The sequence below is a fragment of the Streptomyces sp. NPDC006798 genome, assembly GCF_040635975.1.
In the GTDB taxonomy this organism is placed as follows: domain Bacteria; phylum Actinomycetota; class Actinomycetes; order Streptomycetales; family Streptomycetaceae; genus Streptomyces.
In genome coordinates, this window is the sequence record NZ_JBEYIS010000046.1 from 1 (window position 1) to 56,016 (window position 56,016).

The 56,016-nt window shown below is 70.3% G+C and carries 58 protein-coding genes and 1 pseudogene (1 of these 59 only partly in view); 25 read left to right on the plus strand and 34 right to left on the minus strand.

Annotated elements, in window-relative coordinates:
• Positions 1–213, plus strand: a pseudogene (locus ABZ714_RS26450) (HNH endonuclease); the annotation flags it as partial.
• A gap of 99 nt (positions 214–312) precedes the next feature.
• Here the strand turns inward: ABZ714_RS26450 and ABZ714_RS26455 are convergent.
• From ABZ714_RS26455 to ABZ714_RS26480, 6 genes are all read right to left on the minus strand, one after another.
• Complete coding sequence (locus tag ABZ714_RS26455) at positions 313–558, minus strand: hypothetical protein (protein WP_358827835.1); 246 nt, start codon at positions 556–558, stop codon at positions 313–315.
• Positions 555–1,913, minus strand: a complete 1,359-nt coding sequence (locus ABZ714_RS26460; protein ID WP_358827836.1) for a replication-relaxation family protein — start codon at positions 1,911–1,913, stop codon at positions 555–557. The genes ABZ714_RS26455 and ABZ714_RS26460 overlap by 4 nt, the downstream gene beginning before the upstream one ends.
• A gap of 892 nt (positions 1,914–2,805) precedes the next feature.
• Positions 2,806–3,711, minus strand: coding sequence for a ParA family protein (locus tag ABZ714_RS26465; protein ID WP_358827837.1), 906 nt, complete (start codon positions 3,709–3,711; stop codon positions 2,806–2,808).
• Positions 3,708–5,048, minus strand: a complete 1,341-nt coding sequence (locus ABZ714_RS26470) for a ParB/RepB/Spo0J family partition protein (RefSeq protein ID WP_358827838.1) — start codon at positions 5,046–5,048, stop codon at positions 3,708–3,710. Before ABZ714_RS26470 ends, ABZ714_RS26465 begins: the two co-directional genes overlap by 4 nt.
• A gap of 241 nt (positions 5,049–5,289) precedes the next feature.
• Positions 5,290–6,039 carry a hypothetical protein gene (locus ABZ714_RS26475; protein WP_358827839.1) on the minus strand — a complete coding sequence of 250 codons (750 nt, stop codon included), beginning with the start codon at positions 6,037–6,039 and terminating at the stop codon, positions 5,290–5,292.
• A gap of 47 nt (positions 6,040–6,086) precedes the next feature.
• Positions 6,087–6,299: a hypothetical protein gene (locus ABZ714_RS26480; RefSeq protein ID WP_358827840.1), complete on the minus strand. Its 213-nt coding sequence runs from the start codon at positions 6,297–6,299 to the stop codon at positions 6,087–6,089.
• A gap of 56 nt (positions 6,300–6,355) precedes the next feature.
• Between ABZ714_RS26480 and ABZ714_RS26485 the strand changes: the two genes are divergently transcribed.
• Complete coding sequence (locus ABZ714_RS26485; protein WP_358827841.1) at positions 6,356–7,054, plus strand: hypothetical protein; 699 nt, start codon at positions 6,356–6,358, stop codon at positions 7,052–7,054.
• Positions 7,055–7,114: 60 nt separating this feature from the next.
• The gene (locus tag ABZ714_RS26490) at positions 7,115–7,339 is read left to right on the plus strand and encodes a hypothetical protein (RefSeq protein ID WP_358827842.1); all 225 of its coding nucleotides are present in this window, start codon (positions 7,115–7,117) and stop codon (positions 7,337–7,339) included.
• 165 nt (positions 7,340–7,504) lie between these two features.
• On the opposite strand, the gene ABZ714_RS26495 is transcribed toward ABZ714_RS26490, so the two are convergent.
• From ABZ714_RS26495 to ABZ714_RS26505, 3 genes are read right to left on the minus strand one after another with little or no spacing between them, the layout of a single operon-like run.
• Positions 7,505–7,945 (minus strand): hypothetical protein, encoded by a 441-nt coding sequence (locus ABZ714_RS26495; protein WP_358827843.1) that lies wholly within the window; start codon positions 7,943–7,945, stop codon positions 7,505–7,507.
• A complete protein-coding gene (locus ABZ714_RS26500; protein WP_358827844.1) occupies positions 7,942–8,130 on the minus strand; it encodes a hypothetical protein in 189 nt (62 codons plus the stop codon). The genes ABZ714_RS26495 and ABZ714_RS26500 overlap by 4 nt, the downstream gene beginning before the upstream one ends.
• Positions 8,127–8,621, minus strand: coding sequence for a hypothetical protein (locus ABZ714_RS26505; protein ID WP_358827845.1), 495 nt, complete (start codon positions 8,619–8,621; stop codon positions 8,127–8,129). The genes ABZ714_RS26500 and ABZ714_RS26505 overlap by 4 nt, the downstream gene beginning before the upstream one ends.
• A gap of 371 nt (positions 8,622–8,992) precedes the next feature.
• Between ABZ714_RS26505 and ABZ714_RS26510 the strand changes: the two genes are divergently transcribed.
• From ABZ714_RS26510 to ABZ714_RS26525, 4 genes are all read left to right on the plus strand, one after another.
• Positions 8,993–9,523 (plus strand): hypothetical protein, encoded by a 531-nt coding sequence (locus ABZ714_RS26510; RefSeq protein WP_358827846.1) that lies wholly within the window; start codon positions 8,993–8,995, stop codon positions 9,521–9,523.
• Between the two features lie 125 nt (positions 9,524–9,648).
• A complete protein-coding gene (locus tag ABZ714_RS26515; RefSeq protein WP_358827847.1) occupies positions 9,649–10,395 on the plus strand; it encodes a hypothetical protein in 747 nt (248 codons plus the stop codon).
• Between the two features lie 7 nt (positions 10,396–10,402).
• Positions 10,403–12,631: a PQQ-binding-like beta-propeller repeat protein gene (locus ABZ714_RS26520; RefSeq protein ID WP_358827848.1), complete on the plus strand. Its 2,229-nt coding sequence runs from the start codon at positions 10,403–10,405 to the stop codon at positions 12,629–12,631.
• Complete coding sequence (locus ABZ714_RS26525; RefSeq protein ID WP_358827849.1) at positions 12,618–14,762, plus strand: PQQ-binding-like beta-propeller repeat protein; 2,145 nt, start codon at positions 12,618–12,620, stop codon at positions 14,760–14,762. The genes ABZ714_RS26520 and ABZ714_RS26525 overlap by 14 nt, the downstream gene beginning before the upstream one ends.
• A 190-nt stretch (positions 14,763–14,952) precedes the next feature.
• Here the strand turns inward: ABZ714_RS26525 and ABZ714_RS26530 are convergent, their stop codons facing one another.
• The 13 genes from ABZ714_RS26530 to ABZ714_RS26590 form a co-directional block, all read right to left on the minus strand.
• Positions 14,953–15,294, minus strand: coding sequence for a hypothetical protein (locus ABZ714_RS26530; protein ID WP_358827850.1), 342 nt, complete (start codon positions 15,292–15,294; stop codon positions 14,953–14,955).
• Between the two features lie 237 nt (positions 15,295–15,531).
• Positions 15,532–17,859 carry a hypothetical protein gene (locus ABZ714_RS26535; protein WP_358827851.1) on the minus strand — a complete coding sequence of 776 codons (2,328 nt, stop codon included), beginning with the start codon at positions 17,857–17,859 and terminating at the stop codon, positions 15,532–15,534.
• 172 nt (positions 17,860–18,031) lie between these two features.
• A complete protein-coding gene (locus ABZ714_RS26540; protein WP_358827852.1) occupies positions 18,032–18,538 on the minus strand; it encodes a hypothetical protein in 507 nt (168 codons plus the stop codon).
• Positions 18,539–18,540: 2 nt separating this feature from the next.
• Complete coding sequence (locus ABZ714_RS26545) at positions 18,541–19,299, minus strand: hypothetical protein (RefSeq protein ID WP_358827853.1); 759 nt, start codon at positions 19,297–19,299, stop codon at positions 18,541–18,543.
• Positions 19,296–19,556: a hypothetical protein gene (locus ABZ714_RS26550; protein WP_358827854.1), complete on the minus strand. Its 261-nt coding sequence runs from the start codon at positions 19,554–19,556 to the stop codon at positions 19,296–19,298. Before ABZ714_RS26550 ends, ABZ714_RS26545 begins: the two co-directional genes overlap by 4 nt.
• A gap of 68 nt (positions 19,557–19,624) precedes the next feature.
• Positions 19,625–19,930, minus strand: coding sequence for a hypothetical protein (locus tag ABZ714_RS26555; RefSeq protein ID WP_358827855.1), 306 nt, complete (start codon positions 19,928–19,930; stop codon positions 19,625–19,627).
• Positions 19,927–20,130 carry a hypothetical protein gene (locus tag ABZ714_RS26560; RefSeq protein ID WP_358827856.1) on the minus strand — a complete coding sequence of 68 codons (204 nt, stop codon included), beginning with the start codon at positions 20,128–20,130 and terminating at the stop codon, positions 19,927–19,929. Before ABZ714_RS26560 ends, ABZ714_RS26555 begins: the two co-directional genes overlap by 4 nt.
• A gap of 294 nt (positions 20,131–20,424) precedes the next feature.
• Entirely contained in the window at positions 20,425–21,708 is a 1,284-nt protein-coding gene (locus tag ABZ714_RS26565; protein WP_358827857.1) for a hypothetical protein, read from the minus strand.
• 11 nt (positions 21,709–21,719) lie between these two features.
• Complete coding sequence (locus tag ABZ714_RS26570) at positions 21,720–22,520, minus strand: hypothetical protein (protein ID WP_358827858.1); 801 nt, start codon at positions 22,518–22,520, stop codon at positions 21,720–21,722.
• A 201-nt stretch (positions 22,521–22,721) separates the two neighbouring features.
• Positions 22,722–22,898: a hypothetical protein gene (locus ABZ714_RS26575; protein WP_358827859.1), complete on the minus strand. Its 177-nt coding sequence runs from the start codon at positions 22,896–22,898 to the stop codon at positions 22,722–22,724.
• Positions 22,899–23,120: 222 nt separating this feature from the next.
• Complete coding sequence (locus tag ABZ714_RS26580) at positions 23,121–23,708, minus strand: hypothetical protein (RefSeq protein WP_358827860.1); 588 nt, start codon at positions 23,706–23,708, stop codon at positions 23,121–23,123.
• Positions 23,709–23,966: 258 nt separating this feature from the next.
• On the minus strand, positions 23,967–25,409 hold the full coding sequence (locus ABZ714_RS26585) for a DUF4097 family beta strand repeat-containing protein (protein WP_358827861.1): 1,443 nt from the start codon (positions 25,407–25,409) through the stop codon (positions 23,967–23,969).
• 576 nt (positions 25,410–25,985) lie between these two features.
• Positions 25,986–26,366 carry a hypothetical protein gene (locus ABZ714_RS26590; protein ID WP_358827862.1) on the minus strand — a complete coding sequence of 127 codons (381 nt, stop codon included), beginning with the start codon at positions 26,364–26,366 and terminating at the stop codon, positions 25,986–25,988.
• A gap of 263 nt (positions 26,367–26,629) precedes the next feature.
• Here ABZ714_RS26590 and ABZ714_RS26595 point away from each other — a divergent pair, with 263 nt between their 5' ends.
• The 3 genes from ABZ714_RS26595 to ABZ714_RS26605 all read left to right on the plus strand — a co-directional run bounded on the left by ABZ714_RS26595 (position 26,630) and on the right by ABZ714_RS26605 (position 29,168).
• A complete protein-coding gene (locus ABZ714_RS26595) occupies positions 26,630–27,382 on the plus strand; it encodes a GntR family transcriptional regulator (protein ID WP_358827863.1) in 753 nt (250 codons plus the stop codon).
• A gap of 182 nt (positions 27,383–27,564) precedes the next feature.
• On the plus strand, positions 27,565–28,602 hold the full coding sequence (locus tag ABZ714_RS26600; protein ID WP_358827864.1) for an AAA family ATPase: 1,038 nt from the start codon (positions 27,565–27,567) through the stop codon (positions 28,600–28,602).
• Positions 28,599–29,168 carry a guanylate kinase gene (locus ABZ714_RS26605; protein WP_358827865.1) on the plus strand — a complete coding sequence of 190 codons (570 nt, stop codon included), beginning with the start codon at positions 28,599–28,601 and terminating at the stop codon, positions 29,166–29,168. The genes ABZ714_RS26600 and ABZ714_RS26605 overlap by 4 nt, the downstream gene beginning before the upstream one ends.
• Before the next feature lie 7 nt (positions 29,169–29,175).
• Here ABZ714_RS26605 and ABZ714_RS26610 read toward each other — a convergent pair whose 3' ends face one another.
• Both ABZ714_RS26610 and ABZ714_RS26615 read right to left on the minus strand, forming a co-directional pair.
• On the minus strand, positions 29,176–29,976 hold the full coding sequence (locus ABZ714_RS26610; protein WP_358827900.1) for a DUF1932 domain-containing protein: 801 nt from the start codon (positions 29,974–29,976) through the stop codon (positions 29,176–29,178).
• Between the two features lie 40 nt (positions 29,977–30,016).
• The gene (locus ABZ714_RS26615; RefSeq protein ID WP_358827866.1) at positions 30,017–30,667 is read right to left on the minus strand and encodes an HAD family hydrolase; all 651 of its coding nucleotides are present in this window, start codon (positions 30,665–30,667) and stop codon (positions 30,017–30,019) included.
• 111 nt (positions 30,668–30,778) lie between these two features.
• Here ABZ714_RS26615 and ABZ714_RS26620 point away from each other — a divergent pair, with 111 nt between their 5' ends.
• The 6 genes from ABZ714_RS26620 (at position 30,779) to ABZ714_RS26645 (ending at position 35,857) form a co-directional block, all read left to right on the plus strand.
• A complete protein-coding gene (locus tag ABZ714_RS26620) occupies positions 30,779–31,063 on the plus strand; it encodes a helix-turn-helix transcriptional regulator (protein WP_358827901.1) in 285 nt (94 codons plus the stop codon).
• Positions 31,064–31,961: 898 nt separating this feature from the next.
• A complete protein-coding gene (locus ABZ714_RS26625; protein ID WP_358827867.1) occupies positions 31,962–33,980 on the plus strand; it encodes a hypothetical protein in 2,019 nt (672 codons plus the stop codon).
• The gene (locus ABZ714_RS26630) at positions 33,977–34,678 is read left to right on the plus strand and encodes a DUF721 domain-containing protein (protein WP_358827868.1); all 702 of its coding nucleotides are present in this window, start codon (positions 33,977–33,979) and stop codon (positions 34,676–34,678) included. The genes ABZ714_RS26625 and ABZ714_RS26630 overlap by 4 nt, the downstream gene beginning before the upstream one ends.
• A 125-nt stretch (positions 34,679–34,803) precedes the next feature.
• Positions 34,804–35,103, plus strand: a complete 300-nt coding sequence (locus ABZ714_RS26635) for a hypothetical protein (RefSeq protein ID WP_358827869.1) — start codon at positions 34,804–34,806, stop codon at positions 35,101–35,103.
• Positions 35,100–35,360: a hypothetical protein gene (locus ABZ714_RS26640; protein WP_358827870.1), complete on the plus strand. Its 261-nt coding sequence runs from the start codon at positions 35,100–35,102 to the stop codon at positions 35,358–35,360. Before ABZ714_RS26635 ends, ABZ714_RS26640 begins: the two co-directional genes overlap by 4 nt.
• A gap of 155 nt (positions 35,361–35,515) precedes the next feature.
• Entirely contained in the window at positions 35,516–35,857 is a 342-nt protein-coding gene (locus ABZ714_RS26645; RefSeq protein WP_358827871.1) for a hypothetical protein, read from the plus strand.
• A gap of 64 nt (positions 35,858–35,921) precedes the next feature.
• Here the strand turns inward: ABZ714_RS26645 and ABZ714_RS26650 are convergent, their stop codons facing one another.
• Positions 35,922–36,071 (minus strand): hypothetical protein, encoded by a 150-nt coding sequence (locus ABZ714_RS26650; RefSeq protein ID WP_358827872.1) that lies wholly within the window; start codon positions 36,069–36,071, stop codon positions 35,922–35,924.
• A 71-nt stretch (positions 36,072–36,142) separates the two neighbouring features.
• Positions 36,143–36,295, minus strand: coding sequence for a hypothetical protein (locus ABZ714_RS26655; protein ID WP_358827873.1), 153 nt, complete (start codon positions 36,293–36,295; stop codon positions 36,143–36,145).
• 643 nt (positions 36,296–36,938) lie between these two features.
• Here ABZ714_RS26655 and ABZ714_RS26660 point away from each other — a divergent pair.
• Positions 36,939–37,223 carry a hypothetical protein gene (locus ABZ714_RS26660; protein ID WP_358827874.1) on the plus strand — a complete coding sequence of 95 codons (285 nt, stop codon included), beginning with the start codon at positions 36,939–36,941 and terminating at the stop codon, positions 37,221–37,223.
• 212 nt (positions 37,224–37,435) lie between these two features.
• Positions 37,436–37,717, plus strand: a complete 282-nt coding sequence (locus ABZ714_RS26665; protein WP_358827875.1) for a hypothetical protein — start codon at positions 37,436–37,438, stop codon at positions 37,715–37,717.
• 354 nt (positions 37,718–38,071) lie between these two features.
• Here ABZ714_RS26665 and ABZ714_RS26670 read toward each other — a convergent pair whose 3' ends face one another.
• A complete protein-coding gene (locus tag ABZ714_RS26670; protein WP_358827876.1) occupies positions 38,072–40,699 on the minus strand; it encodes an NB-ARC domain-containing protein in 2,628 nt (875 codons plus the stop codon).
• A 285-nt stretch (positions 40,700–40,984) separates the two neighbouring features.
• Here ABZ714_RS26670 and ABZ714_RS26675 point away from each other — a divergent pair, with 285 nt between their 5' ends.
• Positions 40,985–41,305: a hypothetical protein gene (locus ABZ714_RS26675; protein ID WP_358827877.1), complete on the plus strand. Its 321-nt coding sequence runs from the start codon at positions 40,985–40,987 to the stop codon at positions 41,303–41,305.
• Positions 41,306–41,409: 104 nt separating this feature from the next.
• On the opposite strand, the gene ABZ714_RS26680 is transcribed toward ABZ714_RS26675, so the two are convergent.
• Positions 41,410–44,091 carry an ATP/GTP-binding protein gene (locus tag ABZ714_RS26680; protein ID WP_358827878.1) on the minus strand — a complete coding sequence of 894 codons (2,682 nt, stop codon included), beginning with the start codon at positions 44,089–44,091 and terminating at the stop codon, positions 41,410–41,412.
• Positions 44,092–44,257: 166 nt separating this feature from the next.
• Between ABZ714_RS26680 and ABZ714_RS26685 the strand changes: the two genes are divergently transcribed.
• On the plus strand, positions 44,258–44,551 hold the full coding sequence (locus tag ABZ714_RS26685) for a hypothetical protein (protein WP_358827879.1): 294 nt from the start codon (positions 44,258–44,260) through the stop codon (positions 44,549–44,551).
• On the opposite strand, the gene ABZ714_RS26690 is transcribed toward ABZ714_RS26685, so the two are convergent.
• The 4 genes from ABZ714_RS26690 to ABZ714_RS26705 form a co-directional block, all read right to left on the minus strand.
• The gene (locus tag ABZ714_RS26690) at positions 44,503–46,272 is read right to left on the minus strand and encodes a zeta toxin family protein (protein ID WP_358827880.1); all 1,770 of its coding nucleotides are present in this window, start codon (positions 46,270–46,272) and stop codon (positions 44,503–44,505) included. The two genes, ABZ714_RS26685 and ABZ714_RS26690, sit on opposite strands and share 49 nt — an antisense overlap.
• 148 nt (positions 46,273–46,420) lie before the next feature.
• Entirely contained in the window at positions 46,421–46,840 is a 420-nt protein-coding gene (locus ABZ714_RS26695) for a DUF4357 domain-containing protein (RefSeq protein WP_358827881.1), read from the minus strand.
• A 481-nt stretch (positions 46,841–47,321) separates the two neighbouring features.
• Positions 47,322–48,257, minus strand: coding sequence for a helix-turn-helix transcriptional regulator (locus tag ABZ714_RS26700; protein WP_358827882.1), 936 nt, complete (start codon positions 48,255–48,257; stop codon positions 47,322–47,324).
• Between the two features lie 129 nt (positions 48,258–48,386).
• Positions 48,387–48,542, minus strand: a complete 156-nt coding sequence (locus ABZ714_RS26705; protein WP_358827883.1) for a hypothetical protein — start codon at positions 48,540–48,542, stop codon at positions 48,387–48,389.
• Positions 48,543–49,132: 590 nt separating this feature from the next.
• On the opposite strand from ABZ714_RS26705, the gene ABZ714_RS26710 reads away from it, so the two are divergent.
• The 3 genes from ABZ714_RS26710 (at position 49,133) to ABZ714_RS26720 (ending at position 52,172) form a co-directional block, all read left to right on the plus strand.
• On the plus strand, positions 49,133–49,960 hold the full coding sequence (locus ABZ714_RS26710) for a hypothetical protein (protein ID WP_358827884.1): 828 nt from the start codon (positions 49,133–49,135) through the stop codon (positions 49,958–49,960).
• A 432-nt stretch (positions 49,961–50,392) separates the two neighbouring features.
• Positions 50,393–51,739: a sigma-70 family RNA polymerase sigma factor gene (locus ABZ714_RS26715; RefSeq protein ID WP_358827885.1), complete on the plus strand. Its 1,347-nt coding sequence runs from the start codon at positions 50,393–50,395 to the stop codon at positions 51,737–51,739.
• Between the two features lie 163 nt (positions 51,740–51,902).
• Positions 51,903–52,172, plus strand: coding sequence for a hypothetical protein (locus tag ABZ714_RS26720; protein ID WP_358827886.1), 270 nt, complete (start codon positions 51,903–51,905; stop codon positions 52,170–52,172).
• Positions 52,173–52,804: 632 nt separating this feature from the next.
• Here the strand turns inward: ABZ714_RS26720 and ABZ714_RS26725 are convergent.
• Together ABZ714_RS26725 and ABZ714_RS26730 are read right to left on the minus strand one after the other, a co-directional pair.
• Positions 52,805–53,026 (minus strand): hypothetical protein, encoded by a 222-nt coding sequence (locus ABZ714_RS26725; RefSeq protein ID WP_358827887.1) that lies wholly within the window; start codon positions 53,024–53,026, stop codon positions 52,805–52,807.
• Between the two features lie 71 nt (positions 53,027–53,097).
• Positions 53,098–53,337: a hypothetical protein gene (locus ABZ714_RS26730; RefSeq protein ID WP_358827888.1), complete on the minus strand. Its 240-nt coding sequence runs from the start codon at positions 53,335–53,337 to the stop codon at positions 53,098–53,100.
• Between the two features lie 157 nt (positions 53,338–53,494).
• Here ABZ714_RS26730 and ABZ714_RS26735 point away from each other — a divergent pair, with 157 nt between their 5' ends.
• Both ABZ714_RS26735 and ABZ714_RS26740 read left to right on the plus strand, forming a co-directional pair.
• Positions 53,495–55,756 carry a helix-turn-helix transcriptional regulator gene (locus ABZ714_RS26735; protein ID WP_358827889.1) on the plus strand — a complete coding sequence of 754 codons (2,262 nt, stop codon included), beginning with the start codon at positions 53,495–53,497 and terminating at the stop codon, positions 55,754–55,756.
• 11 nt (positions 55,757–55,767) lie between these two features.
• Positions 55,768–56,016, plus strand: partial view of an XRE family transcriptional regulator gene (locus tag ABZ714_RS26740; RefSeq protein ID WP_358827890.1) — the beginning only. The gene runs 312 nt beyond the window's last position; only the first 249 of its 561 coding nucleotides appear in the window; the start codon lies at positions 55,768–55,770; its stop codon lies beyond the right edge, outside the window.

The window sequence follows — 56,016 nt, forward strand, 5'->3', positions numbered from 1 at the left end:
GCCGTCACCGCCGCGTCCAACCGCTCCAAGTCCGACCAGGACCCGGCCGAATGGCTCCCGCCGTCCTCCGGCGCGATCTGCCGCTACACCTCGGAGTGGCTGGCCACCAAACTCCGCTGGGGACTGTCGATCGACACCGATGAACAGCGGCGGCTGCGGCAGATCGCGGCCGGGTGCACGACGACGAACGTCACCTGGACGACGGCGCCGTAGGCCTCTGCGCATCAGTGGCCCCGCCCGCCCTCACCACGCGGACGGGGCCTCTCGCATCACGGGCAGCAACGCCACGATGGCCGTCCAGGCCGACTGGTTTCAGTCGTCGGCGCGGAGTCTGCGGTGGGTTCTGCTCGGTGCCGCCGAGGGCTGGTGCGGGCCGAGGACGCCCCGGGCCCGGAGGTCGGCGATCTCGATGACGGGCCGGTACAGCGGCCCGACATCAAGGTCGGCTTCAGCAGCCTGGATGCGGGGTACCGTACGGGCGTCGTCTTCGTGCTCCTGGCGGTCCGCGGCGGACTGGGAGATGGGGCCGGGCCCCAGGGGGCGGCGACGGGGTCTCATGCCGGGGATCGTACGCGGAGGCGAGCGAGTATCCCGGTCTGTTCGCGTTGCTGGACAAGTTCACGGTGAATCGTCTCGCAGCGCGGGCACCGTTCGCCGGGCGCAGGCGTGTATCCGTCCAAGCCTGGCGCTGCAGGATTAGTGGTCGCGCTGCATGACGGGCAAGCCCAGTCCGGCGTACGGTCCGTCGATCTGCCTCCTGCGCCGTGGTCCCGTGCGCCGGTCGGCGACTCTCCGGTGCTGCCCTCTGTTTCAGCCCTCGGTCCGGTGTGCCTGCGGTCAGTGCGGGCGAGGTCGTCATTCATGGTGTTGCGGTGGGCCAGCGCGCTGGTGAGGGACTCGGGGTGGGTACGGCCGAAGCGTGTCCACACCGGGCCGTGGGGGCCGTATTTGGTCAGGAGGGCGAGGGTCGTGGTCACAACCGGGACGACGTCCGTGTAGTCGCGCGGGCCTTCTTCCTCTCGCGCCTCTACGGCTCTTGCCTTGGACCTGGTCTGCGGTGCGGCCCAGTGTTCGCGTGCCGCGTCTCGGACCGCGTCGATACGGCGCTGCAGCACTGCCTCCGGTATGTCCTTGGCGAACACGAGGGCTAGAGGTGGGTGGCTGATGAGATCGGGTGCGGGCCATAGGGTCGACCACATGGGGATGTTCCGGCCGCCGGGGTCGGCGACTCGGCGGCGGAAGAACTGGCGATAGTCCGCGATCTTTCTGGCTACGGCGGCTGCAGGCTCGCTGTAGTTGTCGACCTCGACGAAGAGGAGCGGCACGCCGCCCTCGGGCGCGGTCAGGACCGCGTCTGTGTGGAGCGAGCCCTTCGCGGGTGTGGTGAAGGTTCCGTGGGTGGGGAGAGCAACCTCTATCGACCAGCCTCTGAGGTGGCCCAGTCCCTGGGGACGGACGGGCAGTTCCCGCCGGGGTGCAGGTGCAGTGTGGCGGGCGACCGGTTTCGTCGGCCGGGGCGGCGCCTGCCGTACGGCGTCGATTGTGTCCGTGACGGCGAGAGCGTGCGGAGCGCCGGCCTTCGCCGCGTCCCGTGCGGTGCTGCCCATTTCCGTCAGGGGCCGCCCGAGTTCCGATGCGGCGGCAGCGAGCCCTGCCGGGGTCAGATTCCACAGGTCCTGCGCCACCGGCTTTCCGGTGCGGCCGGGTCGGAAGGTCCGGCCGACGGACTCCGTGAGCCCGGCGTCTCTCAGGTCCTTGCAGGCGTTGCGGACCGTCTGCTCATCCGCGGTCCCTGGCAGGACGAGCTGGCGCAGCTGCCCAGCAGTCGCGACCTTCACGACGCCGAGCGCGAGCAGAACCAGCCCTCGCGCCCGCTGCGTCGACTTATAGCGCCAGACCTGCTGGTTCGCCATCAGGTTCCGTCCCCTTTCAGAGTTCTCCTCGACCCGGCCATCACGGGAATGCGGGTCGGCCGGTACGGAGGTTCGGGCAGAAATGGGCCTCTGACCTGCGCGGACTTCCGACCAGCAACAAGGGTCACTGTAGGGGGGACTGTAGGGGAAAGTGTAGGTGGGATTGTAGGGACGGTTCCATGGCGGATTCCGGGTGCTTCTCCCCCGCCGCTCAGGTGGCGGCCAGCATTTCCCCGGATTGCGGCCCGGGCCCGTGCGCACGGGCCCTGTTCCGGGAATGCGGCAGGGTGGCGGAAGAAGAACCAGCCCTCCGCCATCGGACAACCCGGGGAACAAAATCGCCGTTCACGGCTACGCTGGAACGGCCACCCTGGGCAAGGGCCGTACCTACCCGTGCAGGGACGCTCCCCAGATGGGGAGCGAGCAGGACCCGTCGACCGCGCGGCGAACCTACGCGGACGCTCTCAGCAGAGAGTCGAGCAGCACCGCCGACCGCGCGGCGTACCTACGCGGACGACACCGTTGCCGGTGTTCGCTGTCCTCGTTTCTCTCTGCTCACAAGGGAGCAGCATCATGTCCCGGGACAACGCGCCCGATCCTGTCCAGCCGCCTGCCTCCGCGCCCGCTCCGCCTCGCTCCGCCATCAGGGCCGGGCTCCCTGCCGCCGTGGCGCAGGGCGCTGCCGAGGGCGCCGCTCGATCGATCACCGCCCGTCTGGTCGACAGGTTCCTCTCGAACCCTCCGGACTGGCTCAAGGCCCTGTGGCCGTGATATCTGGACGCGGGGCGCACTAAGCGGTGCCTCGCTGCCCCAGCAACTGGGGAACTGCATACATACGCAGCGGCGGCCCTCACCGAGAGGTGAGGGCCGCCGCCGTTTCCAGTGGAAACGCTCAGGTTGCCTGATCGGTGAAGCCGAGGTGCGTCATGACCTTTCGGTAGTCGACGGAGGGTACGGAGTTGGGCAGGAGGATCGGAAGGGGGACCTCGTCCTCGTAGAGCTTCTTGGCATCGGCCGAGTACCGGACGTAGGGCAGGAGGACGGAGCCGTACATCGCCTCGGCTGCGGCCGTGGCTCGCCGGGCTGCTGCTTCGTTGTAGGTCGGTGTGGGCGTGCCGGTGAGGAGTAGATGGTTGAGGGTGGGCCTGCCGGGGACGGACCGGCGGCCGCGGTTTTTGTCCCGGACGCGTTCCAGCTCTTCGGTGAGTCGCTTGACGAGCTTGACGTCTTTGGGGTCGGCCTTGATCGACGGGATGACGGAGTCTTCTTCGTCGAGCATGCGAAGTACTGAGTAGGGCATCTTGCCGTAGCTCGCAGGGAAGTCCAGGTAGAAGACCGTGTCGTCGCCCTCGTAGGAGCGCAGGATCTCGGCGAACCAGTCGTTGCGGTCTGCGTCCTCCGCGATGGCGAGGTCTGCACCGGCCATGGTGGGGCTGCTGGGTACGACGCGCAGGTTCGGGATGGGGGCGAAGTCCTCTTCGGGGTCATCGCCGTCGCCGATGCGGTAGCGCGCGGGTACTGCGACTTCGTCCAGGGTGGCCCTGCCGTAGAGCAGGTCGATCGCGGTCTTCATGCCCTTGAGGGCGGTCTCGTCGTAGCCGAGGACAGTCGTCGACGACATGTTGCTGTCCAGGTCGAAGAAGACGCCGGGGTATCCGCGCAGGGCTGCGGTGACCGCCATGGAGGTGGCGCTGGTGGACTTGGTCGACCCGCCGCACTCGATGATGTATGCCCAGATAAGGGGCCAGTTCCGGCGATTGGGGCGGAAGCGGGGGTCGACGGTGCCAGTGGTGGTCATTGGGAGTCTCCTGCGGCGACGAGCCCGAGTTCTGCCTTCTCCCAGTCGGTCTGCGGCTGGTAGTCCGCGTGCTCCTGGAGGAGGCGGACGTGGTTGCACTCACGGCTGCCCCAGGATTGCCGACGGGCGGCCGTCCGGATTTCGGCGGAGGCCAGAGCGGCGGCGAATGCGGCGAGGCGCTGCGCGGTCGGGTCGTCCGAATCCTGTATGGCGGCGAAGTAGGTGGCGGCGTCGGTGGCGTCCAGGCCGTGTTGGCCGGTCTCCTTGAGCCAGGTGTAGGCCCTTTGCTGGGCGGCGGACTGCTGCGGGGGCGCGAGCATCGCGGCCGTCAGGACGGAGAGCACGAGATCGCTGTTCGCCGAGTCGGTCACATCGGTGGACTTGAGCAGGGCCCGGCATGCCGCTTCACGGGCTGCTGCTGCCGTACGGCGGTCGGTATCGCCCTTGTCCTTTGCCGAGGGCTGCTTGGCTGCCTGCTTCGGCTTTCGCGGGGCGGGCGGGGCGGCCGATGTGTCGTTTCCAGTGGAAACGGTCGCGGGGCCTTCAGCCGTTGTGTTCGCGTCGCCGTTTCCAGTGGAAACGGCAGCTGGCTCCGGAGGCTCGTCCTGCCGCTGCCGGGCAAGGATCTGGGCCTGTGCCTCCGTCGGATGAGTGCCGCCGCGCACGAGACCGAGGTAGTCCTCTTGGTCCGTGTGGTCCAACTGCTGTGCCTTCTCGGCTGCGCTGACCTTGAGCGTGCCGTCCCTCAGCGCCTCCTGCACTGGGGGAGCGAGTTGGAGGAGCTTGATCCGCTTCCAGACCGTGCCCTTGGAGACGGCTCCGTTGGCCGTCTCGCCGACCTTCTCCGCGATGTCCTCGTAGGAGAGGCCGGTATCGCGCAGGGCCTGATAGTGCTCGGCTTCTTCCAGGGGGCTGAGCTGTGCGCGGCGCAGGTTCTCGATCAGGGTGATGAGGCGCGCGTCGTCGACCTTGTCGTCGCGCAGCACGCTCGGGATGGTCTCCCAGCCGAGTTCCCGGCAGGCGAGCCAGCGGTGTTCTCCGAAGAGAATCACGTTCGGGGCCGTGATCTGGTCCCTGGTCTCCGGGTAGGTCTCCAGCCAGACGTCGGCCCGGATGTGGGCGATGCTCTGCAGCAGGCCGACCTGGTTGATAGTGGCGGCGAGCTCCGGGACGCCCTGCTTTACCCGCCTGTTGAAGGGGTTGGGGCACAGGGACGACAGCTCCAGGTCCAGGGTGTCCCCGCTGCGGTCCGTGTCGGTGTACAGGACTTCTTCGGGAGCCACTTCGGGCTTGGACTTGGTGCTTTTACGCTTGGGCCGCGGAAGTGCGCCTGCCATCAGGTCTCCAGGACTACGGTTGGAAGTACGGGCCGAGACTAGCGTTTCCATTGGAAACGCCAACCCTTCAGGGTCGGTCTTCGGCCTTCGTTTCCATTGGAAACGAGGCTGCGCGGTGTGCGGTAACCCCTGGAAACGCAGAAAGGCCCGGCTCCCCTCCGATCAGGGGAGCCGGGCCTTCAGCGTTCGGATGGGCGTCAACCACCAGGCTCCGGCCTCCGAGATGGGGTCGGGCGTGCAGCTACGTCCTGGTCTTCATCACGATGGCGGTGGCGTCGTCCCGGTAGCCGGTCTTGTCCGGTTCGGCGGCGGCGACGATCGCGTCCGCCAGGGCGCGGGGCGTGTCGGCGTGCTCGCGGGCCAGGTCTTCCATGAGCTGGTGGGGGATCTGGCCGTGGGCGCCGTCGCTCGTGAGGATCAGGACCGGGTCTTCTACGAAGCAGAGGGGGACGGTGTCGATGCTGCACCTTCCCAGCGTTGAGCGTGCGAGGTCGTCCAGTACCAGGGCGCCCCGGTCCACTGAGACCGTCTCGTCGGGGCCCTCCGAGGGGTGGAGTGTGACAGCGGTCCCGCCCCAGGCGCGCAGCCAGGTGCCCATGGTCTGGAGGGTGGAGCGCCGTACGAGCTTCTCGCCGGTCCAGCCGGAGATGAGGGCGTCTCCGGTCCAGGCGATGGCGGTGCGCCTGTTCGGGGCGGCGACGGCGACGGCGGCGACCCCGTCGTCCGGGATCAGGGTTCCGGGGGGCGCTGTGTTGAGGGCGGCGCCGTGAAGGATGCCGAGCAGGGGGTCGCGGCGGGCGGACACGCGGGCGATGCATTCGGCGGCGAGGCGGGAGAACGCGGCCTTCTTCGGGGTGTTGCCGATGCCGTCCACGATGACGGCGGCGACCGTGCCGGTGCCGGGAAGTTGGTGGATGCGGGCGGCGTCGCAGTTGTATTTGCGGGTGCCCTTGCGGGTGGCGATAGCGGCGATGATCCGGGCCTGAGCCATGAACTCTCCTGAGGGGGGAGCGGGATGGGTCTCCGGTCGTCCGTCTCTCAACGGACCGCGAGAGCGTCGGCCAGAAGCGCGGTGATGTCGGTGTCGTACGGGTCGGCGAACAGCTGGTGGTCTCTGACGTCGAACGGCCCGACCCGCGCGGAGACGCGGTGGCCGGGCACGAGGGTGGTCTCCCTGCCGGCCAGTTCGGCGGTGAGCCGGTCGTGGTCCTGCTGGGCGTGGCGGGTCTGGGTGTAGGGTTGTCGGCTCACTGCGCAGTGCCGACGTGGATCCTGTCTTGCGCTTCCGATCAGGGATTATGGTCGGCATGGAACACTTTGTGCCGGTGAGCGTCCTTGCTCTCCATCCTGTCCTTCCGCATCCGCAGGCGATCATGAAAGGGGCGGGAATACGTCCTTTGATCGACGGCAGGGACGTGCTGGAGGAGATACATCCGGACGGCGATTCAAGCTGCTACCAGCAGAAGTGGTTCGGTTCATCGGAGACGTGGCCGCTGTGGGCAGCCCGCGAACCCCGCCGTGTCGAGCTGTCGAACAACGACTGCGACACCGGTTGCTGTGGAGGAGTGTTCGTCACCATCCAGCGTCGTGGCGATCACGTCGAGTGGGTCAGCTGGAAGAACACCAACGACATCCGGGTCCCTCTCCCTCCCGAGGTCCACTTCGACGCTGCGCAGTACGACGCCGAACTGGCTCGGGTCGTAGCTGACCACAGCTGGGAGGAGCCCGTGGACGCGGCGGCCCGTCTACTGGCACACCGGATCGCCGTAACCGACTGGTACGGACGGTGGGACTGCCAGCCGTTCATGCACGGCATCAGTGTGCAAGAGCGGGGGGAGTCAGCTGAAGTCGTCATGCACTTCGTCACCGGCAAGTTCGACGAACGCGGTACGCACCGCTGGCACGCCATGTCCGTGTCTGCGCAGGAGCCCGTCGAGGAACAGGTACGGCGCTTCGTTGAGCAGATCACAACCATCGACCCCCGCGAGAGCGCAAAGGGGCCCTGACCGCGCCCCGGGAGCCTCGCGCATCAGTTGGTACTTGTGTCCCGCACAGCCGATGGCGATGTGGCTGGGGCCGGCGGGCAGGGCTGCGTAGGCCGCGAGGTTGGCGAGCAGCTCGCGGGCGCCGGGTGTGTTGAGGACGACGTCCTGGACGCGGGGGTTGAGGCCGTCGAGGTCGAGGATGTCGCGGGCGGCGGCCGGGTCGCGGAGCCGGTCGCGGGCGGCGGCCGGGTCGCGGAGCCGGTCGCGGACGTCTTCGATCCGGTCGGCGGCGGGCGGGACGGGTGAGCCGTCCGGGCCGGTGGGCAGGTGCAGGTAGCCGAACGACGTGAGACGGATCGGGCGCAAGGGTGAGCCTCCTGCTCGGTGGTGAGAGGCGTGCGGATCACGCGGAGCGCAGCGCCCGGCCGGGGGCGGGCGCTGCGCTCAGGTGGTGGAGTGCGCGGTGGTCGGCTATCGGCTGGTGTCGTTCTCGAAGGTGTCGATGAGGGTGCCGATCGCGTCGGGGTGCTCTGCCAGGCCGACCCACTGGCCGGAGATGGTGAACACCGGTACGGCGTCGCGGTCGGCGTCGAGGACGACGACGTAGGTGCCGTACCGCTCCAGGACGAGGTCGTGGAACTGGAGTACCGGGGCGGCTTCCAGGACTTCCAGGGCGTCGACGGTGAAGCGGGCCGGGGCACGTGGGTGGTCGGGGTGGACGACGGTGCCGGTGAAGCGGAGAAGGTCGCCGGTGGTGCAGGCGTAGACGGTGTCCGGGGCGTCGGGCGCGGCGGTGTCCGCGTCGGCGGGGGAGTGGATGAGGTCGAACACCGCGGTGCCCCAGCTGGTGCCGGCGGCCGGGATGGCGTCCACGTAGCCGTCGATGGCCAGGTGGTGGGTTCGGGGGTTCATCGGCTGTCCTCCGTGCAGGTGTTGGTGGTGCGCCGGGGTCGGGGTCGGGTGGTGTGCTGGGCGAGCACCAGGAGCTCGCGGTTGTGCCGCTGCTGTGCGGGGGTGAGCGGCCTGGGACGCGCGCCGTGGCGGTGCCAGAGAGGCGAGGCGGGCGGCTCGGGGTAGGCGAGGGCGTGGTCGGTCATGGCCGCAGGCCCGGGAGTTGCTGGAGGACCTGGGAGATCAGGTCGTCGGTGGGCTTCCAGGCGCCGAGCTGCCCGCGCGCGGGGATCGGCAGCGCGAGGGCCTGGACGTCGGTGAGCTCCAGGTGCCACTGGCCGGGCTCCGCGAACTCGGTGCAGGCAGGGGCGCCGGGCGGGTCGTGGTGGCAGCCGGTGAGGCGGGCGACGCCGATCACGGCGCCGGTCGGCAGCTCTCGGCCGCGGACCGTGCAGGCGACCAGCGGCCGGCGCAGGGCGGTCCGGTCGGTCTGCAGGCCCGCGTGCAGGAGGAGCCAGCCGCGCCAGGACTGGCTTATGGGCAGCTCAGCGGGTGATTGTGGTGCCTGAGCTGCCCGTTTGCGTGGTGTACATGTCTGCCACGGAGTGCTGGTTGAGTGGTCCGCCACGCCCTGCGCGGCTGTGTCGCGCTGGTCCACCGGGTCGGCGGGCCTGGCCGCCCGCACGTTCCTGATCACCTGCAGCGGCGCTGTCCGACGTTCAGTCCAGCGTCGGGTGGACACCGCCCGCTGCTACTCCGGAGGTTCACTCCTCACGGCGAGTACACCAACGTCGACCACCTGGCCGACGCAGCCTGGGCCGTCTCTTCCTTGATCGTCAGATCCGCCGTTACTTTTACACTCCCCTTCCCGCCGGCCCCACCACCCGTGGTACGGCAACTACTCGCCTTCCGCGTGTTCTTCCCCCTCGGCGCTCCGGGTGGCCGGTGACATACTGAGCCTTGACCGACTCACCGAAGGAGCACGGTCGCTGGGGGTGACGCACTTGTGCACGGCTCGCACTGTCGGCATGGAGCGCAGTCACAAGGACTCGACACAACGAGGTGCATATGGACACCGCACTCTTAGGCGTGCTCTGCGGCGCTGGTGGAACGGTGCTGGGCTCTGTCCTGACCTACCTCGGGCCGCTTCACCTGGAACGGCGGCAGGAGCGGCGGGAGAACACCGTACGCGGTGAGGACAGGGCCGCGTACGGTATCGCCTGCTACGTCAACGCGCGTGCGGCCGCCGACCGGTGGCTCGACCTGCTGCGCAGAGCACACCAAGCCGCAAGGGAAGCCACCCTGGACGTGCAGCAGTTCGACAAAGATGTCGCCGACTGCTCGGACGAGCTGCGCCTACGTACTGCGGAACTGACCAGCCTTGGCATGGGCGAGCCGCAGACCAACTCCGCGTTCGCCGCTTTTCGCCAGGCCACCGAGAGGATCAAAAGGCTGGCCGCGGACGACGGCGCGGACGCCGAAGCAGCCGGCAGCAGGGCACTTGAAGCGCTGGACTTCTGCGTGGCGGAGCGCACCCGGTGGGCCAGCCACATCCTGGTCAGACTCAGCGCGCGTACGGGTTTGGAGTTTTCGCCCTGACAGCGCTGGGGAAGTACCCGGCTTTGGACGAAGGACACCGGACCGTCGGTGCTCTCCCCCTCTCACCGCGATCGGAGCCCTCTCTGACGGGGCAATGGACCGCGCGGAGAACTTGGAGTTGACTGGTGAGTGACGACCGGACAGACAGTGGACAGGCCGGGCCGCCCGCGCCTGCCCGGCCGCTCCAGCCGCCCGCCTCGTCCTGGTCGGACCCCGCGCCCCCGGACGCCACCCCGCGCGGACCGGGCGGTTCGGCCCGGCCCTGGCTCGTCGGGGGCGGCGCACTGGTCGTCGCCGTGGCTGTCTGCGGTGTGCTGGTCGGGGTCCTGGGCGGCGATGACCACGGGACCCCAGAGTCGGTGGCCACCCAGAATCCGACGCAGGTGGCGAAGGAGAAGACGTTCAAGGCGGCGCCCGAGGAGTGCCAACTGGTCAAGCCGGACACCCTGGCGAAGATCCTGCCTGCGGCGAAGTGCACTCCGTCACAGTTTAGCGGGGAAGGGGCAGGGGGCTTCCTCAGGATGCCGAGATGGGAGTCGGATTCCGGTTCGACACTACGCATCAGCCTCAGAATCGGTTCGGGTGCGAAGTCGAACTACGACATGGATAAGGAGTCGGCCCTCACCAGTCTCAAGGACGTGCAGACCATTACCGGCTCCCGTGCGGTCGACGGCATCGGGGGTATGGCACATCTGATCCACGCAGCCGACAAGGAGCCGTTCTCCTTACGGAATTCCACACTCGTGGTGAACGAGAGCAATGCCACGTTCACCGTCGCGTACACCTATGGGGCGGACTCTGGCCTGTCCGAACAGCAGACCGAGCAGTATGTGAAGGACGCCGCACGCGACGTACTCGGCTCGCTCACCTGACGCCGCCATGGCCGAGACGCGGACACCTCCTCCCGGCGGGACACATCCGCCCGACGGGACGCCTCCCGAGGCGGACCCGCAGCCCTCGGGCGCCCGTTCATCCCCCGACGCCTGGAGGGCCCCCGCGCCCTCGCAGCGATCCCACGCCCCACCGCCCGGGCTGCTGCGTCTCCCGGGGCGCATCAGCGGACACGAGGTCTTCCAGCTGCTCGGCGAAGGCGGTATGGGGCAGGTCTTCCTGGCCCGCTCCACCAGATCTCATCTGGTCGCCCTCAAAGTCATCCGCCCCGAGTACGCAGACGACCCGGACTTCCGGGCGCGCTTCCACTTCGAGACCAGAGCCGCCAAGAGGGTGAGCGGGAACTTCACCTCACCGATCCTCGACGCGGACGCCGACGCGGAACGCCCCTGGCTGGCGGCCCGCTATGTGCCGGCGCCGTCCCTGGCTGAGGTCGTGAACCGCTTCGGGGTGCTGTCCGAACCGGCGGTGCGCGCCCTGGGCACCTGTCTTGCCCAGGCGCTCCAGGAGATCCACGAGGCCAGCATCGTCCACCGCGACATCAAACCGGACAACGTTCTGATGGCCTCGCCCCGGCCCCTCGTCATCGACTTCGGCATCAGCGCCCTGGAGGAACCGGCATATATCACCAGGGCGGGCCAGGCGCTAGGAACGAGCGGCTACATGGCACCCGAGCAGTTCGAGTCCGCCGGCAGACCGGGCCCACCGGCTGACGTCTTCTCCCTGGCTGCCGTCCTGGTCTATGCGCTGACCGGCCACGGTCCCTTCGGTTCACACACCGCGGCAGTGTTCTCCCGGACGGCGGAGACGGTGCCGGACCTCGACGGTGTGCCCGGGTCCCTGAGGCAGCTCGTCGAGAGATGCCTGGGCAGGGATCCTGCAGGGCGTCCCCAACCCGGGGAGGTCATCAGGGACCTGGCCTTCCACGACACCTCCGTCCTGTTCACACCAGAGCTGAGGCAGGACCTGGCGCGCCGGGAGCAGCACGCGACCGTGCTGAACGCCGCCCCTGCCCTGCCGTTGCCAGCCGCTGACGCCGCACGCCGGCTGCGTCGGCGGCACGTCCTGTGGGTGGCCGGAGGGGGCACTGTCGTGGCAGCCGGCGCGGCGGCACTGCTCGGGCTACGTGCCGCCCGGGGACCCGACGGAAAGAGCACGGTGCGGCCCGACGCGTCGGCCCCCAAGAGCCCGGCGCCGGTATGGGAGACGCCAGCCGTGGTGAGCGCCGGCTTCCGGCCGGGCCTTGGGCTTGCCGGGGACACCTTGGTGCTCTGGGACCAGAAGAATGCGAAGGGTTACGACCGGAGGACCGGGAAACCGCTCTGGACGGCCCGGCCTCAGCTGCCGTCCGACGCCTTGGACGACCGCCCCCGATGGCTTGGGGTGCACGGATCGACGTTGTTCGCCACCGTCAGTGGCGGCCGCCGCACCTACCTGATCGGCATGGACGTCTCGGGGCGAGCCAAGTTTGTCCACCCGGTCACCGACGACATGTACATCACCGACGTGCTCGCAGCCACCTCGTCGGTTGCCTTGATTACTTCCACCACCGACGGTGTGGCGGTACGCGCCGTTGACCTGGCATCGGGGCGAACGCTGTGGTCACGCAAGGGCAGCATGGCGAACGCCTGCATCGTCGGCGACCGGTGCCTCGTCTCCGAAGCCGGCGGCCACGACCTGCACTGCTTCGACCTGCGCTCGGGCAGGACCCAATGGTCGGTCGACCCAGGTCTCGACGAAGGTCCGAGTGTGGAAGTCGTCAGCGACGGCACAGTGGCGCTCCTGGCCGACACCAAACTGCAGGCATTCGCCGTGCCCGACGGCCGCCGACTGTGGACCAGGCTGAACCAGTCGACCACCCTTGATCCGGTCAGGACCTTCGGCGAGCGGGCTTATCTCAGCGACGGGGACTCAGTGTTCGCGCTCAACACGCGTACAGGGGACAGGATATGGCACGTCTCCAGCGGGATCGGGGACGTGTCGATCTACGACAGGTACGGCCCGGCGGTCACTTCGTCCCTCGTGGCCATGCCGCTGATCGAGGGCGGGTTCGCCGTTCTACGGGCGGCGGACGGCAAAGTGCTCTGGATCCGGAAGCCCACCAGCGAGCAGGAAAAGACAAACGACTGGTGGCTGCGGGCGTCCGGCACCACCGTCTATGCCGCATCCGGCACCTTCCTCTATGCCCTCGGGAGCAGACCTCGTGACGACACCTGATGCGACCCCGCCCCCATCCCCCTCGACGCCGTCGCGCATCGGTCCGTACCGGGTGATCCGGAAGCTGGGCAGTGGCGGTATGGGCCAGGTCTACCTGGCGGTCTCCCATCGGCTCCGCCCCGTGGCGGTCAAGGTGGCACGGCCCGAACTGGCTGCCGATCCCGGCTTCCGGACACGCTTCCGCACGGAGGTGGCAGCGGCACAGGCCGTCAACGCCACCTACACCGCACATGTCGTCGACGCCGACCCGGACGCACCGCAGCCCTGGCTCGCGACCGCCTACATCCCGGGCCCGTCACTCGACGCGGCCGTCAAAGACCCCGGGCCACTGCCAGAGGGAACCCTGAGGATGCTCGGCGGGGGCCTGGTCGAGGCACTGGCCGCCGTCCACCATGCCGGAGTAGTGCACGGCGACCTCAAGCCGTCGAACATCCTGCTCACGTCCGACCGGCCGAGAATTATCGACTTCGGCATCAGCCGGGCCATCGACGCCGACGAGTCGTCCGCCAGCCGACTCGACGGATCACCGGAGTTCATGTCACCGGAACAGGCCAACGGCGGTGACATCACCCCCGCGAGCGATGTGTTCGCCCTGGGCGCGGTGCTCGTCTACGCGGCCACCGGTGCGCCGCCGTTCGGCTCCGGCAGGGCTGGAGCAGTGCTCTCCCGTGTCGTCCACGCACCGCCGACCCTGGACGGTGTGCCGACCGGACTGCTCGACACCCTGACCGCCTGCCTCGACAAGGATCCAGCCCGGCGTCCGAGCATCGAGGAACTCCGGTCACAACTGCCCCCGCAGGCCCGAGAGGGCTGGCTCGGCGCCGTGGAGAGCCAGGTGATCGAAGCGCAGCGGGCGCTGCGCCACGACCTGCGCCCACCGCTGGTGCGTCGGCGTCTGCTGATCGCAGGTGCGGTGCTGGCGGCTGCCGCCAGCTCGGGCGCCGCCGTGCTGCTGCGCTCGTCCGGCGCTGACCGACCGTCGGCGCTGCCCGAACTGGCCTGGACCGCTCGCCTGCCGGACTCCGGCATGTTTCCGAGCGCGCTGGGGTCCACAGTGCTGTGCACGTCGAATACCACCTGCGCCTCCTTCGACCGGACCACGGGACGCCCGCTGTGGAAGGACCTCAGCGGCGAGGCGAAGGACTACGCGGCCGACGACCGGCATGTCTATGCCATCCGGCTCGACGGGAAACTGCACGCCTACGAGGCCCGCACCGGAAAAGCGCTGTGGACCGTGGCACCGAACGGGGCCCAAGCACCCGAACTGACCCAGTTAACCCGCGAACTCGTAATCACCCGCAGCGGCACGTCGAATCTGCAGGCAACAGACATTGAATCCGGCACAGTGCGCTGGAGAGCAGGAAATACGGACACCGCCGACGGCGCCATGCCCGGAGGCGACGTGATCACCTGGGGTAACGCGAAGAAAGGGCCCCCGGTCATGAATCTGTTCGGTTACTCGGTGCTGGACAAAGACACCGGGCGTGCCGTGTGGTCCAGGGACCTGACCTGCGTGTACGCCTCCACGACTCCAGAGGGCAGGACCGTTTGCTACGCCCTCGACGCCGACAGGAACCTGCTCGCCCTTGACCCGGCAGACGGCACCACCAGGTGGAACAAACCCACCCGGCTCCCGGCGGCGAACAACTCGACCCTGATGTTCGCGTCGTCCACCCTGAACCTCGCCGGTGACACGTTGTTCTGCTACCCCAACACCGGGACGAACGGCGCCACCAGCGGGCTGCTTGCCGCCTTTGATCCGGAGACGGGCGACTCCCGCTGGTCGGTGCGAACCGCCGCCAGGGGAAACCGGGGTTACGTCCGCTCGGGCTCCATCGTCGGCCTCCTCGACGACAAGGTGCTGCGCGGCCTCGACATCCGCACCGGCAGGGCACGCTGGGAAGCCGGCTCGATGCTCGCCGAGCTCCGGCTGTTGGGCACCGCAAGGGGCCTGATCCTGTGCGCGGCCCGGAAGGGCCTGTACGCCTTCGCCGCGAGCACCGGCGAACAAGTCTGGTTCCACGAGGTCAGCGGAGCCTCGGGCGACTGGGGCGGTACGGTCGTCGGCGACGATGTCTTCGTCACCGTGGCCACCACTCTCTTCTGCTTCACGCTGGCCAAGCGCGGCTGAGCAGCCCGTCGAAAGTGCACCAACCGCTCATCACCGCTCTGCTCGGGCCCTGATCGACTCGGCCGCCAGGTCCTCCACGGTGACCCCGATTGGTCGTGGACGGGTTGCGGGCGGCCACAGCTCGGGGTGTGGCCGCCCGGAGACGGTGGTGGGGCTACGGGGTGGGGGCGGTTGTTCCGGCGGGTGCCGGTCAGGGCTGGAGGGCGGCGCTGGCGGCCAGGAGGGCGGTGAGTCCGGAGGCGGCGAGGGTGGCCCAGGCGAGGGCCGCCGCCCAGAGCCGTCCGCCGGTTCCTTTCGGATCGCGAAGGTCTGCGTAGGCGTCGGCGAGGCGGGCGTGGAGAGCGGTGAGCGGGCCGAGGTCCGCGTACCAGCGCCCGCGCCGGTCGATCTCGCCGGTGTGTTCGCCGTCGGGGTGGTGGCCGGCGTGGAGCTGGCGGCGGTGGTGCTCGCCCTCGGCGGCGGCCTCGGCGGGGCTGAAGCGGACGCCGCTGGTGGTACGGCAGACGGGGCAGCGGTAGAGGTAACGGCGCAACGGGATTCCTTCCGGATGCCGGGCATGGCCGCACCCCCCTTCCTGACGCGGAAATGGGGGGTGCGGGCCCAGAAATGGGGGTGGTGCGGATTGACGTGCCGGACGCGCCGTTGCAGGTCAGAACGATTTCTGACGTGCCGGCGGACTGCCGGTGACGTGCCGCGTTCGGCAGGCCCCGGCAGGCCGTCGGCACGTTGCCGGCACGTCACCGGCAGGTCGGGGGCGCGGAAGAACGAGTCAGGAGAAGCTATCGAAAGCGTTGGTGACGTCTTCGATGCGATAGCCCGTCGGCTCCCCTGGGAGGCTTCGCATCCGGGTGGTTTCCAGGATGACTTCCGCGTCTTTGAGGGCCTTGCTCAAGGCCCTCCCGACCATCCGGAGCCTGTCTGGGCGGTCGTCCCATGCGCCCCAGCGTTCGGGGTCGTTCTTGCGGAGGTGGCCGTGGATCTGGTCGATGGCGAGGAACTCGGGTTCGCCTTCGTGAACGAATGCGTCATGGAGCTGGTGCAGGATCTGCGGGGCTGCGGGCCGGGCTTTGCCGGGTGTTTGGGGGGTGGTGTTGCAGAGTGTCTGGAGTTGGTTCCAGGTGTCGAGGAGTCCGGCTTCGGTGAGGGTGCGGGTGAGGTCGGGCAGTCCTGCGGCGGCGCGTTCGGTGGCGACGCGGTGGGCGTATTCGGGGTTGATTTCGCGGACTTGGTAGCGCATGGGTTTGTTGGGCATGCCGGGCAGTCCGTGGGCGTAGATCTGTCCGGCGTCGTTGACGGCGGTGTGGGTGGCGGCCTGGATGAGGTCGGCGCGGTAGCCCTCGGCGAGGGCTCCGGCGCCAAGGAGCTCGGTGACGTCGACCCTGCGGGAGGCGCCGATCATCTTGGCGGAGAGCTTGGGGCCGATGGCCTCACCGAGGTAGTCCTTGGTGCCGTACTGGCTGCCGCCGTAGCCCCACAGGGCTTCCTTGCGGCCCAGGAGCAGGAACCGGATCCAGAGCTTCTTGGCGGTATCGAAGAGCTGGGGCCATTCGTCGAGGAAGACGCAGACGGCGGGGTGCTCGGGGCTGACCCGCCATTTGTTGCCCCAGCCGTAGGCGGCGCGCTGGCGGGAGCGGGCGGAGCACCACTCGAGGAGGAACTCGAGGACGGCGCAGATCTGGTCGTCGTCCATGCAGGCGTTCAGCGCGATGGCGGGTCCGAGGTCGCCGATACCGGTCCCGGCGGGGTCGATGTTGATGACGACGGCGTCGCGGCAGGCGGTGGCCACTTCGCCCAGGGCGAGCATGACGCCGGACTTCCCGCCGCCGGAGTCGGCGACCATCAGCAGCATCAGCCCGGCCATCGAGAACGCCAGCGGGGTGGCGTCCATGGCCACGCCGTAGTCCGCGGTGTCGACGATCGACATCGACAGCGGGGCCCGGTAGGGGACGGGGCCGACGAGTTCCGGGCTGAACGGGTTGGTGAGGATCATCCGGACGGTGCAGGTGTCGCCGTGGTCCGGGTCGGCCTCGATCAGCAGCCCGTTGCGGCGCAGTTTGAGCAGGGTGATCAGGGCTTTGTAGGTGTTCGGCTCGTTGAGGTCGTCGGGACTCCCCGACGCGAAGCTGACCCGGGCCGACCAGCCCCACGGCTCGCGGCGGCCGCCGGTGACCGCTTCGATGTCGCCGCCCTCGCGGACGATCGCCCGCCGCAGCGCCTCTTCGGCTTCCTCGGCGGTGGAGGCGTCGCGGACGGGGAACGGCCGCAGCTCCTCCTCGGCAATGGTCTCGCCGACCGCCGGGCCCGGGTCGGACGCGGGGGCGTTCTCGGCGGGGAGGGGTTCGAGTTCCCGGGGGCCGACCAGGTCGGCGGGCAGCGCCCGGGGAGTGAGGGCGAGGGGGTGGCGGCCGAGCCACCAGGCGGCCCCGGCCAGGACGGGCAGAGCGACAAGACCCAGAGCCGGGGCGGCGAGGACCAGGCCGAGCGCGGTCGCGCCGGCGGGGACGACGATCCCGGCGAACCGGCCGAGCGAGCGGACGCTGCGGTAGCGGCTGATCTGCTCCGCGGTGGGCTGCACCAAGCGGGCGTCGAACGGGACCTGCGCGAGGACCTTGCCCGCGCGGGCCCGGCGCTTCAGCTCCGTGTTCGTACTCCGCAGCTGCGCGGATTCCTCGGGGGTGAGGCCGAAGTCGGCCGCGTCACGGGCGAGTTTCTGGGCCTTCTTGTTCAGCCGCTCGATGTCGTGGCGGGTGTCGTCGCGCTGCTCGATGTAGACGTCGAGGTGCTTCTTGACGAGGCGGCGCCGGATCTCCTCGTCGGTCATGTAGGCGAGCAAGGCCCAGTGCACGGTGGCGGCCCAGCCGTGGCGCGCCCCGGGCAGGATCTGCCCGCGGACGGCCCGGGCGGCGGTGGCCGCGTACCGGGCGGTGCTCCGGCCGGGGCGGCGTCCGCGGGAGGTCGGTCCGGGGCCGTCCTCCTGGTCCTGGCTGTCGTCGGTGCGGGGGCCGGGATGGTCGTCGTCGAGGAGTTCGGCCCAGACGAACTCGCCCTCGTACGGCTCCATCTCGCCCGGGGGGCGGGGGTGGTGGGTGGTGCTCACGGCGGGATTCCTCCAAAGGGCGCGGGCGGGAAGTGCGTAGGGGAACGCGGGCAGGCCGGGACCGGCCCTGCGCGGGCCGGTTGCGACGGTGAGACGCTGTGGCTGGGGCGGCCCGCCACACCCGGGGTACGAGGGTGTGGGGGACCGTCACGGCCCAGGCCCGGGTGAGGGGTCAGCCGCCGACGAGCCAGAAGCCGACGTTGTTGGAGACGATGACGGCGGCACCGACGGCGAGACCGAGGAAGCCGACTCCCGTACCGGCGCAGACGCCGACCAGGGCGCCACCGGCCATCTCTTTCCAGTCCTTGGGCTTGCCCTTGGCGGCGTAGATCTTGACGCCGTACCAAACCAGGATCGCGAGGCCGAACAGGGCACCGCCCGCAGTGATGGGGGTGACCTGGGTGGTCGGGGGATTGGCGGCGACCTGGGCACCGGCCAGGTCGGCGGCCGCCTTCTCGCCCGCGGTGTTCATCCCGCCGCGCAACGCTCCGGCGATCTCGCCGAGCAGGCCGGCGGAGTTGACGGTGACCGCGAGAATGCCGATGGCGACCAGGGCGACGGTCTTCTTCTTCCTGAGGACCTTGTACTTGAACCCGGCCACGATCAGCACGATCGTGAGGACGCCGAAGGCCAGGGTCCCGAAGGTGCCGTTCGCGGCGTCGTTGTCGAAAAGGTCCATGGTCAGGCTCCTGTGAGGATGTGGACGAGGAAGCGCCAGGTGACGATGAGCAGCCCGCAGACGGCAGCCCAGATCAGGGGGCGGGTGAGGATCCAGCCGAGGCGGGAGGCGGCGAACCGGCCCAGCGCGCGGGCGGTGAACGCGGCGGCCCTCACCGTGCCGGAGCACACGGTGCCGGTGAGGCCCGGCACGTACTGGCCCAGGACGACCGGCAGGCCGAAACCGAGAGCCGTGCCCAGGGGGTAGAACACCGCGCCGAAGTGGTACTCGTTCAACGCCTGGGCGACCCATCGTGCGGCAGTGTGGTCGCCGAGGGGAACGAGCGTGACGACCAGGACCGCGAGACCGTTGCGCTTGAGCTGGAGGCGGCCCCAGTCGACCGGATTGCCGTCCGCGTCGGAGGCGTTGCCGCGCTGAACGGCGCCGATGACGAGGTCGAGCCAGCCGAAGCCGAACGCGGCGCTGGCGGCGGCCTCCACGCTGCGGCTGACGACCTCCGTCATGTCGGTGCCCCGCCGGTCCTCCCGGGCTTCCGTGAGCGGGTCGCCGTCGGCCGGGGCCGCGGGGGTGGTGTCCGTGGCGGCGCAGGTGGGGTGCGTACCGCCGTCGTCGGCGGTACGGGGACAGCTGGTGGCGATGGGGCAGGCGGCGCGGCACCCGGCCGGGCCGACAGGGTCTTTGGGCGGTTCGTTCCACCAGTCGTCGTCTGGATTGTGGTCGGCATCGGCCGCGGGTGCGGTGTGTTCGGGGGTGGTGGTCACCGCCGTTCACCCCCGGGCCGGTACACACTGCGGCGGGTGTGGGCGGTGTCGGTACGGCCGTGCTGGTCACGGTGGAGCCAGACCCTCACCCGCAACTCGTCCGCGCCCACACCCGCCAGGAGCACCCGCGGGGTGTCGTGCCGGGTGAGGTACGGGGGGAGCCGGGTGAGGGTGCGGGGGGCGGTCGGGGCGGTGGCGGCGAGGCGGCGCAGGTGCCGCAGGCGCCGGGACCTGCGGATGAACAAGCGGGTGAACACGAAGAGCTCCCGGAGAAAAGGAAGGGCCACGGCCCCACCCGTGGCGGGCGGGGCCGGGACGGGAGTGATCAGACGGAGGGCGCCAGATCGCGGGCGCGGGTGGTGACGCGGAATCCGCACGTCAGCAGCAGCGGGCAGTCGGCGCACACGGCGGCGGCCTCGAGGCGGATCGCGGGGGAGGGGTTGTCGTTCTCCGCCGCGTCGAACAGGGGCCGGTGGCCGGTGCAGGCGGCAGCGCCGTGGCTCAGGCCGAGGACCGTTCTGACGGCCCTGCGGGTGCGCCGGGCGCGGCGGGCCAGGACCGTCTTCGCCTCCGGCAAGGCCGCAGCCGTGGCCGGGTCGGGGGTGGGGGTGGTGGGTTCGGTGGTGGTCACGGGGTGCGCCACCAGCCGCCGCGGTCCTGGCTGCGGCGCTCGCGGTCCTCCCACGCCTGCCCCTCCCGGTCCACCTTGGCGGCGGACCGGTGGTGGGCGGCACGGCGCCGACGGGACGCCCGCTCGGTGGCGGACTCGCGGCCGTTGTAGGTGCTGGCCGCCATACGGGTGTCGTTGCCGATCAGGCCGAAAAAGGCCATGGTGAACTGCCTCCTGAGATGTCAGGGGAGTGAAAGGGAGTGCGTCGGCCGGGCCCTGAGAAAGCGGGCCGACGCGCCCCCTGGTACGTGGTGTCGGGAATGTGCGGGCTCGCCGCCGGGGCTCGGCCGGGTCTGCGGCCCGGGTCTGCGGCCGAGTGGCCGCTCGCCGGGTTGCTCACCGGGTCTGCGCCGGACGGGTCTGCTTCCGCGGACTGCGTGGTTCTTCCGGCAGTCGCAGCACGCGCCCGTCCGGCCGGGGCCGGGCGGGCGCGCACTGGTGGTGCCGGACGATTGTCAGGGCCGGGGACCGGCCTCTTCCTCGTCTTCCTCGCCGACCTCCGTCTCGTCGTCGGCCGGGCTTGCGTCCGCCGTCGCGGCGGACTCGGTCAGGCCGTCCTCCTCTTGGGACATGAGTCCGGCCCAGGTACGGCGGATCCGCTCCTCGCCGCCGACGAAGCCGGTCTGGCGGAAGGCCGCGACGGCCTGGCGGTAGGAGACGGGCGGGTCCTCGCGGTAGCGCAGGTGCCGCAGAACGACGACGAGTTGCGCATCGCTGAGGCGCTCGCCGCGCTCGGGAAGCGGCACGCCCGCCACTGTCGCGACCTCCTGAAGCGTGACGGCCGAGCGGGACGGCTCCGCCGCCGTGACGGCCAGGTCCGTGTCCGTGTCCGTGCCCGCGTCCGCGTCCGCGACGGAGTCCGTGCCGGAAGCCGTGGCGCCGTCACGGTCCTGGTCCGTGACGGAATCCCCGGCCCGTGCCGGATCAGCGTCCGGACCGGCGCTGACCTGCGTGACTCCCGCCGCGACGGCGGTTCCCCGGGCGGCGGAGTCCGTCCCAGCAGGCGTGACGGACTCACCGTGGACTGCCCCGGGTTCGAGCGCGGGCGTGACGGACGCGGCCAGGGCCGGGACGGCCGCCGTGACGGGGGCGAACATACCGGCCAGGGCGACGTCGGCGCCGCTGGTCATCCGTTCCCGCTGGACGGTCACCAGTCCGGCGCCCAGGGCGTCGTCGCCGATGCCGACCTTGCGGGCCAAGCGCCAGGAGGCGAGTTCGGCCCGCTTGCGGGCCCCCTTCTTAGGGTGGTTGGCGGCCAGGGCCCGCAGGACCGCCATCTTCTGAAGGGTGGCGGCGTTGCGGCGCTGGGCCTCGATGTCGACGCGGGTGCGGTAGACCACGATCCGGCGGGCCAGCAGGCCGATCCCCTCTGCGGAGGCGGACATCGCCATCGGGGTGACCGCGTTGACGACGGCCTCCTTCGTGCCGTCGGCGATGACCGCGCCGGTGCCGGACGCGACTGCGGGCAGGAGCCACAACCCGAGACGCACGACGGTGGGGGAGGACTGGCCCAGCAGGGTCAGTCCGACCATGACGAGTGCGAGCACGAGGGTCGCGCCCTCACCGGCGGCGACCACGCCGAGCGCGGTCGCGTCTTCGGGGAACTGGCGCTTGATGTTGGTGAACGTTCCCCAGGCGCCCAGGCCACCGACGACGAGCATCGGAACGGCCGCGGCCCCCAGGATCACCGCCTGCCCCCGGGTGAGCAGACGCTCATCCTCGTTCTGCACGGATCCCATGCTGTTCTCCTTCAGAAGGGTCGGACCGGCTGCTGCGCGGTGTCAGGGCTGTCGGCCAGGCGGGCGACCTCCGCGAGGCGCTCGCGCTTCGCGGCGATCTCGGTGGTGAGCGCGCGGACCAGCGGGGTCTGCCGGTGCCAGGAATACGAGCTGCCGCGGGCGTACTCGTCGGCGCAGGCGATCGTCCAGCCGTCGGCGTCCAGACCGATCTCGCGGGCGACGTCGGTCAGCGGCAGTTCGTCCTCCTCACCGGCCGCGCGCAGCTGCTCGGCAGCCAGCCCGGCGAGCTCCCCGGCGATCTCGTCCCACGCCCGCGCCGTATCCATCGCGGCGCGCTCGGCGTCGGTGAGCTTCAGCAACTGGGCGCGCCACATGGCGTCCGGCGTGGTCCAGAACGCGGTGAACACCTGGTGGTACTCGGCCTGGGCCTGCCGCCATGCCTCCCACAGCGGGGCGGCGGCCCGCAGCAGCGGCGCGGCCCGCAGCCTCAGCCGGGCCTTGGACCACAGGATCCGGGCCGAGTCGTACTGCGCCTCGAGCTCGCGGCGCTGCTCCCGGGTGACCGACGGGTCGTCCCAGACGGCGTTGGGCGTCTCGGGCCGCGGTTCGTGGCCGGTGAAGCCGCCGAAGTAGTAGGTGACCCAGCCCTCGTCCCGGCCGGGCTCGGCCCGGAGGAACAAGGGGTGGTAGTACCGGGCAATGTCGGCGGCCGGGAGCGGTACCGGCTGCTCCGCAGGGGCGGGCAGCGTCTGCGGAACCGGTAAGCCGGTACCGTCCAGCGGGCGCCGGAGCGGAATGGTGCGCAACATCATGGGATTTCTCCAGGTCAACGAGCCCGGGACAGCCCGGGCGGACAGGGGGAGGGCAGTACCGCGCGGGCCAGGCGGGCCGGGACGGGAATCCGTTCGGCTCCCGCCGGGCGGGCGGACTGGAGGATGAGAGAGAGGTCGGGCTGGTGATCGCGGCCTGCCCGGCACCGGGCCGGGCAGGCTGACCTTCCAGCCGGAGCGGGTTCAGTTCCGCTTGCGCTTCTGCGCCGCGAGGTACTGGTCCTGCAAGGACGTAAGAGCCCGGAAGAGCTGCTGCCCGTCCGCGCAGAGGTGGTCGTCGGTGCAGACCCCGCAGGAGCGGAGATGGGTACGGAGCGCGCGGTGGGCTTCCATGTAGCGGGCGTAGAGCGAGTTGGTCACGGGGTGTTTCAGCTCCTGGCCCGCCCCGCCGGCGTACGGCGGCGGGGCGGTGGGTGGAGAGTGGCGACAGGTCGGCCGGTGTCCCAGACCGTGGCGGCCGCCACGGCGGCAGCCGCGAGAAAGATCCGGGACGCGGGGTGGGCCGGGCCCAGGGAAAGAGCGGCCCGGGCCGCCCGGAGGTGGGCGGCCCGGGCCGCAGATATGAGGTCGGGCACGGACTGACTAGCGGCAGCCGTCGCAGACCCCACCGGTCCAGTCGTCGAACCACTGGCCGCACCGGCTGCACTGGCCGGACGCGCCGGTCGGCGCGACCGCCGGAAACGGCGCGTCAGACGGTGCGGTACCCGGCCAGGGAACACAGATGCAGCTCCAGAACTCACAAACCGGGCAACGGTCGTTCGCCGTACCGGCCGCCTTGGGCTGGTGGACCAGCGCGGCAGGGGCGTACCCCTGTCCCGTTCCTCCGCACGCGGAGCAGGACCGCCACGTCCGGCGAACGACCCCGCCGTCGCTGGTGTCCTCGGTCCGGCCGCCGCTGCCGCCGCAGGACGGGCAGGCCCGGGCCGCCCGGCGGCCGAGCGCGAGTGCGCGCCGGTCGCCGTCGGCCACGAGATACGCGACGAGCTGGTGAAACTCGTCGTCGTGGGGCTCCAGCCAGCGGCGCTCTTCCTCGCGCTCGATCTCCTCCACCACCGACGCCGACGCCGTACGGCGGGCCCAGGGCCGGGCGCAGTGGCAGTGGATCCGGTGGCAGACGCCGCAGCGCGGGCTGTCGTCCAGGGCGGCCGAGTAGGCCGGGCGTGTCATCATGGCCTGCAACACAGGTGTTCTCCTTGTCAGGGTGTTGGCCTGTGGCGCCGCCCGGAGTTACCGCTCCGGGCGGCGCGCTTTCGGGGCTCCTGTAGCCCCACTCCGTCCCCCGGCCCGTGACGCGTCGGGCCGGGGGACGAAATGCAGAACAGGAAGTGGTAGTGGGCTGGTCGTACGGGCAGCCGCAGCCGCCTCCCACCCCGGTCGGGGGTGGGAGGCGGCCGTGGTCGGTCGTCCGGGGCCGTACTCGGCGGCGGTCTACTGGAGGGGGATCTCCGCGAGGGGGGTCCAGGTGATGTGCCGCCGGTCGTGGGACTGGGCGACCAGGGCGAGGCGGGTGGCCCGGAGGGTGACCGGGCCGCCCGGCAAATCCGCCAGCATGGCTTTGAGCTCGCGCCGGTCCGGTCGGACCGGGTGGGCGGTGCCGTAGGCGAGCGAGAGATGCGGATAGTAGACAAAGGGGATCCGGGGGAATCGGAAGCCGGTGATCTCGGCATCGGCCTGGGCGGCTATCTCCCAGAGGTGGCGGGCCGGGGCGCCGGGGCGGGCCGCGCACTCCACCGCGACGGTGCCGATCGTCGGCCGGTCGAAGACCAGGTCGAACGCGGGCGAGTCTCGTACTTCCTTGGCGACGCGTTCGGTGATCGCGTCGATCTCGCCGTCACGGTACTGGTCGACCGGGCCGCCGTGGAGGATGGTGCAGTGCGCCCACCGGGCCGGGACGGGCTCGAGGCCGGGCTGGCCGGTGAGGGTCCGGTAGGGGGCGAACAGCGCCTCGTGCACCAGGCGCTGGTCGAAGAGGAGATGCCAGTGCAGATCCTTCTGACCGGCGGGCCAGGCGTGCTGGCGGGACTCCACCGCCGCGAAGAAGTCGCCCATCTTGGCGGTGGCGGTCACCGGCGGGCCCCGGGGGGTGGTCCGGACGGTGCCGGAGACCGCCGACGCACGGACGACCAAGTCGTCGCGGCCGGCGGTGCCGCAGAGCCGGACACTGCCGGAGACCGCCCGGGCGGTGATCCGGCCGCGGGCCGCGGGGGAGGCGGTCAGCGTGATCGACCCGCTGGTCGTACGGATCCGGGCGTCCGCGCCCCGGTAGTCCCCGATCTTGATACTGCCGCTGGAGGCCGAGATATCGACCCGCTCGGTCACCGTCCCGGCGGTGATACTGCCGCTGGAGCTCTCGGTGTTCATCCGGCCGACGGTCTCGGCCGCGACCGAGCCGCTGGTGGTCCTAGCGGTCAGCCCGGCGAGCACACCGGCCGTACGGATGCTGCCGGACGCCCCGGTATAGGTGACGGACGACCCGGCAGGAAGGACAACCAAGACCTCGGCACCGGCCGAGCCGGAAACCACGATGCCCCCGCCGTGGTTGGTGAAGGTCAGACCGTCGATGCGGACGTTCCCGCTGGCGACGACCACACCGCTGCTGACGCCGGTGAAGGCCGTCGGCGGGGTGGGCGGTACGACGACCGTCAGCCGGGCGCCGCTCTGATGGATCCGCGTACGGCGTACTGCCTCGGCGGCCGGACCGTCCGGGTCGCCGGAGGTGACTTCGACCCGGACGGCGGTCGCGTCCGGGTCCACCACGACGCGTACCGCGCCGTCCGGGCAGGTGATATCCGCGAGAACCGGGCCGACTTCGGCCAGGAAGATACGGGCGGCGTTCTGGTGGGCGAGCTGGGTGCTGGTCATTGACGTCATAGACGGTCCCTCCGAAACAGGGGCGGGAGCAGGCGGCGGGGATTCCCAGCGCTCTCCACCGCCCGCCGAACCGGCCCAAAAAAGATGGGGTCGGGCGGCGGGCGCCTGGGCAACGCGGGGCTGCGGAAAAGCTGCGCGGCACCGCCGGTAGACGGGGTGCCGGATCTCGTAGAGACGCGGACCGCAGCTCCGACCGGGAGATCCGTCCGGGCGGGCATGTGCGGTGAAGGTTGGCCGCGTCGTTCTTTAACCTCGCGAGGGTGTCGACCCTCCGCGCTCTCCCACAGCGATGAGCCCTGCGGTGTCGTTGCGCGTGTCGGCTGCCACCACCAGCGGTGATGGCACCTCGCGACGGGTTTCCACTCACCCCCGGCCGGATCGGACACGGCGGGGACTGCGGTGGTGGATCACGCTGTGGAGTTCTCAAAGACCGGCCGCTTCCTTTCCCCTCGCGCTTTCGCGGTCAGAGAGGACCGGGCGGATGGTGTCGGGGCCGCTTTCGGCTCCCACATCCGGCGCCGCCGCAGGGCGGTTCCGGGTGAAGGAGCCGGGTCCGAAGACCCGGCATGGTGCGGGTCAGGCCGCGAGCGGCACCGGCGCCGCGGCGGCCGGCCGCGTGATGCGCAGCTGCGCGGCGTAGGGGAGGAGGACGTCGACCAGGCGCTCGCGTACCAACTCGGTGGCGGTCGGGTCAGTGGCGGTGATGTCGCGGGCGGCGAGCAGTCGGTTCTCGCGGGCCTCGATCGCGGCGATGGCTGCGGTGATGTCCAGGCCGTCCAGCCGCTCGTGGGGAAGGGCGCTGGCTTCGTACATCTCCAGCGGCGTTCCGAAAGCCACGTCCAGGTCGACGTCGCCGAACTCGGGGAGCGGGACCTCCACCGCTTCCAGGAGCGCGAGCGTCTCGGTGTCGAAGTGCTCGGTGATGAGGCTGGCGGCGGGGCGGGAGATGACGTTCATGGAGTAGTGCTCCTCTCGGATGTGCTGAGCTCGGGAGGCGTCCCGATGGCGAGTGGGCAGGGCGAAGCAGCACCTCTTCGGCGCCCCGCCCCGACCTCGCTAGCGAGGTTCGATGCGCCTTCAGTACACCGATCCTCGTTAGCGATGTCAAGAACTACGTTAACGAGGTACGCTTTCCCGGCGGCTTCCTCGCACACCGGGGCGCCCTTGCCAGTTCCTCGATAGCCAGCGGCCGTAGGATCGCTAACGAGGTAGGGAGACGTATGGCGAGCGACACGGGCGAACAGCGGCCCAAGTACCAGCGGATTGCCGACAAACTGAAGGCGGCGATCGAGTCCGGCGACTACGGCCCCGGCGATCGGCTGCCAGGCGAGAGTGCGCTCGCCGCCCAGTACGAGGTCGCTGCGCTTACCGCCCGCCAGGCGCTGAAGATCCTTCGGATCGAGGGCCTGGTGGAGACGAAGAAAGGTGCTGGCGCTCGGGTCATCGAGTTCCGCCCGATCCGGCGTCACGGCATCCAGCGACTCGCACGCGAGCAGTGGGGCGCCGGCAAGTCCGTCTGGTCCGCTGACGAGGAGCGGCCCGTCACGATCGACGTCCGCGTGGGCACCGTGGCCGCACCACCGCACATCGCCCGGATGCTGGACGTTGACGAGAACGAACTCGTCTGCGCTCGGTCCCGACGCTTCGTGCTGGACAGCAGACCCGTCATGCTCGCAACCTCGTACTTGCCTCTTGGCCTGGCCGAAGGCACAGCGATCATGAGCGTGGACACCGGCGAAGGCGGAACGTACGCCCGGCTCGCTGAGATCGGGCACGCGCCCGCTCACTTCCGCGAAGAGATCCGATGCCGGCTGCCCGTCGCTGAGGAGGCTGAAGGGCTGGCCATGCCCCTGGAGCGCCCTGTCATCAAGCTGTGCCGCACGGCTTTCGACGCTGATCTTGAGGCCGTCGAAGTGAACGAGATGACCATGGACAGCGCGGCCTACGTGCTGGAGTACGCGTTTGATGCCTGAGCGCCCCAACTCGCCCATTTTGAGCCCCCTCATGACTGGTCGTCTTGTGGGGGCCATCACACTCGTGAGCGGCGCAGCGCAACATCACAAAGGCTTGTCGAAGCTCGTGCACACCCGTGTTCACGGGTTTTCAACATCTACGTACCCATGGGATTTGCGGGCCTGGCTCTAGGCTCACGGCCATGACGATCACGGAGGGTCACAGGGTGGGGAAGCACCGAGCGGGCTGGCGTCCGGACAAGCTCCGCGAGCAGCGTGAGGCTCACGGCCTGACCCTGGAGAAGGCTGGCGAACGCCTCCGTCAGGTTGCTGAAAAGGCCAAGCTGAAAGGCATCCCCGCCGCGAATCCTCAGACGCTGTGGCAGCACGAGCAGGGCGAGGTCTACCCCGGCCCGCACTACCGCCGCGCCTACTGCCTTCTCTACCGGGCCACCGAGCCGGACCTGGGCTTCCGAACCGCTCTGCCCGGCGAAGAGACGTCGTTCAAGCTCACGCCGATGGACGACCGCCTCACCGGCGCGCACGTCTTGGCGGTTGAACGGGCCGTCCACCGCATCTCGCCCGGCAGCGAAGACGCCGACCATTTCGCTCTCCAGCAGCGCATCATCGACGCCTGGAAGCGGAGGCACACCGGCGGTGATCCGCACCGCCCTGTTTTGATTTTGGTCGGGGGCTACGCCGGGAGCGGCAAAACGGAGCTGGCGAGGTTCGTCGTACAGCTCACCGGCTGGCCGCTGCTCGACAAGGACCCTCTCACCCGACCGCTGGTGGAACGGCTGCTGGTCGCGCTGGGCGGCGACCCGAACGACCGGCACACCGAGCTCTACCGGGAGCGTGTCCGGTCGGTGGAGTACGACTGCCTCATGCAGGCGGCCATGGCGAACATCAAGTGCGGGATCAGCACCGTGCTCTCCGCTCCCTTCATCGCGGAGTTGACCGACGCGGCCTGGATGCAGCGCCTGACCAACAAGGCCGCGGCGATGGGTGTCGACGTCTTCCCGGTGTGGGTCCGCTGCGACGAGGAGTCGATGCGCGAATACGTTGGTTTCCGCTCGGCGGCCCGGGACGCGTGGAAGCTCGCCCGGTGGGATGAGTACATGGCCACGATCGACCTTGACCTACGCCCGGCGGTACCGCACCTGGTAGTTGACAACCGCCTGGGCACCGCCGTGAGCCTCGCTGATCAGGCTCGGCAGGCGATGGGGGCGATGTCCGTATGACCGCGAAGCAGGGCGTGATCCTGTATGGCCCGCCAGCCTCCGGCAAGGACACCGTCACCGCCGCGCTCAGCGACCTTGACCCCACGTACGCGCAGTTCGCGCGGCTCAAGGTCGGGTCGGGCAAGTCGGACGGTTACCGAATGGGCACACCGGAGCAGCTGGACGAACTTGAGGTCGCGGGCGCCATCGTCTACGCGAACAGGCGCTACGGCAATACGTACGTGATCGACGCTCCCGGTCTGGACGCGGCGTTCGCGGCCGGGGTGCCGGTAGTCCACCTCGGGCAGGTCGACGGCGTCCGGGCCTTGGTCGACGGTTACCCGGCCGACTGGGCGGCGGTACTGCTGTGGTGCCCGCGCGAGGTAACCGAGGAACGGTCAGAGGGGCGGGGCGACACCGACACCGCGGCGCGCCTGGCTGCGTGGGGCGCGACCCGCGAGGACCTGGACGCGCACCCGGGCATGGTCTGGGACCTGACCGTGGACACCACTGCGGCCTCTCCGAAGGAGGCGGCACGCCTTATCGACCGACTGCTGGCGCAGCGGGCGGGAGCGTCGTCGGCATGAGCGCGGGCTACGGGCGGCTGAGCTGGTCCAGGGCGTCGGTGAGCGTTAGCTCGCCGTTGTCCTTGGCGTCGTCCCACCGTGCCAGCGTGGACGCGGCCGCGCGCAGCATCTCCGGCGGAAGCCCGGCGGCCGCGAGCGCGTCGGCCGCCTCCTCCAGCTCCGCCCCCCAGCGCCACGCGCGGGACGCGGTCTTCGCGATGTACCCCGGCTCCGTGAGGTACGAGTCGGTACGCCAAGAGGCGACCTCCAGCAGATCCTGGTCGACGCCGTACTCGCGCGCCATCCCGGTGGCGAGCGCCACCAGCACCCGGCTGGCCTTCTGGAACGCGGTGTACGACAACTTCAACGCCGACGCCTTCCCCACCTCCGGCCCCAGCACCCGCGTCCGTACGGCGCTCCCCGCGAACAGCGCCTCGATGCGCTCGGGCGCGTCGGCCGGACCGGACAGGTACAACGTCGGCGACTTGCCGCCGACGGGCGGGGAACCGACGACGACGCCGTCGACGACGGTCGCGGCCGGGTTGAGCAGCCCGGCAATCCGCCGCGTCCGCTCAGGGGCGATGGCGTTCGCCTCCACGTACACCCCTGCGAAGCGGTGCCCGGCAACGTCGCGGGCCAGGTCCTCGGCAGCGGCTGGCGGACAGAGGCTGATGACGATGTCGCTGCCGTCCAGCAGTTCGCCCAGCGTCACCACCGGCGTCAGCCCGAACCGGGTCGCGCGCGCCACGGACGCGGTACTGCGTCCGGCCTCGCACCACAACACCCTCGCGGCATGCGCCCTGGCACAGGCGGCGACAGCGGCACCCATGCTGCCGGGATGGAGGATGCCGACAGTCGACTTCACGGGGCTACTCCGGGGTCTCGTTGAGCAGGAAGGTGATGGCGTCGGTGATGGCGTCGACAACGTGGTGCGCGGGCGGGAGTCCGTCGGGCCAGGTCCGGCCGCGCAGCCAGACCGTACGCAGACCGGCCCCGTGACCGCCATCGATGTCCCCGGCAGGGTTGTCCCCGACCATCCAGCCGCCGCCCGCCAGGTCCCGTCCGCACCGGACGGCAGCGAGTTCGAAAAGGCGCCGGTCCGGCTTGCGGGTCTCCAGGTCCCCGGAGACCGCAACGCCGTCGACCAGGTCGGCGAGGCCGGTCGCACTGAGCTTGGCCCGCTGGATGTCGCCGGAGCCGTTGGTGACGATCCCGATAGTCCACCGGGCGGCCCGGAGCCGGGCCAGCCCTTCCAGGATCTCCGGCTGGCAGGTAACAGAGACCGCCATGAGACGGACGTACTCCTCCCACAACTGCCCGGCGCTGTCCTCCAGGCCGAAGGCGTCGCGGAGCCTGGCGAAGTCGTCCGGCTCCGCGCGGTCCGCCAGTTTGGCGAGCAGCCACTGCTCCACGATCGGGCCCAGGCCGCGCGTACGGCACAGGGCCTTGATGGAGTCGGGGAGGGCGGACTGCCGGTCGACCAGCGTCCCGTCGAGATCGAAGAGAACGAGTCGGGTCACGCCCGGACCCTACCGGGGGCCCAACTCCACCACGCGGGTGGGCATGTCGCTTCCCCCGGGAGATCAAGTCGTGTATCTTTCAGTAAATCCTCGATCATGGGAGACTTGACCATGCCCGTCTCTGACGGCGCTCAGCGGGTCGACGCCCTGCTGAACAGCCTGGGCGATGATGCCCTGCCGCCACCGGGTGTGCGCGCGAAGCTCCGCGTCGCGGCTGGCCTCACGCAACAGGACGTCGCTGACGTGCTGGGCGTAAAGCGCCTCGCGGTGGCGCGCTGGGAACTCGGGCAGACCCACCCCCGGCGCCCGAACCGCGAGAACTACCTCCGCCTCCTGAAGGGCCTCGCCGAGCGCTTCCCCGAAGCCGCGAAGACGGACGAGGGAGGTTCCTCATGAGCGCGGAGAAGCGGGGACAGCATCCGCACGCATGGGTGACGGTACGTCGCCCAGTAGGGCAACCGAAGCGGCAGAGTGCCTCGGTTACCGCGCCCCGCCGTGGCGCCAGCACCCGCATGGACGGCTGGCCCTTCGGTGGGGCGCTCGTAATGCCCGCATGCGCCTCGAGGCACGCCTCCCCCAGGGAGGCGACAACGACGTAGGGATGAGGCGGCACCCGCGATAGCGGGCCTCTGGCCGCCGGGACGCTCAGCTCCTCAGCGATTGCAGTCGCCTCGCGCTCAGCGCCCCCTCTGTCACCGGGATCTCAATCACGAGTTCCCGAAGGGCTGTTCGACCGGTGCCAGCCGGAAACGAACGGTTTGGACTGGTTCTACCCGAACCTGAAGCCCACCAGGGGCTTCGTTGCGCCTGAAGACGTGGCCCCGGACGCGGAGCCCATTTTGCCGTACCGTTGCGCCCTTTTCCACCCCCATCCCGCGCCCTTTCAACCCATTTGGCCGATTCCTCGGACACGCCCTCACGGCGCAGCACACCAAAGAAGTCCCTTTTCGTACGTTCATTCGCTCCCCAGAGATGTGGAGAACTTTTTTCGTACCAGCGCCGCGCGCACCACGCCCGCCCGTCCCTCGCGCGGGACGGGATCCGAGGTTTCTTCCCGCCTGGCGGGAGCGTTTGACCTCCGGCCGTTGTCCACGGGTGGTCTGGGCCATGGTGCGCGGATGGATCAGTGTCTGACGGTTCTGCGGGGTGTCCGGTGAGCGCGGTCGCGGTGGCTGCTGCGGGTTTCCGGGTGCCGGGCCCTCGTCGGAGGCTGTCGGTGTCGGGCCCTGTTCTGGCGGGTCCGGTGCCGGTCCGGGGCCCTGGCCGTCCGTTGGCGCTGGGGCGGAGTACGCGGGTGCGTCTTCGTACCGCGGTCCGCGCGCTGCTGGACCTGCCCGGTCTGGAGAGCGCGCCGGACGCGGTGCGCCTGGCGGTGCTGGTGCTGGTGTCGCGGACGCCGTCGGAGACCGGTGTGGTGGAGATCCGTACGGCGGAGCTGGGCCGGTGGATCGGCGTATCCGCCTCGTACGCGGCCTCCGTGGTCGTGCCCGGGCTGCGCCGGTCCGGCACGGTCACCGTCGGCGCGGCGGTGGGTGAGTTCGGCCAGGACGACGGCCTCGAGTGCCGGGTGCTGCCGCTCGCGGCCGCCCGGGGCGTGACCGGGCACCCGCTGGCGCTGTCGAAGAAGGAGCTGGCGACGCTCCAGCGGCTGGTGGAGGCCGTGATGGCGCCGGGCTGGGCGCACCGGGACGGGTCGGTGACTCCGGCCGGGCTGGCCGGAACGCGTACCGGCCGGGGGGCGGCGACGGACCGCCTGGCGCTGCTGCTGCTGGTCCTGGAGGCGGGGGAGTCCGGGCGGGTGCGGCTGTGCGGCGGGAGCGTGGACACCCGGCGCGGCCGCGCGGCGGCGACGGTGGCCCGGCTGCTGGGCTGTTCGGCGTCGGCGGGGGAGCGGGTGCTGGAGCGTCTGGAGGACCGGGAGCTGGTGCTGCGGGTCCGGCTCAAGACGGGCTCCGGGCTGGCGAACCGGTCGCGGCTGATGGTGCCGGCGGTCGCCGCCGCGCACGGCCGTACCGTCGCCGACGACGTCCAGGAGGACCGTACGGAGGCCGGGGAGTCCGGTTTTTCAGACCCCGACGGTACGGCAGGGCCTGGTGAGGTACTGGAGGCGGAGACGGAGTCGCAGGTCAGCAGCGTGCCGGTGACGGACTCGGCGGAAAACGTAGACCCCGACGGTACGGCAGCCCTTCACTCTGATCACTCTTCTTCAGTTTCCCCTCGTGGTTCTCTCTCGCACTCTCGTGGCTTTTCCGGCGAAGGCCGTGGTGGTTCCGGTGATCTGCCGGACCGCGCGTGCGCGGGCGAGGACGGTGGCCCGCTCCGCGGGGAACAGCGGGAGAAGTCCCCGGTCGGCAAGGGCGGAAACGGCGGCCGCGGGCCGGTGTCCGGTGCTCCGGTGCGGGTCGTGGACGGTGCGCGTCAGGGCAGGCAACAGCGGGCGAGGGTGCCTCTGCCGCCGCAGGATCTGCGGGCCGTCCTGGCCCCGGTGGGCCTGGTGTGGGCCCGGCTGGAGCGTCCGGCCGCCCGCCGCCTGGTGGAGGCCGCCGCCCGCCGCGAGCTCCAGCGCGTGGTCGGGTTCGCCGGCCGCACGGACGCGCCGCAGGTTCTCGCCGACCGGCTCGCCCGGCACCTGGAGACCCAGATGCGGCTGGGCAGTTCGATCACGGACCCGGTGGGCTGGCTGATCGGCGCCGCCCTGCCGCAGCGTCAGCAGTGCGGCGACGTGCGGTGCGACGACCGCGTGCTGCTCGACTCCGGGCAGGACTGCCCCCGGTGCTCGGAGCGCCAGGAGGACCGCCGGGATCAGCGCCGCGCGGTCGCGGGCGCCGTCGACGCCGCCATGCCCGGCGCCTCGGAGGCAGAGCGTCGGGCGGCCACCGCCACGCAGCTGCACCAAAACGTGACGGCCAGGGCGTGGGCGAAGGCGTACGAGTGGGAGCAGCACCGTGCCCGGAAGGCCGCCGCAGCTCAGGCCCGCGCCGAAGCCGCGGCAGCCGCGCCGACCGAGGACGCCGTCCCGGCCGCGGCGGTGGCCCCGGTCGTCCTGCCCGCGCCCCGTCCGGCCGCCGCGCCCGCCCCGGACGTCGACGACGTCGACCAGGAGCAGGAGCTCGTCCTGGAGGACCTGACCCGCGAGCAGGTCCGCGACTGGCGGGTGCGCGCGATGAAGGACCACGACGTCGTCTTCGACCACATCGATCAGTACGGCGAGACGTCGGCCAGGCGCCTGTTCAGCAACCGGCTGGTCGACGAAGCGCAGCGCCTTTCGGGCACCCGCCACCTGGCCCTCCACACCACCTGGGGGCAGGCGTGAGCGAGGGCGGGGTGTCCGGGGTCGACCTGGCCCGGGTCGCGTTGCGGGCCGCGATGGAGCAGGCCCGGAAGAACGGCAGCGGCCAGAAGGCGAAGAAGAGGCCGCGGACCGGTACGGCGGTGCGGCGTGACGGGCGCGAGCCGATGGGCCTCGGCGCGGCGATCGGCGCGCTGATCGCCGAGCGGGCCTGGGAGTTCCCGGCCGCCGGCGGCGCGCTGCGCGAACGGTGGGTGGCCATCGCCCCCGACCTTGCCGGGCACATCACGGCGGTCGGGTACGACGCGGACACCGGCGAGCTGACGCTGCGCCCGGACTCGGCGGCCTGGGCGACGAAGGCCCGCATGGAGACGGTCCGGATCATCACGGTCGCCAACGAGGCGGCGGGCAAGCGGGCGGTGCGCACGGTCCGCGTGCTCGCCCCCGGCACGGTCACCACCGCCGTGACGACGGCCGCCGACTCCGAACCGGTCCGGGCGGCAGTGCCCGCAGGCCCGCCGCGTACCCGTGAGACCGCGTCGGCCGGCTACCACCGCGCGCTTGCCGCGCACCAGGAGCACCGGCGCGTCCGCGACAACGACATGGACCTGCGCATCCGCGCCGCTGCGGAACGCCAGAACCGGGCTCTCGTCCGGCGCCGCGAGCCGGAGGCCGCATTCACGGAGGCCGCCCAGACAGCAGCCCTTCACCCGATCCGGTGATCACCGAAGTGCTCCCGGACCGGTTGTTCGTGTGTGCCCTCTTCGCGCCCTGCCGGGCCGGGCTCCGGGCGGCGTAGCGTGGCGGGCACCAGGAGACAGTGGAGTCGGGAGAGAGGGACCAGGTCATGAGCCAGTCGGTGGACGAGGCCGGGACGTGGACCACCGTCATCGGCGGGGAGCTGGTGGAGCTCCCGGCGACGATAGAGGGGATCCGGGCGACGCTCTCCCCGGAACGGGCCGAAGAGTTCGACCTGGTCATCGCCCGTACCCATGCGGCCAAGCTGCCGCAGGTCCTCGCGGACTGGGCGCTCCCGCCGGAGGCGCTGGCAGAGGAGGACGAGGTGATCGCCCGGCTGAAGGCCGGCGACCACTCCGACTCGATCCCCCAGGACGACCTCGGCGACGGCGGGGGTGGAGAGCGGTGAGCCGCTACCGGATCGAGTACAGCGGCCTCGCCGCCGCGTCCCGCAAGGCCATGCCGCCGGACTACCGGGCCCGGTTCGAGAAGGAGATGGCGCGCACCCTCGGCACTGACCCGTACGGCCACGGATCCGACCCTGCCGGAAACCCCCGGGAACGGGACCGCCGCACCGCCACCATCGCCGGGGCCGTGGTCCGCTACTACGTCACCAACGGACTCGACCTGGTCGTCACCGCCGTCCGCATCCTCCACAGCCACTGACCCACATCCTCTGAAGCCCGGGACCCCGCTGCCCCCATCGGCAGGGTCTGGGCTTCCCACACGTCCCGGCCGGACCAGGCGCTGTAACGCCGTTGGTCAGTGCCTTGTGGCGGGCGGTGCGGTTGCGCGAACGGTCGTCAACCGAGATCCCTGCGGTGCCGTCCGTTCCGGTGATCTCGGGCCTGATCGCCGCTTCGACGGCTGTGGCCGTCGCCAGACTCGCGATCGTGCCCGACCCGATCACTCCCGACTTCCCTGCCGAGGACTCCCCCGACGGGGCAGGCCGGACGAGACCTGGCGTTGGCCGGGTCCGGTTCCCGCTCACGCGGTGGGTGCTCGCCCCGCGCACAACGTGGCAGGCGCGGCGCGTGGCCGCCGAGTTCGGCGAGGGGATGGATGCCCGGACCGCGTGGGCGATGGCCCGCCTGGCCCGTCATCCCGACGAACACGGCTACGCCATGGCCCACCTGGAGGACGAACGCCGAGCGGCGGACTGAGCCGCGAAACGACCAGGAACAGACCGGCGTCCGCACCATGGCACCCGCCGGGCCCCCGGAGGTGTCAGAGGCTGATCAGCCGTACGGCGGTGATGGTGAGGGCGGCTGGGGCGCTGGCGTAGTAGACGACGACCGCCTGGGCGCCGGGGAGGGCGACTTCGCGGTAGTCCCGCTCGCGGGGCCGGGGCGCGTACGGTTCGCCTGCGCGCCGCACCGGCGGCGCCACGCCAGACGGCCCTGGATCCGGCCGGGCGTGTGGCAGTCGCTCGGCCGTGGCCCGGCCGGTCAGTCGTCCGGGGTGAGGTTCACCTCTCCGCAGGACCAGCACGTCCACTCACCGGGCAACTCGTAGTGCGTCGTCGTCCAGAACCCCTTCGGACGCCCCTGGATCACGTTCGTCTCCCAGCACGACCCGCATTCGAACTCGAAGTCCTCCACACCCCCAGATTGCCGTCGCTCCCGCCCGCCGACGGAAGCTTCGGAAGGGTTTGTCGCGATCACAGCCCTGATTCCGCGATTCCGCCAGGACGGCCGACCCGGAATCCCGTACGCGTGATCGTCTTTCGGCCGGGTTGACGAACCGCCAGATGACCCGGGTGCGGGGCCGGTAGGGTGCCGGTGCGCACTGCGGTGCGCCTCCCCTCAACGGACGCGTCCGGGCCCCCGCCTTCGGGGCCCGGCCCGAATCCGAGAAGGAAGGCCGCCGGCCGGGAACTTCGGCGGCCGGTCTGAGGGGAGGCGCCCATGGGGCGTCACGGGAAGCGGAAGCCGAATCTCCGGAAGCGTGGCGAGGACCTGCTGGTCCGGGCCGCGCGGGTACTGGGGAGGTGGCTGAAGCGATAGGGCCGACCTGAGCCCCGACATATGAGGCTCAGGCCGAAAACCCTGTTCCGTGTGGCTCTCATCCTGGGGTTCCCGCCCGGGGTGGGAGCCGCTCCTCCGCAGGTGCACCCGGGGAGTCGCGTAGACGCCACGGTAGCCGATGGCCCCGGCCCCGGCGAGAGCACCGCGCGTCCAAGCCCGTCCCGCTGCGGACGGCGCTCCCGGCACCCCGATTCTTCCCCTTCTTCTGGAGCGCGCCGTGTCCGTACGGAAGACCCCCGAGACCCTCACCGAACTCCGGAAGGAAGCCGAGGAGATCACCCGGGCGCTCGCGGGCGTCACTCGCTCCGAGACCGACGTCGCCCGCGTTCTGGAACTGATCCGGGCAGCCGAGGAGCACCTCGAGTCGGTCGACGAGGGTTACTACCCCGACGAAGGGAACCAGGTCCACCTCGACCTGGCCGCAGCCCTCGCCGCTCTCGCCAAAGTCGGCGCCCGCGCCATCGCGCTCCGCCTCGACCGTGCCGACCCGCCCATGAAGTAGGCATCCGGGCTTTGCTGAGGAGTGCGTACATCCGCCCCGCGCCCGCGGGGTGTCCGCCGTCCCGGAATCGGTCGTTTCCAGGACGGTCGCCGTTCGCGGCCCGGCGGTCGCCGGGGCCGTCCCGGAAAACGTCCCGGAACCTGTAGGCGCCACCGGGAAGCGGGACGGGTATTCGAGACGTCCCCGGCGACCGCCGGGCGGAGGGGAAACGTGTGAACGGTGAGCTGGACGAGATCGCCCGCGCCGAGACGGTCGAGCGCGAACCGTGCCCGCGGTGCGGGGCGTCGCCCGGATCGGTGTGCCGGGCAGACTCCGGCGTCCACCACACCGGCCGCTACGCCAGGATCCCCGCGCTGAGGTCCGGACCCGCGATCCGCGACCACCGGCGCGACGAGGACCGGCTGCGGCTCGAGCGCATTCGGTCCGCACGCGAGGCACTCGTCGAGATCCTGCTGGCCGACCTGCGCTCGAACCCGCCCTCTACGCCCCGCTGACGACCAAGACGTACTCACCATCGTCTCCGCGCGAGCGGGACACGGCGGGTGTTCAGCCCGGCCCGCTGGTGATCGACGGGCACCTCCTGGCCGGGCGCGCCCACCGGTCCGGCCACTGCCGCGCTCGCCGCACATCAGAAGTCGGTACCACCGTCGCGGGTGGATCCGGCCATCCCTGAGGCGGTGGAGTGGCAGACCGCCGCCACCGGTGACCGGCACGCGCGCCCCGACACTCCGCCCGGCTGGCACAAGACGGCTTCCTCGTCAAAAACCCCGCCGACCTGCCCGACCAGCAAGTAGCGCGCGCAACAGATACCCCGTCGGGTCGATCTGAATGGACAATATCTTTAAGATTTATCGCTCAACGATCCATACTTCGACAGCCCGACTCTTCCCGGATTTAATGATCATTTTATAGGAGATCTCAGACCCGACCCGGAGTTGCGCAAACTCCCCCGCAGGTCGAACATCCGTTGCGTGGAAAAAGGCATCCGGACCACCGTCGGCTGGTTTAACGAATCCGAAACCTCGCTCAGACTGAATATTCTTGACGATGCCGTATGAGCGGTCGGCCCCTTCGGCCGAACTCACTCCAAGCCATCGCGCCAGCGAGATGTTGATAGCGATTGCCGCCCGGCCAAGGTAGTCATCAGCTGCCTTGAGGCGCACGCCTCGGGAAAGACTCCTCGCGTAGTTCACGCGATCGCGAACCAGGTCGTCGGCAGTGACGCCTTGCAGGCTTTCCAGTGCATCTTTCAGCGATTCAAGGATCTCCAGGCAGCCAGCATAGTCCGAGGCTCCATACAGTTTACTCGCCGTAGACATTGCCGATTTTACATAGATCTCAAGAACGCGAGATTTGATCTCTAGGGCGGTTTCTGGGCTGTTGAGCAAGGATAGGCAGGTGTCTCTTGCCAGCTCATCATGTCCAAGCTGTTGATGAGTCTTAGCGATTTCAACCCTGATGGTTGAACTTCGGGGATCGAGAGCGGCGGCCCGCTGAAGGTAGGTTAGACCGACCTGCGGTTGGCCGAATTCGTTAATCAGGAATCGAGCATAGAACCAATTCAGTGCGGAACTATCGGAATTGAGTCCGAGCGCCTTCTCGAAAGCCGTATTGGCTCCGTGGAAGTTATGTCCAGCAATACGCGCCATGGCCTCGATGCGGAAGCACTCGTGATAATCAGGAGCCAGTTCAGTGGCATCCTGGATGATTTCTAGCGCAATCCCCAACTCGCCCCGATAGATGAGGCTCAACGCTTCAAGAAGCTTGGCCGCGACGCTGAAATCTTTAGCGTCGCGCACGTCGAGCGAGTTCGTGTCATAACGGTCACGCTTGGACTTCAAGGCGATCTGCTCGCCATAGGCAAATAGGGTGGAATTTCTTTCGCGAAGCCAATGCTGCTCTTCTTCGGATACCGGGTGATGTTTCTCCAGGTAACTGAGGGCAAACTCACTCAGTTCGTACTCTGTTACTACGGAGTTGCCGGATTTTGCCGTGCGCATGAGAACGAAGTTTGTCGTGATCAATTCGAGAATTGCGGACTGCAAGCGCTTGACGTCCAGGTCATTCAGATATGCCAGCTCAGCTTGATTGTGAGTGCCGGTCAATGTCTGCATGGATCGCAGCACGAGTCGCCCACTCTCGCTGATGTACCCATACACATTCGACATGCAATAGTCAAGAAGTAGGCCGCTACTGAGGGCATCCTCAGGGCGTCGACCGGACTGCACCACGGAAACAAACCACTTGATGTACAGAGGGTGTGCCGAGGTCTTCTCGATGATGCCGTTTATTACAGCCGGGCTGACTCCTTGCAGAGCAGGGACATTTCGAATCTTAGCCAAGGAGCGGAGCAAGTTGATTGCTTCGCCCTTCTCCAGCGGCTCAACCCTGATCGGCATTTCCATAGCACCAATACCAATTCGACTTGTAATAATCACCTTGCTTCCGTTAGGCAGTTCGGCTAGGAACTCGCGCAGCTTTGCGTCGAGCACAGTTTCCAGATTGTCCAAGATAAGCAGCACTTTGAAGTGCTGCATATATTCAAGGACTTCCGCCATTGGGTCCTCGGTGGCATTCTTTCCGCCGAGCTCCTCTGCAGCAGCCCTCAGCAACCCAAGAGAGTCCTTCACGGCGCCTTGGATCTTTTTGATCTCTCCGGCAGTGAGTAGAGAGTTTCGCGCAGTCGTCCAGACGACAGCGTCGAATGGATTGTCAGGGGAATCCAAAATTTCGTAAGCAGCTTTAAGGGCAAGTGAAGTTTTTCCGATTCCGCCGTCACCCACGAGGCTGATTACTGGATAGGGGCCTCGGACATGCTTAATCAGCGCCCTGACTGTGGACTTCCGTCCAACAAACCCCGTCTCGTCGAAATCTGGGATGGGGAGGTTGTGTCTAGTCACCGAATCGGTGGGGACATCAAGGAACCGGATTTCGAGGCCCAAGACAAAGGAGGGGTCTCTATCAAGCTCTGCGAGCACTTGATCACATCTTGGCGTATCGATGTCTGCAGAGTCAGAGAAGTGCTTTACGATGTCAAGTACTGTGGGCAGGTCGTCAAACTCCAGAGGTCGAGTATGGGCGACTCGATTCCTCACGGGGATGAGTTTCTGGAGGAGTGCAGTGTTCTCCCTGACGAAATCACGCTCACGTGATTCAAGGTTACTCCCCGCAGAGTTGAGGATCTCAAATGAGTCGGCGAACTCTACATAGGGGAGCAGATCTGTAAGGCTGGGGGCCGAAACACCGCCTTGGTCTCGCGTAAAGCGCTGAGCCGCACTCGCCATGCGGTTTTCTCCTAGGACATCTTCCACTGGAATTCCGTACATGGCGAACTCAATTCGCAGCCTGAGGTCTTCCTCAATCGCCGACAAAAGTGCGAAGCAGGTTAGACGGGTTGCGCTCAGGCCCATGTTCTTGCCCTCTCGGTTACCTCGATGCGAGAGGTCCAGGCTAAGGCCGCCGCCATAACCTGTCATGCCGTTTGCTGATTCTAGTCGTTTTGGGGGCTATAGCCGATATAAGGCTTTGCTTGTGATACCCGCCTCACCCGCCCCCCTAGTCCACTCCGCCCCACTACGGGGATACTCGGCCCGGGGTCGGTGGTGGAGGCGGATCGGGTGCTCGGCCGGTCTTGCGGCTGCCGGGGCGCCGCTACCACTGCGACATGTGTCGCGGTGGTCTGGGGGCTCGCTCCGGACCTCGGGCCGGTCCATCCGGGTGGCCGTACGCCGACCGCCGGGCGGGATATCGTGGAGCACCTGATGACCGTGTCTTTTCATGATCTGGCAGGAGGGCCCGGGGTGGCCGAAGATCCTATCGCGCAGAGCGAGCTCGCTGCGCTCACCCGGCGCTACGAGCAGGCCCAGGGCAAGATCGACCGCGAGTTCGGGATCGTCAAGTCGGACCTGACCGCAGTCCGTCTCCAGGTGGGCAACCTGGACCAGAAGGTCGGCGGCCTGGACGAGAAGATCAGCGATCTCGCCCAAGAGGTGCGGGACCTGAACACGAAGATGGACCGCAACCAGGCGCAGATCGTCGAGTTGCTGTCGCATCTCGTCGGCCGGGACCCCGGCACGAGCTGATCTCTTCCCTTTCCCACGGCAGTGGCCTCGGACCCGGGATCTTCCGGGTCCGAGGCCACTGCCGTGTCCGCGTGCCGTGCGTATGGATCCGTTGCTCCTGAGGGTCAGGACGAGGCGGTCAGGCGATCGCGGCGGGTGGTGACGAGGGTGCGCCAGCGGTTGCGTACGGCGGTGTGGCCGTCGAGCCAGTGGACGGTGGGGCGGGGCGGGTGGGGGAGGTCGCCCATGGCGGCGGCGATGTCGGTGAGGTAGGCGAAGTCGCCGTTCGCGGTGAGGGTGTGGAGCCGGTCGACGGTCTCGGCCAGGTGGTCGTGCTCATCGCGGACGGCGTGGTGGAAAGCGAGGGCAAGCTCGAGGAACCGGGTCAGCCAGGGGAGCCCGGCGTCGGTGATCTCCCGCCGTAGCTGGTGGGCGCGGCCGGGGACATCGTGGCCGGGGTGTCCTGCGTCTTTGATCAGGGCGACGGTGTGGGCGAGGAGGGTGGTGGCGCGCTGGTCGAGGCCGTCGAGGTACTGGTGGGCGAGGCCGAGCTCGTCGCCGGCGCGGGCGGGGTCGGCGAACGCGGTCGCGAGGGCGAGGCGGGTCTGGGCGATGGCGCGCTCGCCGGGGGCGTCGTGCTGCTCGGCCTCGGCGCGCGCGGCCTCGAACGAGGCAACCGCCTCGCCGATGTGGCCGTGGGGCCAGTGGATGTCCCCGGCAACACGGTGGTGGCGCCCCTTCCAGCCCAGGGTGGGGACGGCGGCGAGGGCGGCGGGGAAGGCGCCGGAGATCCGGTCCAGGTTCGCGAGACCCCGCAGGGCCTTCGGGGCGAGCCGACCGCCCGCCTCGGCGACCTGCCGCATTCCCGTACGGGCCTCGGCGGTGCGGCCGAGGTCCTTGTGGGCTTTGGCCTGGTAGTAGAGGGCGAGATCGGCCAGCTCGCCGTCGAGGAGGCCGGTGCCGAGGACCGTGGTGAGCCGGTCGGCGGTCCGCGCCCGGTGCTCGTGCTGGCGGCGCGCGATGGCGGTCAGCAGCTCGGCCAGGGCGTCGGCGGCCGTCTCGAGCCCAGCGCCGCCGGTACCCGGGCCCGGTTCGCCGTCCGGGACTCCGCCGGAACCGGTGCCGACGGTGGTGGTGGGTGGGGCGAGGGGTTCCCATATCGAGTCGTCGGTGTAGGCGTGGGCGGCGTCGGTGAGCCAGCCGAGATCGGTGAGGCGGTGGTCGCGGGCCAGGCGCAGGCCCTGGCGCAGGCACGCCACGAGGAGCATCCGGCCCGGCGCGCCCGCGGCCGCGGCGGTAGTCCATTGTTCGCCGAGGGCGGCCAGGGCGTGGCCAGCGGCACGGTTCCAGTCGGCGGGGGTCCAGTGGTCCTCGGTCCGGTCGTCGCGCAGCGCCGTACGGATCGCTCGGTGGAGGTGGTAGGGCCACAGCGCGTACGGGTTCTCGGTGATCAGCGGGCGCTCGGCCAGGCGGCGGGCGGGGGCCTGGTGGGTGAGGCCGGCGGCGCGGGTGGCGAGGTCGAGGTCGAAGGCGTCGAGGAGGCTGACCGAGCGCAGGACGTGCCGCTCGTCCGGGGTGAGGTCGGACAGGGTACGGGCGACCAGGGAGGGGAAGCTGTGGTCGAAGTCGTCCGGTACGGGGGTGCGGGTGCGGCGGATCTCCAGGAAGCGGCCGACGGCGAGGTCGAGGTGGAGGGGGAGGCCGTGGGAGCGGGCGGTGATCACCGTACGGATCCCGGGCCCGATGACGGGCTCGCCGTCCTGGACCAGGCGGCGGGCGAGGTGGGTATCGCAGTCCTCGGGGGAGAGATCGCCGACCAGATGCTGCCGCCCACCCGCCCCCGCCCCGAGGCCGGGCCAGGCGGCGGGGCCGGTCCAGTCGAGCCGGCCGTGCAGCGCCGGGTCAGCCCAGGCGAGACGGCTGCGCCCGCTGATCACGAAGAAGACGTTCGGCATGAGATACACCAGGCGCTGCAGGAGGCGCTCGAAGTCGCGGTGCCGGTCGGCGGTGTCCTCGAACGTGTCCAGCAACAACACCGGGGTCACCGCGTGCTTCGCGGGCAGCCTGCCGAGCTCCCAGGCGAGCAGGTGCGGATAGAAGGACAAGGCCTCCAGATCAGGAGTCGCCTCCAGCAGGGCAGCGGCGTGGGAGCAGGCGGCCAGGGCGCGGGCGCGCTCGCGGCGCTCCCGCAGTCCCTCCACCAGGGTGGCGGCGACCTGCCCGGCCGCGGCTCCGCCGGGCAGCTGGAGCGCGGCCGCCATCCCGCCGACCGCGGACTGCATCTGCTGGGGCAGCGTGGCCGCGAACCGGCCCACCAGCCCGGTCCGCCGTAGATACTCGTCGAGCGGTTCACCGGGGTGGGTGTGCTCCCAGTACCGGCGCAGCGCCACGTCGAAGGCGGGCAGCGGGCGGCCGGGGGTGGCGGCGAGGGCGAGGCGGATCGTGAGGAGGACGCGCTCGAAGTCCGAGCCGGTCGACGCCGAGCGGGCCAGATCGATCCGGACCGGGAGCAGCCGCTGTGTCCAGGTGACCTCGCCCCACTGGGCGGGGCGCTGGCCAGCCGTGGTGAGCGAGGCCTCGATCTTGCGGAGCAGGGTTGATTTGCCGATCCCGCCGACGCCGTGGAAAACGATCACATTGCGGCGCGGGGCCTCCATATCCTCCACATCGAAACCCGGCGCGGCGACCCGCTGCAGGTGTTCCTCCAGCGCGCCGGCGACCGTCGCCCACTGGTGCTCCCGGTTGGTGAACGCCTCGTCGGCGTCGAGTGGTTCGTTGGAGCTGAACAGTGTGCGCAGATCGGCCATGGTCCCCCCACAGGTCGTCGCTGGAATCTCCCAACCTATGCCGTACGGGGCGCGGCGGCGGCATCCTGAAGGCGCGGCGGCGGCGCTGGTGTTGGACCGTGGCCGGTCGTCAGCCGAGAATGGGCTCTTTGCCGCTTGCTGCTATTTCTCCCGTGAAGGTGACCCCGTGGACGATCCGGTACCCCCCTCTGATCCGGCCGGCCCTGTCGGCGACGCCGGTCTCGGGGCAGCCCTGGCCACGGTGGACCTGGTCCTGGCGTGGTACACCCGGCGGATCCTGGAGGAGCGGAGGGCCTCCACCGCCGATCCCCGGCGTCTGGCCGAGCTGCTGGCCCGGAGGACGGCTGGGGTGCGGGACCGGAACCGGCTCGCGGAAGCCGACCCGGCGGAAGTAGCCCGCCTGGGCCGGCTCTACGCGGAACGTCTCAAGGAGCTGGAGGAGCGGGGGACGGCGCCGTGAGCGGGCCGTAACCGGCCCTGGGGAAGGGGCAGGGCGAGGACTGCGGACGGGCCGGACAGACTGCGCGGCCGCAGACGCGCGGGCATCAGCGGCCATGCCAGGCGGGCGATGCGCGTCAGATCGGCGCGGTACTGCGGCAGGACGGCCCGCAGACGGCGGTGAAGCGCCCAGAACCGGGCCGCTTCCTCGGCGGTGTAGGGGCGGGTCTGCTCGGCGAACAGAGCGCTTGCCGCTCCCGCCGGTCTCTCCCAGCCGCCGTCCGGGGCCCGCTCGTTGCGGTGGAGGACCGTGCCGTCGCGCCGCACCACCATCACCGAGTCGGCCACCGGCGCCCGCTCGGCAGCCGCCACCGCCTCGGCCAGTACCGAGAAGTGGACAGCGTGCCCGTGCGCGGTGGTGAACCGGGCGGGAACACCGAGCCCGATCATCCGGGCGCAGCGGTCGGCGGTGCCCTGGCGGGAGTCGGCCGCGCGCACGGCCAGGACCACCAGCTCCACCCGGTAGCCCGCCTGCCGGTAGAGCGCCGCGGTGTTCACGAGGGACGCCGCGCTCGCGGGCGCGATCTCGACGACGACGTCCGCGCGCCGCCCGCGTACGAGTTCCTCGGCCATCGCCTGCCACGCCCGGTAGTCCGCGCGGATCCGCTCCCCGGCCGTACGCGGCTCCTCCTGGAGGAGCTGGAAGTAGTCGGGGTGGGCCGTTTTGAAGATGTCGCCGCTGATCCGCACCGGGCTCCGCAGAGCGTGCCGGATCATGCGGGTCATCCCGGTCTTCCCCGACCCGGGCTGCCCCATGAGGAAGACGGCGACCGGGCGTTCCTGGGGCGTGAGGTCTTCCAGCAGGTCCGGCGCGATCAGGTGGTCGAAGATGTAGCGGTGTTCCTCGGCGGAGAGGCGGTGGTAGTCGGTACCGGGCGCATCCGGCCTGGGCTGGGCGGTGCGGCGGACGGGCTCGGCGAGCGCGGCCGCGCGTTCCGCGTCGCGGCATACCGCCAGCGCCCAGTCCGCGGGGAGCCGGGGATTGTGGGCGCGGCGGTCGGCGTCGGCGAGCTGCCGGCGGAACGCGCCGGTCTCGGCCGCGGTCCACGGGCGGGCCCGCTCGGTGTCCACCGCCTCCGCCGCACGGGCCGGACCCGTCCACCGGCCGGTGCCGTCGGGCCCGTTGGCGTACACGACGTCGGCGCCGCGGCGGACGACGGTCACCCGGTCGGCCAGGCGTCCGCTCTCGACGGCAGCGAGGGCCCGGGGGAGCGCTGCGGCGCAGGCGGCCTGGTTGTCCCAGGAGACGTACCGGGCCCGGCCCTCCTCGGCGAGCCGCAGGTACCGGTCCAGCACACCGAGCTGGGACACGGCCTCCGGCACCGCCAGGGCCACCACCTCGATCCGGTACCCCGCCCGCCGCCACCCGGCCAGCGACGCCAGCCACGCGGCCGGGTCGGCCAGCGCCTCCTCCACCACCAGGTCGAACCGGCCCTCCCGGGCCCGGGCTTCGGCCTCGGCCCGCCACCGGTACGTCTCCTCCCGTACCCGTACTCCCGCCGTCCGTACGTCCTCGGCGAGGAACGCGGCGTAGCCCGGATGGTGGTCCTTGTAGGTATCGCGGTCCACCCGCACCGCCCCGCCCCGCGCCTCCAGCGCCCCGCACGCCACATCCACCACGAACGTCTTACCGCTTCCCGGCTGGCCCAGGACGAACACCACCACCGGGCGCGTCTGCGGCACCGCACGGGACAGGCCACCCGCGAGCACCGGCGCAGCCGGAACCGAAGGCTGCGCGGGCGGGGGCGGGGAACTCACGTCATTCCTCCAGGACGGTTCACGGTACGGCCGGGCGAGCCGGGCCGGTCAGGCACGGGAAGACAGGGACCGGTCAGTCCTGGCGGAGCCGGTCCCGCAAATCGGTCAGCGCGCAGCCGTCCGCGGTACGCCACATGAGCCACCCGTTCGCCGGGCTCCCCGTGACGGCGGAGGCCGCCTTCGACGGCGACGCGTACGGCATGGCATGGCCCTCGACTACGAGGCGCCCGTCCGAGGCCACCGTCGCCACCGCCTCCCGGCCCGCGCGCTGCTGCCGGAACGACAGCACATCACCGGCCGTCAGGAGCCCCTCCCGCAGCAGCTCCGCGAGCGGCCCCTGCGGCGCGACCGCCCCTGCCGATCCTGCACCGGCCGGTTGCGCAGTGCCGGAGGTGACGTCGAGGGACAGCGTGAGATGAACGGTCTCGTCCGGACCGGCCGCGACCAGCTTCGCGATCACGGACTTGTCGAAGGACAGGCTCACAGTGGGCATCGGCGGATCCTCCCCGGCAGTACGAAACCTTCACTCCTGAATACTCTATCAAGGAGTATTCAGGAGTGACGGGGCGGATCCCGGCCTCGCCCGCCGCAGTACGGACCGGGCAGGTTTCAAAAACTGGGACTCATCCGAGGCCCTGCCGCCCGGAGCGCAGTCCTGGCCCCTGGCGGCCCGCTGTCACGTTCCGGCGTATCTCACCGCCGTCCGACTGCAACTGCGGTCCCGGCTCCTCCGGCGATTGCGCGGAGCCGGGCCGACGGCCGGCGCGACCGCGCGGCGGCCGTCCTCATACCCGACGGTCGGCTACCCGTGGGGGACGACGACGGTACGCGCCCGTGCGTTCCCTGAACCGGCCGCCGCTCCCGGGCGCTGGCCGAGGAGGCCTACCAGTGGACGGGGGCTCCGCGATCCGTGCCGTCGGCGGAGTCGTGGTGGTCGCCTTCTTCTTGTGTGGGGCGGGCTGTCCGGCTGGTGGTCAGAGGAAGCGGGGGGCGGTGTGGCGGGTGGTTTTGAGGCGGCTGAGGGGGAGGGGGCGGTGGTGGAGGTCGGTGGCGAGGATCTGGCCGAAGGCGGTGAGGAGGTTGCTGACGCGCTGGGTGGGGGGTGGCGGGGGCGGGACGGCGGGCCGGGGGCGCGGGGCGCGGGTGCGTTCGGCGCTCCAGGCGCGGTGGAGGACGTCGGCGTCGGCGCCGAAGGCGGTGGCCAGGCGTTCGGTGAGGGGCCAGCTGGGGAAGTCGGTTCCGGCGAAGACGCGGCTGAGGTAGCTGGCGGAGACGCGGGTGCGGTTGGCGAGGTCGCGCAGCGGGATGCGGCTCTCGCGGTGGAGGATCGACAGTACTTCGGCGAGGTGGGAGCGCGATGCCCTGATGGTCGGCTCGGCCGCGGTGGCGGCCGGTTCGGGTTCGTCCGGTGGGCTGTTGCCGGTGCCGTCGGGGGTGTCGGCGCCGGGCGGGGGGGCGGGATGGTCCGGGGTGGTGTCGAGGAGGCGCTGGAGGCGGTCGGCCCGGTGGGAGCGGCGGAGTGTTTCGGGGCTGGTGGCCAGCAGGGTGCCGAGGGTGGTCCAGGTGATGCCGCGCTGGCGGGCGTGGTGGACGAGGCCGGCGGACAGGACGCGGGCGCGGCGTTCGAGGCGGTCGCTCGCGGTGACGAGGCTGGTGGCGGAGGCGGTGGCGCTGGAGAGGAGAAGGGCGAGTTCGGTGAGGTCGGCCTGGAGGTCCTGGACGAGGCGGGCGAGACGCTGGTCGTAGGCGTCCGGCGGGGGGTCGTCGGCGTCGGGGGTGTGGCGTTCGCGGTAGGCGGCCTGGCGGCAGGCGCGGCTGCAGTAGAGGGCGGGGCGGCCCCGGGCGCCGGTGCGCGGGGGGATCGGGCCCTGGCAGAAGGCGCAGAGTACAGAGGGGGCGGGTGGGGGCATTTCGATTTCCACTTCCGTTTTATCGTCACGGATCCGGTCGAGTTCTGCCGTTTGTTTTCGGCGTCCCGGGCCGGGGGGCCGTGGAGACGGGGGTTCCGTCTCCACGGCCGGGGGCGAGCGTGGTCTCCGCTACTTGGTGAGGAAATCCCACACCAGGAGGCATACCTCGGTGGTGACGGCGGTGACGGCGGCCGCGATAAGGGCCTCGGCCAGGGCCCGCCGGGGGCTGGTAATGAGGATCACCGGCCCGCGGGGGACGGCGAGGAAGTGGCAGTGAACCGGCACCGCGTGACGTTGGGTATTTTCGTCACGGCTGCTAGTCTCACCGAGGCGGAAAAAGGACCAGCGAGGCCGTTCACGTGCAGGTTTACTTCCGCCGGGGTCAGGAAAAATGGACATGGTCATGTTCTTTCCTCGATCTGTTTGCAATTGCGGCGTGGGCCCCGCGCATTGCGGGTGGCAGCCCATGCGGGGCTCACGCAGCGATGACCCTAGCCTCACCGAGGGTGGGCAGACAATCTGAGTACACAGAGTGACAATCGCCCGGATTTCCGACAGAAAATCCCTCACCAAAACAGGGCACACTCGACAAAAATCCGGCCGCTACGCGCGTTGAATTCTCACGACGCCATTCATATTTGATTTCACCCGTACGGTCAAACTGTTTGTGGTATAAGCAGGTTCCCGGGTGGCCGGAAGAGCGGCCATATTTAAATCTGCAACATTCCACGAGGCGGAGAGTTAGCGGCCCTAACATGACTCCCGGGTGCCTCGTCCGGCACCTGCCCCGGACCCGGTACCCGCAGCCGGACGCCCACCGGCCCGCACTGCGTCTCCGGGGTGCCGGACCGGCTGCCGGAGGCCAGGCTGGGATCGTGGATACCGAGAAGGCCGCGGACGAGCTGTACGGCCTGCCCCCGGCACAGTTCACTTCGGCGCGGGACGCACACGCGGCCGAAGCCCGGAAGGCGGGGCGGAAGCCGGAAGCGAAGGCGATCTCGGCGCTGCGGAAACCGACGCTCGCGGCATGGGCCGCGAACCTCCTCGTCCGCCGAGCCCCAGCGGAGGCCGACCGGTTCCTCCAACTGGGCCGCGCGCTGCGGCAAGCCCACCGGTCCCTGGACTCGGATCAGCTCCGCACGCTGGGGCATCAGCAGCACCAGGTCATCACCCGCCTCGCCGGCCAGGCGGCCGACCAGGCCGCAGACGCCGGGCACCCGCTGAGCGAGTCCGTACAGCACGACGTCGAGCAACTGCTGCGCGCGGTCCTGGCCGACCCGGATACCGCGAACCTGTGGTCGGCCGGCCGGCTGGTGAAAGCCCCGGCTGCGACCGCTGGCTTCACCGGGCTCGGCCCCGACGTCCTTCCGCCCCGCCGGGCCGGCGCACCGGCTCCAGCCAGCAGTACGGCGCCGCCCGCTTCCGGCACGTCCGCACCACGGACAGCAGGCCAGCGCGAGCCCGGTGCCGCCCGCGACCGCGCCCGCAGGGACGCGGCCCGCCGTACGGCGAAGGCGGGGAAACAGGAGGCCGACGCCCGACTCACCGAAGCCGAGGGACGCGTCGCCGGACTGGAAGAAGAACTGCGCCGGGCCCGGGGCGAACGGACGCGCGCCCGCACCGCAGCCCAAGACGCGGCGGCCCGCCTCCAACAGGCCGAACAGAGAGCGGGAAAAGCTCGAGCCGAAGCCGATGGCCCGTGAATCCGCACGGCACCGACAACGTCACCGTAGCGGCGCGCCCGGGCCCGGCCGTACCTGGAAGTGCGGGGCCGGCTTCTCTGGGAAGTACCCCGAACGGCTCCTCAGCGTGACCGCTCCCGCCTCTTTCCACCTCGCGCTGCGCGGGTGTTCCTCTCCAGCAGCAGTGACAGGTCGTCTCCCGCCGGGGGTCCTAGCTGACCGGGTCGGCGCGCCGGTGGCGGTAGTTCTGCTCGCTTCCCCGACGGCATCCGGCCAGCCTCGATCTGTCGGCGAACGCGTCCGTGAAGACCTTCGGTGCGGGCTGGGGACCGTACTCAGCAGGGCACCGGACGAGAAACCGGTGGAGTTGTCCAGAAGTTGAGCTGGACAACTATGGATAGGCGGCGCTCTGGACCACAGTGGTACTCCCGATGAGTGCAAGGAGCGCTACCGATGTCCGAGCGACGGCCAACCCGTCGGACCCGTCCGTGGGGGCCGCTCAAGGGCGCGACTCCGCAGCAGAACAAGGCCGCCGAGATGCTGCGGACCTGGCTGGACCAGGCGGATCTCACCATCAGCGCCCTGCATGCGGTGCTGGCCAAGGGACGGGGGCCCGTACAGAGCCGGGCCACCGTCTCGGACCGGCTCGCCGGTCTCAATCTCACTGAGGACTTTGTCGACGCTGTGGCCAACGCCTGCTTTCCTGCGGACGAGGCACCGCACCGCGCCCGTCAGGGCCGCCGGGTCCTCGGCGGTGGTGAACCCGCAATGGTCGGTACTTCGGGCACACCGCCGGTCGTGGCGCCAAGGAGCGGACCGACAGGCAATGGCCGGGTCGCGGATCCACGGCCGGACCCACGACTCCCCGCAGACCACGCCCAGTTACGCCTCAACGTCGTTGAGCTGGGGCGCAGACTGAGCGCCAGCATCAAGGACACTGCCGCGCTCACGGAGGAGCGGAACACCCTGCGTACAAAGTGCGGGGCGCTGGAACGGGCGCTCTCGGCTTCGGAGTCGACCGTCCGTGCCTTGAAGGAACGGCTGGCAGCCGATGTTGAGGGGCCCGCCAAGGTGCGTACAGCCTGCCATGCTGCCGTGCACGGGCTCGCTTCGGTTCCGCCCTGTCGTGAGGCGGGGGGTCGGCCGGAGCCGGGCAGTGCCTCCGGGTACCGGCTGCAGGAGCCGGGCGCCAAGCCCGCCTCTGTGATGCCACCAGCCCTCCCAGTGGAAGTCCCGCCCGGGGCGTCGGCCGCCCAACCGGTCAGGTCCGCCGCACCCCGGGCCGCAGCGGTCCCTGTCCCCGAAGCCCTGATCCCCGCTTTCGAGGTCTTCCGCACCTACAACGCTGCGCGCTACACCACCTACGCACGCCTCCACCTGCCGCGCGACCGCGCCGACGCGGCCGTCAAGGCGACCTTCGACGTACTCCTCGAAGTCTGGACCGATTTCCTGGGGCATCCGGAGCCCGCTGCCCTGGCCTGGCAGTTGCTTCGGCGCCAGGTCGGCAAACAGGCTCGGGCTGTGTCCGACATGCATCAGGTGCGCCATGCGCTGCGGGACGCCCGGACTTCCCTGGGCGCGATGACGAGCACGACGGGCCTGTTCACCGCGATCGCCGAACTGCCGGAACGTCAGTTCGATGTGATCGTCCTGCACTACATGATGGGCTACTCGCACTCCGAAGTCGCCCAGCTGATGGGCCTGGGGGAACATTTCGTTCGCTCGAGTGTGCGCCACGCGAAGGGACATTTGGCGAGGAGTCTCGCCCTGCGCGACGCGGATGCCCTGCCGCTGTGGTGAGTGGGACCCACGCGCGGGCTCGGGACCCCCCGGAGCACCATCGTTTCACCAAGGCCGCACGGTGGGGCCAGCACCCTCTGCCGACCCCACCGCTTTCAGCTGCCGGGACGCGTCACGTCGACCATGTCCCGTCCCGGCCTCCGCAGTCCTCAAGGAGAACTACGTGACCGACAACCGTAACGCGGACGAGGCACCCCGCGCCCCGGCGATCAGCATCACGGTCCGGGGCGGCCAGACAAAACTGGTGGTGTCCGCGCCGATGACCATCATCGGTGCCGACCCCGGCTCCCGTAGCGACGCCGCAGCTACGGCGCCTGCGCCTCTAGGGGCAGTGGATCCGCCGTTCTGGGCCCGTTCTTCTGTCCTCTGGAGCGCGGCCGCAGCTGTGGCCGCTATCGCTACGGCAATACTGACCTGGTGGTTCGGCGGCTGATCCGATCGGCGGCCGGGCAGGATCCACCGCCCGGCCGCCAGCGGCTCACCTGGGCCGTGACTCCTCCGGAGCCGCCTCGGGCTCGCGCGGCTATCCGGGCGGATAGTCCGCTGTACATGCCCCACAAAGGGCCCGCTCGTGATCAGGAGCCGGTCAATAGCCGTCGCCCGGAATCGCCGGTTAGATCCCGATACCTGCATCTAGCGGCGCCGCCCCGCGCCCGCGGGGATGCCAGGGTTTCAAAAAGCGGCCCTCATGTGAGGGCCGTTTTTTGACATCGGGCGGCCGGGCTCGCTCCGGGCCGTCGGCTGCTGAGGGCGTGACGTGGTGGGCGGGCGGGTCGTTGGGCGGGGTGTACGCAGGCCGCCCCCCGTGGCCTGCGCGCGGTCCCGGGAGGGGCGGTGCGGCGTGGGCGTCTCGCCGTCCTTCCCGGGACCCCGGCTGTCAGTGCGGGGCTCGTCGGCGGGGCCGGGGGCTACGCGGTCTTCTCCGGCTTGCGCCTGGTGGTCTTCTTCCCGGTGGCCGACAGGAGCGACGCCGCGGTGCACGAGGCCATACGCGGACCACTGGCCACAAAACCCGCTCGCGGCCGGGAGGGAAGAGCGCCCCGCCGGCGCACGGCCGGGCGGTGGTCAGTCCTCCGCCGGGTTCGTGTAGACGTGGGCGGGCGCGCCGCGCCATTCGATCATCGAGGAGTCCGCGTCGACGAGGCTCTCGGCGTCCTCCAGGCCCGCCCGTTCGAGGAAGACGGCCAGGTCCCGGTCGCTGAAGGCGAGTCCGAGGATCGACCCGCCCGCTGTCACCCGCCGGCCCCCGGTGGGGCTGGGCGGGTGGACGGTGATCGGGGCGGTCACGATCCCAGCCTGCGTTCCGGCTGGAGGTTCCGCCACCGGGCTCCGTACGGCGCCGGTCCGGCTGTCCGGGCTCACCCCTGGGCCAGGGTGCGGGCCAGTTCCTTGAGCGCGACCCGGGCTGCCGGGGTTCCGGCTGAGCTGTCCCAGTAGGGATGCCCGGCGATCCGGGCGGACAGGGTCAGGAGCCGACGGCGGTACGCCGCCGCGCCCGACGTGCTGGTCGCCGTCGTATCGGCGAGGTGCCGGTAGGTGCGGTACCAATCGGTCTGGGCCTTCAGAAGGTCGGTGGGGAAGGTGTGCTGTCGCGCCATGGCCGAATTAGATCGCATGTTCGAATTTCGACGCAAAGACACCCCTTCCCCGCGAGGCGACGACGTATCGCAATGAACGTTATTCGTATGGCATCCGTACGCAGTTCGTACGCGATATGTGCGGTTCATGGGGTATGCTGTTGGTCGGAGGTGTTTCATGTCCGAGTTGTTCGACGCCGTCGACGCCCTGCTCTCGTCTCGCGCCGTTCTCCCGCCACCGGCGGAGCGGAAGCGGCTGCGCGCCGCGCACGGCCTGACGATCGACGAGGTGGCGGGTGCGCTGAAGGTGCGCCGGGCCACGGTGTCCGGCTGGGAGTCGGGGAAGACGGAGCCCCGCCCGCCGGAGCGCGACGCCTACGCGAGGCTCCTCGACGGGCTCGCCAAGCTCTACCCCGCCCCGGTGGCGGAGCCCCCTGTCCCTGACCCCGCGGTGGTCCCGGCTGCGTTCACCGGCGTGCCCGCCTCGGCGGCCCTGGCGGAAGACTGTTCTCTGTCCACGGGCCCGGCCCCCGAGGCTGCGGTCATGACTGCAACCGAGAACCCCCAGCCCCCCGCCCCGTCTCCCGTCGCTGCTCCGGCTGCCGCGTCCCGCCCGGCGCGTACCACCAGGCCGTCGTCGACGTCGCGCCGTCCGGGCGCGCGGAAAGCAGCCCCCGCCGCTACCCCGGCCGCCGATGCTGATCCGCGGTTCGAGAACGGCCCGCTTGCCGTGGTCGACGCCGACGCCAACGGGAAGGTGGTGGCGTACGGCACCGGCGGTCTGGTCCTGGAGGTGCCCGCCAAGTCCCTGCCCTCCCTGGTGGACTGGGCGCTGAAGGAGGCGCGGCTCGGGCAGCCGAAGCTGTCCGGGCCGGGGAAGGATGCCGACCCGCTGCTGGTTCTCACGCCGTCCGCGCTGGAGCGCTACGGCCTCCCCGTCGCTCTGTCGGAGGAGGAGCGGGTCGCGGGGCGGATTCCGGAGGGCCACAAGGTTGTCAAGCAGCTGGTCCGGGCGGAGTGGAAGCTGACGAAGCGCGGGTTCGGGCCGTGGGCGCGGATCTACCGGCCCGCGACCGGCTCGGAGCGGTCCTGTGTCCAGTTGTGCATCCCGTCGTGGAACGCGCTCGACTCCCGGCACTGGGGAGCGGCCGGGCAGCTTCCGGCGCCGGAGCTCGCCCGCGTCCTGGGGGTGTACGCGTCGCGGGTGATGACGCCGCGCGGGTCGACCGCCGTGACGGGGCTGGAGCTGATGACCGCGCTCCACCCGCCGACCCGGGCCTCCGCGCCCGACGAGAACGGCAAGCGCGCCTCGGAACACAACCCCGGCAGCCTGGGGAAGGACCCCATCGACCCGATGAACTGGCCGCCGTGCGAGGTCCCCGACGGGCACCCCGCCCTTGCCGATCTGCCCCGCTTCCATGTCCGGGGCCCGGGGGAGAAGTTGTTTGAGGAGGCGTACGACTGGGCGCGGCCGATGACCGACGACGAGTGCCTGCGCCGTCATCTGGTCGGCATCGACGTCAACCTCGCCTTCGGTGCCGGAGCCAACGGCCTGGTCGTCGGCCTCGGAGCCCCGACGCACGTCAAGGCGCCGGTGTTCGACCCGAAGCTCCCGGGAAGCTGGCTCGTGGACCTTTCCCACGTCGACCTGTCGAAGGTGAAGGTGGGCAAGGAGTGGGTTGCGCTCGACGGCGGCCTGCTGCCGTCGCCGTTCACGCCGAAGGGCGACCGCCCGGCCGGCCCGGCCTGGTACGCGACCCCGACCGTCGCCTACGCCGTCGAGCTGGGCTACGAGGTCCGGCCGGTCGAGGCGTGGGTGCGGTACGAGTCCGGCCGCTACCTGGACGGCTGGTATCAGCGGCTGCGCGACGCGTACCTCGCCACGATGGCGGATCTCGGCGTCCACGCCGATACGGACCCGGCCGATTTCCTCGCGGCAATGGACGGCTGCCGCGGCCGGGATCCGGAGCTGGCGATCGTCGTCTCGGCGGTCAAGGCGACGGTGAAGGGCGGCCTGGGCAAGCTCCGCGAGCGCCCCCGCGGGGAGAGCTGGCGGCCCGGCCAGCCGTGGCGCGCGTTGTCCCGGCCGACGTGGCGGCCGGACATCCGCGCGGCCGTCATCTCCCGCACCCGCATCAACCTGCACCGCAAGATCATCAAGCACGCGGCGTTCACCGGGCAGTACCCGGTGGCGGTCCTGTCCGACTGTGTCGTCTACGCCGCCGACGGCAAGAGCCCGCTGGACTTCCTGCCCTACCGGGAGGGCAAGCCGCTCCCGGGTGGTTTCAAGCTCGGCGTCAATCCCGGCCTCGTGAAGTGGGAAGGCACCCAGAGCGTGCTGTGGGGCGAGGAGGTCCGGGAGAAGTTCGACGCCCCGAAGCTGAACTTGGCCCGGTACATCAAGGACGGCACCGTCACCGACGCCGACAACGGCGAATAGGGGAGTAGTCGATGAGCAGCAGGTTCGGGGGCGGTCTCGACAGCGCGGTGGAGAAGGCGTTCACCCGCGCCGCGCCCAAGGCCGCAGGGACCCGGATGCGGTACCTCGTCAAGCAGCTCAAGGGCACGAAAGCGGTCGCCGACCTGCTCGGGATCTCTCAGCGGACGGTTGAGCGGTATGTGAAGGAGCAGATCAAGAAGCCCCGTCCGGACCTTGCCGCTCGGCTGGAGCGGGAGGTGAAGGCCCGGTGGCAGCCGCAG

Bases quoted from the DNA above. Each gene is read 5' to 3' on its own strand.
- ABZ714_RS26560 (WP_358827856.1), bottom strand. From the start codon at position 20,130: ATGGCCTTTTTCGGCCTGATCGGCAACGACACCCGTATGGCGGCCAGC.
- ABZ714_RS26680 (WP_358827878.1), bottom strand. From the start codon at position 44,091: ATGGCCGATCTGCGCACACTGTTCAGCTCCAACGAACCACTCGACGCC.
- ABZ714_RS26715 (WP_358827885.1), top strand. From the start codon at position 50,393: ATGTCCGAGCGACGGCCAACCCGTCGGACCCGTCCGTGGGGGCCGCTC.
- ABZ714_RS26510 (WP_358827846.1), top strand. From the start codon at position 8,993: ATGGACACCGCACTCTTAGGCGTGCTCTGCGGCGCTGGTGGAACGGTG.
- ABZ714_RS26590 (WP_358827862.1), bottom strand. From the start codon at position 26,366: ATGAACGTCATCTCCCGCCCCGCCGCCAGCCTCATCACCGAGCACTTC.
- ABZ714_RS26500 (WP_358827844.1), bottom strand. From the start codon at position 8,130: ATGACCGACCACGCCCTCGCCTACCCCGAGCCGCCCGCCTCGCCTCTC.
- ABZ714_RS26475 (WP_358827839.1), bottom strand. From the start codon at position 6,039: ATGGCTCAGGCCCGGATCATCGCCGCTATCGCCACCCGCAAGGGCACC.
- ABZ714_RS26635 (WP_358827869.1), top strand. From the start codon at position 34,804: ATGAGCCAGTCGGTGGACGAGGCCGGGACGTGGACCACCGTCATCGGC.
- ABZ714_RS26465 (WP_358827837.1), bottom strand. From the start codon at position 3,711: ATGACCACCACTGGCACCGTCGACCCCCGCTTCCGCCCCAATCGCCGG.
- ABZ714_RS26460 (WP_358827836.1), bottom strand. From the start codon at position 1,913: ATGGCGAACCAGCAGGTCTGGCGCTATAAGTCGACGCAGCGGGCGCGA.
- ABZ714_RS26495 (WP_358827843.1), bottom strand. From the start codon at position 7,945: ATGAACCCCCGAACCCACCACCTGGCCATCGACGGCTACGTGGACGCC.
- ABZ714_RS26470 (WP_358827838.1), bottom strand. From the start codon at position 5,048: ATGGCAGGCGCACTTCCGCGGCCCAAGCGTAAAAGCACCAAGTCCAAG.
- ABZ714_RS26540 (WP_358827852.1), bottom strand. From the start codon at position 18,538: ATGGACCTTTTCGACAACGACGCCGCGAACGGCACCTTCGGGACCCTG.
- ABZ714_RS26600 (WP_358827864.1), top strand. From the start codon at position 27,565: ATGACGATCACGGAGGGTCACAGGGTGGGGAAGCACCGAGCGGGCTGG.
- ABZ714_RS26735 (WP_358827889.1), top strand. From the start codon at position 53,495: ATGTCCGAGTTGTTCGACGCCGTCGACGCCCTGCTCTCGTCTCGCGCC.
- ABZ714_RS26605 (WP_358827865.1), top strand. From the start codon at position 28,599: ATGACCGCGAAGCAGGGCGTGATCCTGTATGGCCCGCCAGCCTCCGGC.
- ABZ714_RS26580 (WP_358827860.1), bottom strand. From the start codon at position 23,708: ATGATGACACGCCCGGCCTACTCGGCCGCCCTGGACGACAGCCCGCGC.
- ABZ714_RS26595 (WP_358827863.1), top strand. From the start codon at position 26,630: ATGGCGAGCGACACGGGCGAACAGCGGCCCAAGTACCAGCGGATTGCC.
- ABZ714_RS26565 (WP_358827857.1), bottom strand. From the start codon at position 21,708: ATGGGATCCGTGCAGAACGAGGATGAGCGTCTGCTCACCCGGGGGCAG.
- ABZ714_RS26675 (WP_358827877.1), top strand. From the start codon at position 40,985: ATGACCGTGTCTTTTCATGATCTGGCAGGAGGGCCCGGGGTGGCCGAA.
- ABZ714_RS26485 (WP_358827841.1), top strand. From the start codon at position 6,356: ATGGAACACTTTGTGCCGGTGAGCGTCCTTGCTCTCCATCCTGTCCTT.
- ABZ714_RS26585 (WP_358827861.1), bottom strand. From the start codon at position 25,409: ATGACGTCAATGACCAGCACCCAGCTCGCCCACCAGAACGCCGCCCGT.
- ABZ714_RS26695 (WP_358827881.1), bottom strand. From the start codon at position 46,840: ATGCCCACTGTGAGCCTGTCCTTCGACAAGTCCGTGATCGCGAAGCTG.
- ABZ714_RS26730 (WP_358827888.1), bottom strand. From the start codon at position 53,337: ATGGCGCGACAGCACACCTTCCCCACCGACCTTCTGAAGGCCCAGACC.
- ABZ714_RS26520 (WP_358827848.1), top strand. From the start codon at position 10,403: ATGGCCGAGACGCGGACACCTCCTCCCGGCGGGACACATCCGCCCGAC.
- ABZ714_RS26620 (WP_358827901.1), top strand. From the start codon at position 30,779: ATGCCCGTCTCTGACGGCGCTCAGCGGGTCGACGCCCTGCTGAACAGC.
- ABZ714_RS26570 (WP_358827858.1), bottom strand. From the start codon at position 22,520: ATGATGTTGCGCACCATTCCGCTCCGGCGCCCGCTGGACGGTACCGGC.
- ABZ714_RS26455 (WP_358827835.1), bottom strand. From the start codon at position 558: ATGAGACCCCGTCGCCGCCCCCTGGGGCCCGGCCCCATCTCCCAGTCC.
- ABZ714_RS26700 (WP_358827882.1), bottom strand. From the start codon at position 48,257: ATGCCCCCACCCGCCCCCTCTGTACTCTGCGCCTTCTGCCAGGGCCCG.
- ABZ714_RS26670 (WP_358827876.1), bottom strand. From the start codon at position 40,699: ATGACAGGTTATGGCGGCGGCCTTAGCCTGGACCTCTCGCATCGAGGT.
- ABZ714_RS26610 (WP_358827900.1), bottom strand. From the start codon at position 29,976: ATGGGTGCCGCTGTCGCCGCCTGTGCCAGGGCGCATGCCGCGAGGGTG.